General features: G+C 33.8%; 39 protein-coding genes and 4 pseudogenes. 23 read left to right on the top strand and 20 right to left on the bottom strand.

What is annotated here, in order from left to right:
* Nucleotides 1–333: 333 nt before the first annotated feature.
* Both HKP48_RS09845 and HKP48_RS09840 read right to left on the bottom strand, forming a co-directional pair.
* Nucleotides 334–1,284 (bottom strand): phosphoribosylaminoimidazolesuccinocarboxamide synthase, encoded by a 951-nt coding sequence (locus HKP48_RS09845; RefSeq protein ID WP_296345345.1) that lies wholly within the window; start codon nucleotides 1,282–1,284, stop codon nucleotides 334–336.
* A 35-nt stretch (nucleotides 1,285–1,319) separates the two neighbouring features.
* The gene (locus tag HKP48_RS09840) at nucleotides 1,320–2,273 is read right to left on the bottom strand and encodes a PhoH family protein (RefSeq protein ID WP_296345343.1); all 954 of its coding nucleotides are present in this window, start codon (nucleotides 2,271–2,273) and stop codon (nucleotides 1,320–1,322) included.
* A 110-nt stretch (nucleotides 2,274–2,383) separates the two neighbouring features.
* Here HKP48_RS09840 and HKP48_RS09835 point away from each other — a divergent pair, with 110 nt between their 5' ends.
* The 7 genes from HKP48_RS09835 (at nucleotide 2,384) to HKP48_RS09805 (ending at nucleotide 8,778) form a co-directional block, all read left to right on the top strand.
* Nucleotides 2,384–3,220: an SAM-dependent chlorinase/fluorinase gene (locus HKP48_RS09835; RefSeq protein ID WP_296345341.1), complete on the top strand. Its 837-nt coding sequence runs from the start codon at nucleotides 2,384–2,386 to the stop codon at nucleotides 3,218–3,220.
* A gap of 1 nt (nucleotide 3,221) precedes the next feature.
* On the top strand, nucleotides 3,222–3,518 hold the full coding sequence (locus HKP48_RS09830; protein ID WP_296345347.1) for an antibiotic biosynthesis monooxygenase family protein: 297 nt from the start codon (nucleotides 3,222–3,224) through the stop codon (nucleotides 3,516–3,518).
* A gap of 25 nt (nucleotides 3,519–3,543) precedes the next feature.
* On the top strand, nucleotides 3,544–4,266 hold the full coding sequence (gene gldF, locus HKP48_RS09825) for a gliding motility-associated ABC transporter permease subunit GldF (protein ID WP_296345339.1): 723 nt from the start codon (nucleotides 3,544–3,546) through the stop codon (nucleotides 4,264–4,266).
* A 1-nt stretch (nucleotide 4,267) separates the two neighbouring features.
* Complete coding sequence (locus tag HKP48_RS09820; RefSeq protein ID WP_296345338.1) at nucleotides 4,268–4,759, top strand: hypothetical protein; 492 nt, start codon at nucleotides 4,268–4,270, stop codon at nucleotides 4,757–4,759.
* Nucleotides 4,749–6,422: a gliding motility-associated ABC transporter substrate-binding protein GldG gene (gene gldG, locus HKP48_RS09815; protein ID WP_296345335.1), complete on the top strand. Its 1,674-nt coding sequence runs from the start codon at nucleotides 4,749–4,751 to the stop codon at nucleotides 6,420–6,422. The genes HKP48_RS09820 and gldG overlap by 11 nt, the downstream gene beginning before the upstream one ends.
* 130 nt (nucleotides 6,423–6,552) lie before the next feature.
* The gene (gene dnaN, locus HKP48_RS09810; RefSeq protein ID WP_296345333.1) at nucleotides 6,553–7,671 is read left to right on the top strand and encodes a DNA polymerase III subunit beta; all 1,119 of its coding nucleotides are present in this window, start codon (nucleotides 6,553–6,555) and stop codon (nucleotides 7,669–7,671) included.
* 51 nt (nucleotides 7,672–7,722) lie between these two features.
* Nucleotides 7,723–8,778, top strand: a complete 1,056-nt coding sequence (locus tag HKP48_RS09805) for a proline iminopeptidase-family hydrolase (protein WP_296345331.1) — start codon at nucleotides 7,723–7,725, stop codon at nucleotides 8,776–8,778.
* An 816-nt stretch (nucleotides 8,779–9,594) separates the two neighbouring features.
* Here the strand turns inward: HKP48_RS09805 and HKP48_RS09800 are convergent.
* From HKP48_RS09800 to mnmE, 12 genes are all read right to left on the bottom strand, one after another.
* Nucleotides 9,595–10,140 carry a hypothetical protein gene (locus tag HKP48_RS09800; RefSeq protein WP_296345329.1) on the bottom strand — a complete coding sequence of 182 codons (546 nt, stop codon included), beginning with the start codon at nucleotides 10,138–10,140 and terminating at the stop codon, nucleotides 9,595–9,597.
* Nucleotides 10,141–10,221: 81 nt separating this feature from the next.
* Entirely contained in the window at nucleotides 10,222–10,809 is a 588-nt protein-coding gene (locus HKP48_RS09795; RefSeq protein ID WP_296345327.1) for a hypothetical protein, read from the bottom strand.
* A gap of 23 nt (nucleotides 10,810–10,832) precedes the next feature.
* Nucleotides 10,833–11,192, bottom strand: coding sequence for a hypothetical protein (locus tag HKP48_RS09790; protein ID WP_296345326.1), 360 nt, complete (start codon nucleotides 11,190–11,192; stop codon nucleotides 10,833–10,835).
* A gap of 76 nt (nucleotides 11,193–11,268) precedes the next feature.
* Nucleotides 11,269–11,871, bottom strand: coding sequence for a hypothetical protein (locus HKP48_RS09785; protein ID WP_296345324.1), 603 nt, complete (start codon nucleotides 11,869–11,871; stop codon nucleotides 11,269–11,271).
* A gap of 1 nt (nucleotide 11,872) precedes the next feature.
* A complete protein-coding gene (locus tag HKP48_RS09780; RefSeq protein WP_296345322.1) occupies nucleotides 11,873–13,300 on the bottom strand; it encodes a DUF6371 domain-containing protein in 1,428 nt (475 codons plus the stop codon).
* A gap of 71 nt (nucleotides 13,301–13,371) precedes the next feature.
* Nucleotides 13,372–14,448, bottom strand: coding sequence for an AAA family ATPase (locus HKP48_RS09775; RefSeq protein ID WP_296345320.1), 1,077 nt, complete (start codon nucleotides 14,446–14,448; stop codon nucleotides 13,372–13,374).
* A 2-nt stretch (nucleotides 14,449–14,450) separates the two neighbouring features.
* The gene (locus HKP48_RS09770) at nucleotides 14,451–14,750 is read right to left on the bottom strand and encodes a hypothetical protein (RefSeq protein WP_296345318.1); all 300 of its coding nucleotides are present in this window, start codon (nucleotides 14,748–14,750) and stop codon (nucleotides 14,451–14,453) included.
* Nucleotides 14,750–15,100 carry a helix-turn-helix domain-containing protein gene (locus HKP48_RS09765; protein WP_296345315.1) on the bottom strand — a complete coding sequence of 117 codons (351 nt, stop codon included), beginning with the start codon at nucleotides 15,098–15,100 and terminating at the stop codon, nucleotides 14,750–14,752. The genes HKP48_RS09770 and HKP48_RS09765 overlap by 1 nt, the downstream gene beginning before the upstream one ends.
* Before the next feature lie 60 nt (nucleotides 15,101–15,160).
* Entirely contained in the window at nucleotides 15,161–15,994 is an 834-nt protein-coding gene (locus HKP48_RS09760; protein WP_296345313.1) for a hypothetical protein, read from the bottom strand.
* Between the two features lie 21 nt (nucleotides 15,995–16,015).
* Nucleotides 16,016–17,173: a site-specific integrase gene (locus HKP48_RS09755; protein WP_296345311.1), complete on the bottom strand. Its 1,158-nt coding sequence runs from the start codon at nucleotides 17,171–17,173 to the stop codon at nucleotides 16,016–16,018.
* 60 nt (nucleotides 17,174–17,233) lie between these two features.
* Nucleotides 17,234–17,788, bottom strand: coding sequence for a helix-turn-helix domain-containing protein (locus tag HKP48_RS09750; protein ID WP_296345309.1), 555 nt, complete (start codon nucleotides 17,786–17,788; stop codon nucleotides 17,234–17,236).
* A 235-nt stretch (nucleotides 17,789–18,023) separates the two neighbouring features.
* Complete coding sequence (mnmE, locus tag HKP48_RS09745; protein ID WP_296345307.1) at nucleotides 18,024–19,415, bottom strand: tRNA uridine-5-carboxymethylaminomethyl(34) synthesis GTPase MnmE; 1,392 nt, start codon at nucleotides 19,413–19,415, stop codon at nucleotides 18,024–18,026.
* Nucleotides 19,416–19,508: 93 nt separating this feature from the next.
* Between mnmE and HKP48_RS09740 the strand changes: the two genes are divergently transcribed.
* Nucleotides 19,509–20,684, top strand: coding sequence for a TlpA disulfide reductase family protein (locus HKP48_RS09740; protein ID WP_296345306.1), 1,176 nt, complete (start codon nucleotides 19,509–19,511; stop codon nucleotides 20,682–20,684).
* Between the two features lie 51 nt (nucleotides 20,685–20,735).
* Here HKP48_RS09740 and HKP48_RS09735 read toward each other — a convergent pair whose 3' ends face one another.
* Nucleotides 20,736–22,787: an HDIG domain-containing metalloprotein gene (locus HKP48_RS09735; RefSeq protein WP_296345305.1), complete on the bottom strand. Its 2,052-nt coding sequence runs from the start codon at nucleotides 22,785–22,787 to the stop codon at nucleotides 20,736–20,738.
* A gap of 115 nt (nucleotides 22,788–22,902) precedes the next feature.
* Here HKP48_RS09735 and HKP48_RS09730 point away from each other — a divergent pair, with 115 nt between their 5' ends.
* Nucleotides 22,903–24,081, top strand: coding sequence for an acetyl-CoA C-acyltransferase (locus HKP48_RS09730; RefSeq protein WP_296345303.1), 1,179 nt, complete (start codon nucleotides 22,903–22,905; stop codon nucleotides 24,079–24,081).
* A gap of 9 nt (nucleotides 24,082–24,090) precedes the next feature.
* Nucleotides 24,091–24,840 carry a C40 family peptidase gene (locus tag HKP48_RS09725; RefSeq protein WP_296345301.1) on the top strand — a complete coding sequence of 250 codons (750 nt, stop codon included), beginning with the start codon at nucleotides 24,091–24,093 and terminating at the stop codon, nucleotides 24,838–24,840.
* Nucleotides 24,841–25,069: 229 nt separating this feature from the next.
* On the opposite strand, the pseudogene HKP48_RS09720 reads toward HKP48_RS09725, so the two are convergent.
* Nucleotides 25,070–25,486, bottom strand: a pseudogene (locus HKP48_RS09720) (transposase).
* Nucleotides 25,487–25,576: 90 nt separating this feature from the next.
* Between HKP48_RS09720 and HKP48_RS09715 the strand changes: the two are divergent.
* The 4 genes and pseudogenes from HKP48_RS09715 to HKP48_RS09700 all read left to right on the top strand — a co-directional run bounded on the left by HKP48_RS09715 (nucleotide 25,577) and on the right by HKP48_RS09700 (nucleotide 28,897).
* Nucleotides 25,577–26,470, top strand: a complete 894-nt coding sequence (locus HKP48_RS09715; RefSeq protein WP_296345299.1) for an IS982 family transposase — start codon at nucleotides 25,577–25,579, stop codon at nucleotides 26,468–26,470.
* 97 nt (nucleotides 26,471–26,567) lie between these two features.
* Nucleotides 26,568–27,836 (top strand): amidohydrolase, encoded by a 1,269-nt coding sequence (locus HKP48_RS09710; protein ID WP_296345297.1) that lies wholly within the window; start codon nucleotides 26,568–26,570, stop codon nucleotides 27,834–27,836.
* A gap of 150 nt (nucleotides 27,837–27,986) precedes the next feature.
* Nucleotides 27,987–28,328 (top strand): annotated as a pseudogene (locus tag HKP48_RS09705) (glutamate synthase-related protein); the annotation flags it as partial.
* A gap of 47 nt (nucleotides 28,329–28,375) precedes the next feature.
* Nucleotides 28,376–28,897 (top strand): hypothetical protein, encoded by a 522-nt coding sequence (locus tag HKP48_RS09700; protein WP_296345295.1) that lies wholly within the window; start codon nucleotides 28,376–28,378, stop codon nucleotides 28,895–28,897.
* 74 nt (nucleotides 28,898–28,971) lie between these two features.
* Here HKP48_RS09700 and HKP48_RS09695 read toward each other — a convergent pair whose 3' ends face one another.
* Nucleotides 28,972–29,859 (bottom strand): patatin-like phospholipase family protein, encoded by an 888-nt coding sequence (locus tag HKP48_RS09695; RefSeq protein WP_296345293.1) that lies wholly within the window; start codon nucleotides 29,857–29,859, stop codon nucleotides 28,972–28,974.
* Nucleotides 29,859–31,838 (bottom strand): M1 family metallopeptidase, encoded by a 1,980-nt coding sequence (locus tag HKP48_RS09690; RefSeq protein WP_296345292.1) that lies wholly within the window; start codon nucleotides 31,836–31,838, stop codon nucleotides 29,859–29,861. Before HKP48_RS09690 ends, HKP48_RS09695 begins: the two co-directional genes overlap by 1 nt.
* A 78-nt stretch (nucleotides 31,839–31,916) precedes the next feature.
* Here HKP48_RS09690 and recG point away from each other — a divergent pair, with 78 nt between their 5' ends.
* The 3 genes from recG (at nucleotide 31,917) to HKP48_RS09680 (ending at nucleotide 35,013) form a co-directional block, all read left to right on the top strand.
* Entirely contained in the window at nucleotides 31,917–34,091 is a 2,175-nt protein-coding gene (recG, locus tag HKP48_RS09685) for an ATP-dependent DNA helicase RecG (RefSeq protein ID WP_296345290.1), read from the top strand.
* 3 nt (nucleotides 34,092–34,094) lie between these two features.
* Nucleotides 34,095–34,277: an FAD-dependent monooxygenase gene (locus HKP48_RS12285; RefSeq protein ID WP_363928611.1), complete on the top strand. Its 183-nt coding sequence runs from the start codon at nucleotides 34,095–34,097 to the stop codon at nucleotides 34,275–34,277.
* Between the two features lie 406 nt (nucleotides 34,278–34,683).
* Nucleotides 34,684–35,013, top strand: coding sequence for a hypothetical protein (locus HKP48_RS09680; protein WP_296345289.1), 330 nt, complete (start codon nucleotides 34,684–34,686; stop codon nucleotides 35,011–35,013).
* 32 nt (nucleotides 35,014–35,045) lie between these two features.
* On the opposite strand, the pseudogene tnpA reads toward HKP48_RS09680, so the two are convergent.
* Together tnpA and HKP48_RS09670 are read right to left on the bottom strand one after the other, a co-directional pair.
* Nucleotides 35,046–35,470 (bottom strand): annotated as a pseudogene (tnpA, locus tag HKP48_RS09675) (IS200/IS605 family transposase).
* Between the two features lie 297 nt (nucleotides 35,471–35,767).
* Complete coding sequence (locus HKP48_RS09670) at nucleotides 35,768–37,078, bottom strand: hypothetical protein (RefSeq protein ID WP_296345287.1); 1,311 nt, start codon at nucleotides 37,076–37,078, stop codon at nucleotides 35,768–35,770.
* A gap of 146 nt (nucleotides 37,079–37,224) precedes the next feature.
* On the opposite strand from HKP48_RS09670, the gene HKP48_RS09665 reads away from it, so the two are divergent.
* The 6 genes and pseudogenes from HKP48_RS09665 to HKP48_RS09640 form a co-directional block, all read left to right on the top strand.
* The gene (locus HKP48_RS09665; RefSeq protein ID WP_296345285.1) at nucleotides 37,225–39,627 is read left to right on the top strand and encodes a TonB-dependent receptor; all 2,403 of its coding nucleotides are present in this window, start codon (nucleotides 37,225–37,227) and stop codon (nucleotides 39,625–39,627) included.
* A 94-nt stretch (nucleotides 39,628–39,721) separates the two neighbouring features.
* Nucleotides 39,722–41,782, top strand: coding sequence for a hydantoinase/oxoprolinase family protein (locus HKP48_RS09660; RefSeq protein WP_296345283.1), 2,061 nt, complete (start codon nucleotides 39,722–39,724; stop codon nucleotides 41,780–41,782).
* A 2-nt stretch (nucleotides 41,783–41,784) separates the two neighbouring features.
* A complete protein-coding gene (locus HKP48_RS09655) occupies nucleotides 41,785–43,455 on the top strand; it encodes a hydantoinase B/oxoprolinase family protein (protein ID WP_296345281.1) in 1,671 nt (556 codons plus the stop codon).
* A 22-nt stretch (nucleotides 43,456–43,477) separates the two neighbouring features.
* Complete coding sequence (locus HKP48_RS09650) at nucleotides 43,478–43,786, top strand: cupin domain-containing protein (RefSeq protein ID WP_296345279.1); 309 nt, start codon at nucleotides 43,478–43,480, stop codon at nucleotides 43,784–43,786.
* 37 nt (nucleotides 43,787–43,823) lie between these two features.
* On the top strand, nucleotides 43,824–45,107 hold the full coding sequence (locus tag HKP48_RS09645) for a cytosine permease (protein ID WP_296345277.1): 1,284 nt from the start codon (nucleotides 43,824–43,826) through the stop codon (nucleotides 45,105–45,107).
* Nucleotides 45,104–45,865: pseudogene (locus HKP48_RS09640) on the top strand (proline dehydrogenase family protein); the annotation flags it as partial. The gene HKP48_RS09645 and the pseudogene HKP48_RS09640, both read left to right, overlap by 4 nt.
* Between the last annotated feature and the right edge of the window lie 135 nt (nucleotides 45,866–46,000).

Genomic DNA, 46,000 nt, shown 5'->3' with positions numbered 1-46,000 from the left:
ATGGTTATAATTTCTTGGTCAGTTAACTTTGGCTTATTATTATTACTGAATCTCTCACACTCAAATTGTAAATGTGTTTCAAATTTTTCACAGACATAATCATAAATTTTTACTAACTTGTAATCCTTGTTATTGCTATTTGTATCCAAAATAATCTTGTTGAAATCGACTATTAAGATACTGAAAATCAATAACTTAAACAATTTTAAGACGTTGTTTTTCAATGAATTAAGCTTGTTTTTTTATCTATTTACCAACCCTTGATTCGCATTAGTAATAGATTATGTATTTGTAAAAATACATAAATAAGTACATGAATTAGCCAATTATTAGCTATTGCTTAAGATATGCTAACACATTCCTTTCAATACGTTTTTGAATATCAGAAACATCTGCTTTCACAAAAGTATTGCCTGTAATGTTTTCATAAAGCTCAATATAGCGTTCGCTAACAGTTTCAATATAGTCGTCACTCATAAATGGAACGGTTTGCCCTTCCAGACCCTGAAAATTATTTGAAATTAACCATTGTCTTACAAACTCCTTTGACAGTTGCTTTTGTGCTTCACCTTTTGCTTGGCGTTCTTTATAACCATCAGCGTAGAAATAACGTGAAGAATCTGGAGTATGTATTTCGTCAATTAAAACAATTTTTCCGTCTTTGGTTTTTCCGAATTCGTACTTCGTGTCAACAAGAATTAGACCTCGCTTTGCTGCTATTTCTGTTCCTCGTTGAAACAATTTTCTCGTGTAATCTTCTAAAACTACATAATCTTCTTCGGAAACAATGCCACGCTCTAAAATATCTTCTCTCGAAATATCTTCATCATGATCTCCCATTTCGGCTTTAGTTGCTGGAGTAATTATTGGGTTAGGAAATTTATCGTTCTCTTTCATTCCTTCAGGCATAGCAACACCACAAAGTATGCGTTTACCTGCTTTATATTCTCGTGCAGCATGACCAGACATATAACCACGGATAACCATTTCTACCTTAAAAGGTTCGCATAAATGCCCAACAGCTACATTTGGGTCTGGCGTTGCTTCTAACCAATTTGGAACTAAGTCTTCAGTATCCTTCATCATTTGAGTAGCTATCTGATTTAAGATTTGTCCTTTATAGGGTATACCTTTTGGCATAACAACATCAAAGGCCGATAAACGGTCTGTAGCCACCATAACCAATTGGTCATCATTGATGTTGTAGACTTCTCTTACTTTTCCTTTATAAACGCTTTTTTGGTTTGGAAAATTAAAATTGGTATCTGTGATTGTATTACTCATTTTACTGGATGAGTTTATTATGTGTTATTAATTTATTAATCGCGGTTCTCGATTTCTTTATAAGCTGAAATCACTTTCTTCACTAGTTTATGTCGGATAACATCTTTATCATCAAGGTAAATCATTCCGATACCTTCTACATTTTTAAGTACTAAAAGTGCTTCTTTTAGACCAGAAATGGTACGCCTTGGTAAATCGACTTGCCCAGGGTCACCAGTAAGTAAAAACTTAGCATTTTTACCCATGCGGGTTAAGAACATCTTCATTTGGTTGTGCGTCGTATTCTGACCTTCATCCAATATAACAAAAGCATTGTCCAAAGTTCTACCACGCATAAAGGCTAGGGGTGCAATTTGTATTGTTCCCTTTTCAATATAACTCGCTAACTTTTCTGCAGGTATCATATCACGTAATGCATCGTACAACGGCTGCATATATGGGTCTAGTTTTTCTTTTAAATCCCCAGGTAAAAACCCAAGATTCTCACCAGCTTCAACCGCAGGACGCGTTAGTATAATTCGTTTAACTTGTTTACTCTTTAAAGCTTGAACAGCCAAAGCTACGCCGGTGTAGGTTTTTCCTGTTCCGGCTGGTCCAATAGCAAAAACCATATCATTTTTACGCATGCTTTCTACCAATTTACGTTGATTAGCTGTTTGGGCTTTTATCAACTTTCCGCCTACACCATGTACAATGACTTCGCCACTTTGTGCAGATGTATTGTAATCGTCACTCGTATGACTTGTTAGTACGCGCTCAATAACATTTTCATCGAGTTTGTTGTATTTGCCAAAATGATTCATCAGCATCGTCATACGACGGTCAAACTCATCAAGGAGTTCTTCATCACCATAGGCTTTAATACTATTGCCACGAGCAACGATTTTTAATTTTGGAAAGTACTTTTTTAATAAGGTAATATTCGCATTTTGAGCACCAAAAAATTCTTTTGGAGAAATTTCTTCAAGTTCAAGGATAAGTTCGTTCAAAAGCAACTTAGATTTAATAAATAAATATGTTCAATTTTGTTAGCTTTGTGCTGAAACAAATCTAATAATTTTATCCCTCGATTGGTTAAAAAAATATTAACAATCTACGAATGCCAATAATAACTTTAACCACTGATTTTGGAGAAAAAGACCACTTTGCTGGAGCGGTTAAAGGTGCTATTTATAGTGAGCTTTCGGATGTTAAAATCGTTGATATTTCACACTCTATTTCGCCATTTAATATCATTGAAGCGGCATACACCATACAAAATGCCTACAGTAGTTTTCCTAAAGGAACCATACATATTATAGGTATAGATTCTGAGCTTAGCCCAGAGAATAAGCATATTGCAGTGAAGTTAGACGACCATTATTTTATCTGTGCTAATAATGGTATTATGAGTATGATTTGCCAAGATATTGCACCAGAGAAGATTGTGGAGATTAATATTCACGATAAAATACAAACAAGCTTCCCTGTTTTGGATGTTTTTGTAAAAGTTGCCTGCCATATAGCACGTGGCGGAACACTAGAAGTGATTGGAAAAGTTATTAACAATATAAAACCAATTAAGTATTTAGTCCCTTTTGTTAATGACGAGAAAACACAAATTATAGGTACCGTAATTCATATAGATAATTATGGTAACGTCATAACCAATATTAAGCGTAAAGTTTTTGAGAATATACAGAAAACAAGAAATTACGAGATAGCTGCCAGAAATTATAAGTTTAAAAAAGTACATGACCGCTATAACGAAATCATTAACTACGATATACCGGAAGACAAACGTAATGATGAAGGAAAAGCTTTAGTTGTTTTTAATGCCTCCCATTATCTTGAAATCGCTGTCTACAAGAGTAATTGTAGTACTGTTGGTAGCGCATCAACACTTATGGGATTGATGGCTATGGATACAGTAACCGTAACCTTTGAAAAAGTTTAAAATGTTGGTAAGGATTGTAAAAATGAGTTTTAAACACCAAAAAGTAGATGAATTTTTATCTAATTTTGATGCAAATAAAGCAAAAATTCGTGGGTTTGAAGGTTGTGACTTTTTAGAATTGTACAGAGATCAATACAATACAAATGTGTTTTTTACGTATAGTTATTGGAATTCTGAATCGGATTTGAATAATTACAGACATTCCGATTTATTTAAAGCAATTTGGTCTAAAACGAAACCTCTGTTTAATGCAAAACCTGAAGCTTGGAGTGTAGATAAACTTGCTTCGCTAAAGTAAAAAGAAATATATTTAATACTAAGCCATGCTAGCTATATTAAAAAAAGAGATTAACATCTTCTTCGCATCGCCAATCGGCTATTTAGTTATTGCCGTGTTTTTGGTGCTCAATGGTTTGTTTTTATGGGTGTTTACTGGTGATTTTAATATACTAAATAATGGTTATGCAGATTTGTCTTCTTTCTTTTTGCTAGCACCTTGGATATTGATTTTCCTTGTTCCGGCGGTAACTATGCGAAGTTTTAGTGATGAAAAGAAACAAGGTACTTTAGAACTTTTAGTCACCAAACCCATTTCGCATTTACAAATTGTTTTAGGAAAATACTTCGGAGCATTTATACTTATAATTATTGCACTAATTCCAACATTACTTTACGTCTACACCGTACATAAATTAGGAAACCCTGAAGGTAATCTAGATATCGGAAGTACGCTTGGCTCCTACATTGGTTTGCTCTTTTTAGTGGCTTCTTACACTGCAATTGGTGTGTTTGCGTCGAGTTTAACAGATAATCAAATTGTGGCTTTTATAGTGGCGATTTTTATCTGTTTCATATTCTATTTTGGTTTTGACGGTATTACGAGTTATAATCTTTTTGGCTCTGGTTTTAATCTTGAAAATTTTGGAATGTCATCACATTATAAAAGTATCAGTCGTGGTGTTATCGATACTCGAGATTTATTATATTTTATGAGTCTTGCTGCATTTTTTATAGTATTAACTAAGTTAAATATTAAAAATAAGTAATATGATTATTACACCACTTTTGGTCATGTTTATGGTAGTCGTGTTTATTCTGCTATTTCTGTTTTTAAACACGGTTGATAAGCGCAAATGGCTGACAGTAATAATCAGTTTGGTACTAACGCCATTCGTGTATTTCTATATGGCGTATCCTTTTATAAATATTGTAAGCAATTACCACCATCAAAAATATTTTGATGCGCAAGCTTGGACAGAAAAACCTGCACTTCGCTATGAAATGATAGATTTCACAATAGAATCTGATACATTAAAAGGGAAATCTAAAATTGAAGTTGAATCTTTATTAGGTAAAGCCGAGTGGCTCACTTGGAACGATACTAAAAAAACTCACGATACTAACAAATGGAATTACGGACTTGGTATTAAACCTGGCGCTTTTACAGATGAAAAAACCAATATAGAAATTACATTTACAAATAACACATTAAACAAATTAAGAGTTTACACAGAACCTATAATTTTCGATGAAGAATAGTAAATCAAAAATAATTTATATTGTTTCGGCATTAGTAATCGTCATTATTGTCAATGTTATTGGCAATAATTTTCACAAGCGCTTCGATTTAACAAAAGATAATCGTTATACCCTTTCGGAAACTACAACAGATATAATAGACCCAGCAGATTCTCCATTAATTATAGATATTTTTTTAGAAGGTGATTTACCTTCGGAATTTAAATTACTTCAGACTGAAACCAAACAACTTATTGAAGAGTTTCAAACTATAAATCCACTAATTAAAGTCAATTATATAGACCCTTTGGCAGATGAAGCCAATAGAGATAACATTATAAAAGAATTAACCAAAACAGGTTTAGAACCTTATATCAATAGCAAAAAAGTAAGTGGTAAGGTAACGCAAGAATTATTATTTCCTTGGGGTTTTGCAAGCTATAAAGGTAAAACTGTAAAAATTCCACTTTTCAAAAAAAGTATTACTGAAGATTTACAAACTCAAGTCTCTAATTCCGTACAGCAATTGGAATATAATTTTGCAGATGCGTTTGAGCAATTGACCAAAGAAAAGTCTAAGACGGTTGCTGTTTTAAAAGGTAACGGACAACTATCAGATATTTATATTGCGGATTTTCTCCAAACTATAAAACCATACTATAATCTCGCCCAATTTACTTTAGATTCGGTTGCTACGAATCCAATTTCAACTTTAAAGAAGCTAAAGAATTATGATTTAATTATTTCAGCAAAGCCTAATGAAGCCTTTACCGAGAATGAAAAATTAGTGCTCGACCAATACACAATGTCTGGTGGAAAAAGCCTTTGGTTAACCGAAGCTATTTCTATGGATAAAGACAGTTTGTATAACGAAGCAGGAACATCTGTTAGCATTGGTAAAGAACTAAATCTTACAGATTTCTTTTTTCAATATGGTGTACGTATCAATCAAAACTTGGTTAAAGACTTATACTCTGCACCTATTCCATTAGCCATAGGCGAAGGCAACAACAGGCAGTTTCAGCCTGTACAATGGCAATATTCGCCTTTAGCAAAAGCATCAGAAAAAAACCCGATTAGTGATAATATTGATTTGGTAAAGTTCGATTTTGCAAGCCAGATAGATACTTTAAAGAATTCAATTAAAAAGACCCTATTATTACAATCATCAGAGCGAACGAAACTTGAAAGCCCTTTACAGAACATCTCTTTAGCATCTGTAACTAAAGCTCCAGATGAAGAAAACTACAATCAAGGTAAGCAGAATTTAGCGGTGTTGTTAGAAGGCGAATTTAATTCTGTTTATAAAAACCGTATTCTTCCATTTGAAATTGACAATTTTATTGAAACTAGTAAACCAACAAAAATGGTTGTGATTTCGGATGGAGAAGTCATTAAAAACGAAGTCTGGCGAAACCGGCCCGTGCAACTAGGTTTTGAGCGTATCACAGGAAGAACCTTCGGTAATAAGGAGTTTTTACTAAATACGGTAAACTATCTATTGGACGATACGGGACTTATAAACATTAGAGCCAAATCAGTTGAGATTGCCTTTTTAGATTCTGAAAAAATTGAAGAACAAAAAGGGACATGGCAATTTATTAATTTGGCCTTACCATTGTTACTCTTAGCTATTTTTGGTATAGCTTTCAACTTTATTAGAAAACGTAAATACGCTAAATAATAATTCAATTTACAACTAAAAAGTCACTGTTTTCAATCTAATTTTTGTTAATAAGTTTGTTTCTTTAAAACAAGTGATTACGATATATTTGTAAGTAATATAGAAAGTCAAAAATTCGGAATAATATCCTATGAAATTTATAGTATCAAGTACCTATTTATTAAAGCAACTTCAGGTTTTAGGAGGTGTAATTAACAGTAGCAACACATTACCTATCTTAGATAATTTCTTGTTTGAATTAAATCAGTCGAGCCTAACCGTTTCGGCAAGTGATTTGGAAACAACCATGTCATCCAGAGTTGAAGTCGAAAGTGATTCTGAAGGTAGCATTGCATTACCTGCACGTTTACTTTTAGAGACTTTAAAAACATTTCCTGAGCAACCATTAACCTTTGTTGTTGAAGAAAACAATACGGTTGAAATTAGCTCCAACCATGGAAAGTATGCCTTAGCTTATGCTGATGGTGCAGAATTCCCTAAAGCAGTTGCTTTGGACAATCCAAGCACAACTAAGATTGAAAGTGATATTCTAGCCACTGCAATTAGCAAAACTATTTTTGCTGCTGGTAACGATGATTTACGTCCAGTAATGAGTGGTGTTTTCTTTCAGTTTTCACAGGATAATTTAACTTTTGTTGCTACTGATGCACATAAACTAGTAAAATATACCCGTGAAGATGTATCGGCAGACACTGTTGCAGAATTCATAATGCCTAAAAAACCTTTAAATCTTTTAAAAGGAATTTTAGCTGGAAGTGAAGAAGCACTTACAATCGAATATAATGATTCTAATGCTAAATTTACTTTTAATAATACAGAATTAGTTTGTCGCCTAATCGATGGAAAATATCCTAATTACGAAGCGGTAATTCCGAAAGAGAATCCTAATAAACTAGTTATTGACCGTACACAATTTTTAAATTCTGTACGTCGTGTTAGCATTTTCTCTAACAAAACAACACACCAAATTAGACTTAAAATTGCTGGAGCAGAATTAAATATTTCTGCCGAAGATATTGATTACAGCAACAAAGCTGAAGAACGTTTAAGCTGTGATTACCAAGGTGACGATATGCAAATTGGTTTTAACTCACGTTTCTTAACCGAAATGATTAATAATCTCAATGCAGATAACGTTCAATTAGAAATGAGCTTACCAAATCGCGCTGGTATTTTAACACCAACAGATGGATTAGACGATGGTGAGCATGTGACGATGCTGGTGATGCCAGTTATGCTTAATAGCTAAGAAATTAAAAGGCTCACAGATTGTGAGCCTTTTAATATAAATACCATGACCATGAATACAAAAAACTATTTCTATGTATTAGTCTTGCTCTTATCGTTTTCATGTAAAACTGAAGTTAAAGAAACGGAATGCAATGAATTAACTGTCAAAGAATATCATAACCCTGAACCTCACGGAGACCAGTTTACTGGTGGTATAAAAATGATTCCTATAACGACACCGAAAGGAGAGTTTAAAGTTTGGACTAAACGTATTGGGAGCAATCCTAAAATGAAAGTGCTTTTACTACATGGAGGACCGGGAATGACACACGAGATATACGAGAGCTTTTCAGGGTATTTTCCACAAGAAGGTATTGAATTCTATTATTATGACCAACTTGGATCGTATTACAGCGATCAACCTAAAGATTTATCTTTATGGGAATTAGATAGATTTGTTGAAGAAGTAGAGCAGGTAAGACAGGCTCTAGGATTAAATAAAAATAACTTTTACCTATTTGGCCAGTCTTGGGGTGGCATTCTTGGTTTGGAATATGCTTTAAAATACCAAGAGCACCTTAAAGGTTTAATTATATCAAATATGGTTTCCTCTATTCCAGAATATCAAAAATATTCTGATGAAGTTTTAGCTCCTCAATTACCAAAGGATGTATTAAATGAGATTATGAGTTATGAAAATAATGAAGACTATACTAATCAGCGTTATTTAGATTTAATTGTTGAGCACTACTACACAGCCCATGTCATTAGAATGCCTGTGTCAAAATGGCCAAATTCTATCAACAGAGGTTTTAATCATCTTAATCCTGATGTATATGTTACAATGCAAGGTCCAAGTGAATTTGGAATAAAAGGAGATGCTAGATTAAAAAAATGGGATGTTAGAGATAGACTAAAAGAAATAGAAGTTCCTACACTAACTATTGGAGCTCAATTCGATACTATGGATCCAAAACATATGGAATGGATGTCTCAAGAAGTGCAGAATGGTACTTATCTTCATTGTCCAAACGGCAGTCACTTGTCACAATATGATGATCAAAAAGTGTTTTTTAAAGGATTAATAGACTTTATAAAGCGCGTAGACTCTGAAGACATTAATTAAATTAGCTGAGTTCTAAAATAAATATGTGTTATCTTAGTATAAATATTTAGAATTATGATTCCATCGGATTTCAGAGATTATTTTTGTTAATAGTCCTTTAAGTATTTAGCAAAAGATAGTGTTTCTTCTTGCAAGTTATAATATTCTCTTTTAATCATGCGTTGAATAGTCTAACGGCTTGTACCTAAAAATGTGGCAGCTTCTTTAACGCATAAAATTCTCTATCTCTTAGATTGATAATATTGCTTGTTTAAATTGACAAGCTTTGCAGACTTTTCAGGTTTTCGGAATTTGCAGAAGTTGCATTCTTGATTTGTTCTTTTAGAGTAGCTTGTAATTTTTTTCTCGCTTAATTTGTTTGTAGTTTTCTGAATTACAAGTTTTTAGCAATACCTTGTAGTGGTGGTTCTGGCAACAAATGCCTGACCACAATATTGGCAGAATTTCGGAATTTTAATATTACTACTCATTTGGTGCTTATTAGTGCCTGATGTTGCTCGGTGGTGCTGATTGGTGCATCATTTCACCAGCACCTTTCAATTTGTGCCTTTGGGCAACAAATTTGTTGTTTGAGCAACAACTAGGCAACAAATATACTCAAATAAGAGCAGTTTGGCAACAAACAAGAGAAGAAACTAAGTGTGTAAACTCAACAATAATAGGCAGTTAACAAATAAGGGAAAGATAACTACTTTCCGATACAAAAAGTAATTCATATTGAATATCAACAATTTAAGTTTTTAGGGTACAAATAAGGTACATTAACGCATTAAAAAAGCCCCTTAAAGGGCTTTTCATTGATGTTATTTACAGATACTAATTCTTACCTCGTATAATCGGTTCTAATTCCTTTTTTAATTTATCATACTCTTCTTGCGTCATCATTTCCAAGTCTAACAAATCCTTAGCCTCTTTAAGTTTGGTTATAGCTTCTGCCCTACTTAATTGTGATGTTATTATTTCACCATTTTTTATAGCACTTTCGATATTAATCCAATAACGAAAAACTCCTCCTTTTGTTTTGCAAACGGCCATTACCTCATAACCTGCTCTTTTTGTTCCTGTAATTTTAAATTTTATAATTTCAGCATTATAGTCCCTTGCTCCTAAACCTGCTCTTTGTGAAGATGTCCATCCATCAGTTTCAATGATGAATTGATAATTTTCTGAATTAGATGACGGTGAACCAATCGTAATGGATTCGCCCACCTTAAAAACCTCTCCATTTTCTGCTTTATACTCAGAAAACTTCGATTTTATTTCTTTCTTTTTTTCTGCTTTTGAGACTTCATCAAATGTCAAAGTTTGTGAGTAAATAAATGTACAAGAAAAAAGAAATAGGGTTAAAAGTGAGTTTTTCATAATGTTTTTTTTAATGAGAAAATTAAGAGCTAAAAATAACCAATATTTAAGAAATTAAAGAAAATCATTACACAAAATACTTCAACTTAACATTTCACGTTCAATTTCTTGGTATGGTATGCTTTCAGCTTTATGTATCTGCTCCATTATTCGCAAATACTTTTTGGTGGGCTTTCCTGCATAGGTCTTTTTAAAGTGCTTTTGGTATAATTGGCTGTAAAGGTCATCTGTTTTGAAGTACGCCCCTAATGTTTTATCCAGTTGCCTGTACTTCTTACTTTGGGTTTGTGTTTCGTACATGCAACCGTTGAATGCTTCACGGTGTAAAAAGTAACCGCCTATTGAATACAGTTTACGACAACGCTTTTTTGTTTGAGGACAAAGGAAATACCAAATAAGCCCCTTACCTAAATTGGACGGCATAGAAACCAAACTTACTTTATAGTTTCGGAGTTCATCTCTGTATTTGTAATCCAGTTCAATGTAAGGTTGTTCGCTGTGGGTGTTTACCTTTATTGAAATACTGCCTGTTTCGTTTCCGTTCCTGCTCCAAGTTAATGTACCGCTTTTAATTTGCTCAGGGCTAAGGTAATCCCATTCTTTTAGCTTTGTAATACTTATTTGTAACGCTTCATTGTATAGGGTTGGGAATGTATGGGGCTTTGGCAAAGCATTCTATTTTCAATTAAAAGTTATTCTTCTCTAAAAAGATAGTAAACTGTTTTATAACTCTTTTCAGTAAATTTATCTATTCCCTGTTTTATTAAATGAAATTCTCCTTTTTTTTCATTAACTGTTTTCAAAGTCCATTTTATTTTCCAATCATCATTTTCTGAAATACCTAAAATATTTGTTTCGAATAGTTTAGTTCTTTTTTTGTTTAAATATTGTTTAATTGTATCATTTTTAATTGTCCAGTACGTCCTATTAACATCTTCTACAATGTTGCCGTTAACAGCATTTATTAATGCACCTTTGCCTTTATAATTAAAATTTTGGCTCAATAGTATTGCAGGAAATAAAAAAATGAGAAGAATAATTAAATTTTTCATTATTTAAAAATAGTTTAGTTTTTACAAATTTACTTATTTTCCTTAAAATGAAACCTAAATAATTAAAGAACATTACTTACCATTGATAACCTGAAAACGTGGTTTTGTTTACTGTTTCGGGTTCGCCCTTTTCTGAATGTACCGCTTCAACCTTTGGTAAAACATAGGGTATTAACTTACATAGGACGTTTAAACGCTGTACTGGTTCAAGGTCTTTGAGTGTTTCGGGTAACTGTTCAAGTTCTTTTTGCATTAAATCTTTTAGCGTATCTCGAATACTGCCAACCAACGGTTTATTGTATTCAGGCTGTTTGTTTACCTCAACTTTAAGCCGTTCTGTTTGGCTTTTCAAAAGGTCTTTTATTTCGTCTGTATCTGCCTTTTCAAATTCTGAATACTTTACATACTTCAAAACCCATTCAAATACAAATAGCTTTTGGATGGTGTCAATTTTCTGTTTGTCCGTTTCAGCCTCAAATAACTGTACCGCTTTTAGGGGTGTTTCAAAGTGTTCTGTAAAAATGTCAATAGACTGGCTGAATAGCTTTAAGGGTGTTTCAGGGTTTTCAAAATTTCCCTTTTGTAATACTTCACAAATCATTTCAAAGGCGTAACCGTTCCAATGTTCGTTTTCTGTTTTAAAGTAGCTTTCAAGTGCCTGTACTTGTTTTGTATTCATATTAATTAAATTTTGTTGTTAATACTTGTTTGAGTTCCTGCAATCTGTTCAGGTACGGTAAAAAGGTTCTGTTCCCGTTGTTTCCTTTCACGGTCGCAAAGTGGCTTTCAATGAATAGGGAACAATCCGTTATTGTGCTGCATTTGTTCAGCTTTACGGGTTGGGTTGGTAGTTTAATACCTGAAAAGTAGGTTTCAAGTTCTGCAATATCATTGCCCCAGTTTTCGGGCTGCTCCTTTATAATTGGTTCAGGTTGGAATACCTCAACTTTGGGTAAGGGTTTAGGTTCAGGCTGCGAAAAAAAAGTTTTTTTTAGGGCTTCACTTTTTTCACGGGTTGAGGTTTCAACTGGTTCAGGTTCGGGCTGTGGTGCTTCTTTTATGTCCTGCTTTCTGAATAGTCGCCAATCCTGTTTTATTAGATAGTCTGCAATGTCTTTGCCTTGTTCTTTGTCCTGTTGTGGGGCTAACTGTTCCAGTAAGTCCGAAACGTGAAAGTATGTACCCTGTAAACGTTTTTGTATTTCGGTGGCTTTGCTGCTCCATAACTCAAAGGCTTTGCCGTCTTTTGATAAGTCGGGAAACAAATAAACGTTTCTGCTTTTTAACGCTTTGCATTTGTTGAGGTTTAAGCTGCTTAAATTGTAAACTGCCAACCAAAGTAAGTTTGTAGGCTGTTCAGGGAAACCAAAATACAACGTGCCGTAAATAGCCGTTTTAGGGGCTTCAACCAACGCAATGGGGTTGTATGGATATTTACTTAAAAGGTGTTCGCCAAACAAACAGGAAACCTTTGTTTCGTTCTTATTATAGGCTTCCAACCATTCAGGCAACGGCTTGTTGTTTCGGGTATGGTGCTTTTCAATTATTGAGTGTAAAAAGTCCGTGCCTGTGGTGTGGTTCTGTTCGTCAAACTGCTTTACCTGAACGGCTCTAACATTACACTGAACATCAATAAAAGGAAATGTATTTGCCCCTGCTCTGTAACCGTTTTGTACTGTTCCCAAATGATATAATGAAATAACCTTTTCAATGTCCTGCACTTCAAAAGGAAATGCAACCCGTGTAAGTAGGTTTTGAATAAATGTATTCTGCTCATATTCTGTACGGGTACGGTTGAATACCTCAACGGGAATAAATACCCTTTTGGGCTTGTTTACGGGCTTCTTTATTCTTTTTGGGTGCTGTGGCTTCCAGTCTGTTTTATTGCCTTGTTCCTGCTCCCAAATAGCTTTTGCGTAACCGTCTAAATAAGGGTTGTTATATTCCTGCTGTGGGCAATTTATTTCACGGTCGCAACGTCCGTAATGTTCGGGTAAGTGTTCGCCTGTTTCCGTATCAATGTACCTTACAAAGCGTTTTTTATCACAATTCGGGCAACGGTGCTTTTTACTTCCTTTTTCAAATATGTATCTGTGTTTTGTATTCATTCTTTTACTGTTTTAGTGTTCACGGTGTTCATAGTGTTCAGGTGTGAACATCGTGAACGGTGTGAACGCTTTTACATTTTTAGGTATTTATTTACTGCTCCAAGCGAAATACTTAATTCCTTTGAAATACTCCTTTGCGAATGTCCTTTTTCGCTTAATTCCTTAGCTTGTTCAATTAGGCTTTCACGGTCTTTTTCTGTTATATTTTTTAAGTGTTCCCGTTCTGCTCCAAAGTCTAAAAATTCAAATGCAAGGAAATTGTACGGCTTATCAAGCTGGCATACAATCACGTTTTCAGTATCGTAAATCATTGCTGTATTACGTGCTTTTATCTGCTTTATGTATCGTATGCTTTTATCCGTATTACTTTGCCCAATAGCAAAACAACTGTCTATAAAATTGTAAAGCATCTTACTGCCTCCTAAATCATTTTGGGTAATTGGTCGGCTCAAATCTCGTTTTGGTGTGTGTGCAAGTGCTAATATTGAAAGCCCGTATTTGCTTTTTAACGCCTTTAAATATTTCATTAAGGGTAAAGCATCTTTTGAACGTTCTGTTTCGTTTTTGAGGTATGTAATATTGTCAATGATTAAGATTTTAGTCCCTGTTTCGGTTATGCTTTGCTCTAATGATTGATTAAGATAATTTTCAAAAGTTGTTTCCGTTGGAATTTCTGCTTCGGGGTTTATTTCTATTCGTTTAAAATTATCATCAAAGGAATAATGATTTTCAAATACTTTTTCGGTTTCACTTTTTACAGAATATCTTACTTCAAATTGTTTGGCTGAAAGCTCAAAATCAAAGTATAAAATTGGTTGTTTCTTTGCTTCGAGTTTAAACCCTCTTATTGGTTCGCTTTTGCTTATGCTATCGGCTATTTGCACGGCTAAAATTGACTTTCCTAAATTACTATCTGCAAACAGAATACATATTTCATTTTCGTGCCAAAATTCGCCAAATAACATTTCGGGTATTGGGGTTGTTTTGGCTTGTTCCAACCATTCGTTGGCTGTCTTTACTTTAAAAAGCCCTTTATCCTGCTTCTTATTTTCCAGTTCTTTTTTAATGTCCTGAACATGGTCGTTTATTTCCTTTGCCGTTATGGGCTGCAAGTCCTCAAACTGTGGGTTTATCTTTATTGCTTTCATATTCAGAAAAGGTTTAATTGGTTGTTAAATGGGGCTTGTTCGGGGTTGGTGGTTAAGTACCACACTTTGAAGCCTGTTTGTTTACATAGCCTCTTTTCAATTTCCCAAAGTCGCCCTGCCTTTTCTAAATCACGTTTGTACCTGCAAATATTCTTTTGAGGTATTCCAGTTGCAGCCGAAACCATTGAAGCTGTGGCAATGTGTTCCTGTAAATACTGAAATATGGTTTTCAGTTGGCTTTTAAAGTCCGTATCTTTACCCTGTCTTTTATGTAAAGGGTTGTTGTTATTGGTGCTTTCCATTACTTCAACCCTTTTCTATTGTTAGACAAATAGGCGTTTGCTTCCTGCTCAATTTCAGCGTTTGACTTTTTACGCCCCTCTTTGAGGTACTCCATAAGTTCGACGCTGGAAAAGTACAGTCGTTTGCTTCTTTTCATAACGGGTAATTCGCCTTTACTTACCTTGCTGTAAATGGTAGGTACTGTAAGGTTTAGAAATTGTGCAGCTTCCTGAATAGTTAATAGTTGTTCAGGCTGTTCGGTGGGTGTTTTGCTTTCCTGTGTATTGTTTTTTAAACAGGAATTAACGCAATCAATAATTACCGTTTGTAAGTCCTCAATCGGCAACGAAATAAATACTGTTTTGTCCATATCAAATAAATTTTGATACAAACAAACCGCTATTTATAGGTTCAATTTTCCCTGCTTTCCTTAGTGGGAATTTTGGGAAAGTTTTATTTTAGAAACTTTTGTTTTAATATCTGTTCTGTAATTGTTTTCGGCTTTACTTTGGTATTTACCAAACATACTTTCATCAATAGAAAACCGCTTTATTTTTTGTGGTATCAATGAAGCAAATATTTTTCTGTCTGAATAATGTTTTACAATACCCTGCCTTTGTAGTTCATCAATCCATACGCAAATAATACCTTTCAACTTCCCTATGTAATTGTAATCGGTATCAATTAAAGGCGGTTCAATTTCCTTTAAAATATCAATAGACGGTTGCACCAACTCAATATTGTAAAAGAGTTCGTCAAATGTTTGTGGGGCTTCCTGTTCAGACTTTGGCTTTTCGGTTTGTTGAGGTGGTAAGGTTTCATTTTCTGAAATAAACACTTCAATAATATTCAATAAATCGATAAAATATATCTCTAAATCTGTAATGTCTTTTTTAGATAGCAGTAATGTGTAGCTTTTAATATCTAACTTCAATTTGAACCAATGAAAATATGTTTCGTCAATTTTGTCGTATACTTTAGTTTTACCTTTATTTATATTGTCTAAATAATTATTTAATTCGTAAATCAAATAATCCAAATAATCTCTTTTAAATATTTTAAAAACAAATTTTTTTCTTTTAGAAATAAATGCTTTTTTTTCTTTCAATAGTAAATTTTGAAATTCATTTGTTGAAATATCCGTCAAAACTATTATTGGCCAAAAGTTTCGATATAAATAATCCGTATCAAAATCATTCAGGTTAAATTTTTTTTGTAGGTCAAATGCATTTTCTTTATTTACAGTAAATAGATAATCTCTCATTGTCTTTTATGCTTAAAGTGGTTACATATCTAGTTTAATTTTATTGGCTGCTGTTCGTTTGGCTTCGTCAACTATTTTGGCGTAAACCTGCGTTGTTTTCAGGTCTTTATGTCCTAACATTTTGGAAACAGTGTAAATGTCCGTGCCATTAAACAGTTGCAAGGTGGCAAACGTATGTCTGAAACAATGAAAGGTAATATCCTTAGTTATTCCTGCTGCTCCAATCCATTGAAATAGGTGTTTGTTATGATAGGCTGAATATTTAAGCCCATCAAAAACGGGTTTATCCTGTGGCATATCCTTTGGGTTTTCTGAACCCTCTGTAAAGCTGTATGCTTGTTCTGAAATATCATAGTATTCAACCCCTTTTGTTTTCTTTTGGTCAAAATTTATTCTATACCCTTGCCCGCTTATGTATTCCAGTTCGCCCCAAGTCATTTTTTTAATGTCTGAAAACCTCAACCCTGTAAGTGCTGAAAAGAGGGCTGCACGTTTCAACAGAACATTATTACAAGAAGTTTTAACAAGTTTATTGAGTTCTTCAAGGGTTAAGTATTGACGCCTTGTTTCGGCTGCTTTTATGGGCTTTACTTTGGCGTTTAGGTCATATTGCAAAATACCGTCTGTGTAGGCTTGTTTTAATGCAGCTTTAACCTTATTGAAATACGAAACGGCTGAATTTTGTGAAAGGGTTGTTTTGTTACTCCTTTTGCTTTTGGTTGTAAGTAGGTGTTCTTTAAAGTCCTCTAAAAACTTTTGGTTGAGGTCGGCAAACTTTAAACTGCCATTTGTAAAGGTATCAAGGTATTTGAGTGCTGAAACCCAACTTAAACGGTTACTGCCTTTACGTTTGTTGGCTAACTTAGTGAAGTATTCAATAAAACATTGTTCGCCTAATTCCTTTAACCTTAATTGTTCCTTTTCATACTGGCTGTAAATTTCAGGCTTGTTTAAAAAGTTTTCACGCTTTTGGCGTATGCTTTCGCCTATTTTCAAGGTTTCAGTATTGTGCTGTTTATCAATAGGTATTTTAGTTTTCTCATAAATATAAAGCCCTAAAAACTCCCTGCGTGTGGGTTCGCCTGTTTCGGGGTGTGGTATGGGTGGGTAAAAGTCAAGGTACAGGCTTTTACGCCCCTTGCTTATTTTCTTTTGTCTTAAACTTACTTTTGTTGCCATTGTCTTTTATGCTATTTGTGAAAACCGTGAAAAATGTGAACGGCTGAAAAAAACTTTTTTTTACGTCAATAATTCATCAATAATCTGTTTGGGTACATAAGCGTACCAACCTTTTTTTATTTTGGGTATGTTGTTTCTTTTGATTAACTGCTGTACGGCACTTTCAGAAACCTTGTATTTGTCCTGCACCTCTGTTAAGGTGTAACAGTCTTTAATATCGTATTGTATGGGTTCAACTTCTTTTGTTTGGGGTTGGCTATTGCTTTGAAACAGTTTATCAATTTCAGAACGCTTTACCCTTGTCATTCTTTGCCCCAAGTTCACGGCTGAAATAGTACCGCTTTCAATGTAATAGTATGCTGAACGTACTGAACAGTTTAATAATTGGGCTACTTCACGAACAGTTAAAAACTCTTTTGCTTTCAGTTGCTCAATAGGTTGGTTTTTTATTTGTGTGGTTTCTGTATTTGACTGCTTAACCTTTTCGGCTCGTTTACGGGCTTTGTATGCTCTTTGGCTGCACTTATGGGAACAGTATTTAGTTACCGTTGTACGGGCTGTAAATTCCTGTTCACAATACTGGCAAATACGTTGTACCTCAATTTTACTGCTCATTTGATAGCTTTAAATGTCATTAAGTATATTTAAGTGCAATTAAGTGCAAAATAAAAAGGGTTAAACCCGTTTTTTGTACCTCAACTGCATAAAGGTACAACAAAGGTACAAATTTGCACCGAATAAACGCATAACATTACATAGTAAATAGTATCTTTACTGCAAACAAAAAGCGCTAATAAAAGGGCTTAGTAGTAGTTTTTAGTATGTTTTCTGAATGTTTGTTTTGTGGTGGTTACTTTCCGATACAGAAATTAGCAAAAATATTTCCTAGTAAATCATCCGTAGTAATTTCGCCAGTAATCTCTCCAAAATGATATAATGTATCACGAATATCAATAGCCATTAAATCTCCTGAAAGACCAGAATCTAAAGCGTAATTCACTTTTTGTATGGCTTCTTGAGCCTTAAGTAGAGCATCATAATGTCTTGTATTGGTCACGATAGTTTCATTATTTCTTAGCGCTCCTGTATTTACTAAATTTAGAAGCGACCTATTAAGCTGTTCAACTCCAAATCCTGTTTTTGCCGAAAGTAATTTTACATCAGGAATTATGGAATAAATTTTGGCTAAATCATCATCAGATAATGTATCTATTTTATTAGCTATAACTAATAAAGGTTTCTGTGGATATTTATTTCGAATTTTTGCAATCTCAATTGTTACATTTTCTACGTTATTTATTGAGAGTTGGGAATCAAATAGATAAATGACTACTTGGGCTTGTTCAATTTTTTCAAATGTCTTTTTAATACCTATACTTTCTACAATGTCTTTAGTGTCTCGTATTCCGGCAGTATCAATAAACCTAAAACCAATACCTCCAATGGAAATTTCGTCTTCAATTGTATCTCTTGTCGTGCCGGCAATATCACTCACAATAGCACGTTCTTCATTAAGTAAGGCATTTAATAAGGTCGATTTACCGACGTTGGGTTCTCCAACTATTGCTACAGGAATTCCGTTTTTAATAACGTTTCCAACAGCAAAGGAATCTATGAGGCGTTTTAAAACAAAATTAATACGCGCTATCAATTGCTTAAACTGGTGTCTATCTGCAAATTCAACATCCTCTTCAGCAAAATCTAATTCCAGTTCAATTAAGGAAGCAAAATTCATCAACTCTTCTCGTAAATTTGCAATTTCTGAAGAGAAACCACCTCGCATTTGCTGCATTGCTATTTGATGAGACGCTTCATTATCACTAGCAATTAAATCTGCTACTGCTTCAGCTTGACTTAAATCTAATTTCCCATTTAAAAAAGCACGCATAGTAAACTCACCCGCATCAGCCATGCGACAACCACTTCTTAAAAAAAGCTGAATAATCTCTTGTTGAATATATACAGAACCATGACAAGAAATTTCCACGACGTTTTCGCCGGTATAAGAGTTTGGGTTTTTAAAAATTGAAACCAATACTTCATCTAAGGTTCTCTCTCCATCAATAATATGACCTAAATGAATAGTGTGTGTCTTTTGCTTGGATAGTGACTTACTAGATTTAATTGACTTAAAGTGACTGTTAACTAAGGTAATAGCATCTTCACCAGAAAGTCTAATTATAGCAATAGCACCATTACCAGAAGCTGTTGCTAAAGCAACTATAGTGTCTGTATTAATCATAATCTCATCTTTATTACAAAAGTAATGCTTTTACATTTTTAAGATATAATTTACACTTTGTAATTAGTCGCTTCAGCCTAACTTTATATATTTGTGGAAGAACAACAAAAAAAAATGATGAAGAAGTTTATTTATCTTGCTTTTATAGGTTTAAGCATCTTAGGTTGTAAAAACGAGCAAAGAGCTGACTATGTTATTAACGGCACTGCAAAGGGTGTATTTAATGGTATTAGGGTTTATCTAAATGAAACTAATGAAAGAGGTATGCCCGTCCCTATTGATACAGCTTTAGTGATGAACGAGTCTTTTACATTTAAAGGCAAAGTAGATTACCCAAAATTACATTATGTAAGTGTTAATGGTATTTCTGGTAGATTACCATTAGTTATTGAGAATTCTGAAATACAATTAACAATTGATAATGGTAATTTAATTAAATCAGAGATATTTGGTTCAAAATCCAATCAACTTTTAAAAGACTTTGAAGCCTCTATGGGAGTCATGAAAGAGGAAGCAAAGAAACTATCAATAGAGTACAGAAAAGCACAACTTGATAAAGACAATAAGAATATTTTAAAGTATGACAAAGCGATAAAAGAAAACGCCATTAAGACAGCTAATATGGGGTTAGATTTTATCAAAAATCACAAAGATGATTACATTTCTCTTGAAATTTTCAAACTTGAATTGCGAAGAAATAGTTTAGACTTAAATACAGTTTCGGAACTTTATGATTCTTTAAATGCTAAACTTAAGCTTACTCCTGAAGCTAAACTTATAAAAAATAGAATTGACGCTTTAAAAAAACGTGAAGAAGCAGAAAAAACAACAGCAATAGGAGCAATTGCTCCAGAGTTTTCAGCACCAAACCCTTATGGTAAGACCCTAGCACTAAGTGATGTAGTTTCAAAAGGCAAAATAACTATGATAGATTTTTGGGCAGCTTGGTGTGGACCTTGTCGAAGAGAAAATCCTAATATTGTTAAAGTCTATGAAAAATATCACGACAAAGGATTGGAAATTATTGGTGTTGGTTTAGATGGTCGTCGAGGCCAACAAAACGCTAAGGAAACTTGGACAAGAGCTATACAGAGCGATAGTCTAACATGGTATCAAGTTTCTAACTTAAGGTATTTTGATGAAATCGCTAAGCTATATAATGTAAGATCTATTCCTTCTATGTTTTTATTAGACGATAAAGGAAAAATTATTGCTAAAGATTTAAGAGGTCCTGCTTTAGAAAAAAAGATTTCGGAATTACTAGATTAGATTCTGAATCTTAAAAGTTATTTGAGCCAGTGATGTTTTCACTGGCTTTTTTTATTCTGGATACTCAATCCTGAGATGGTAAATATTAGCCAGTTTCAATTTTAAAACACGTTTGATTGCCTCAATATCTTTAAATGTAATATCTGCGTTCAGAAACTGTCCCATTTCAACTTGTTTATTGATTATGTTTTCTACAAACGCATTAATCTTAGTTGTTGTCGGAGACTTCAAGCTTTTTGAAGCTGCCTCAACGCTATCGCACATCATTAATATAGCTGTTTCTTTACTGAATGGTTTTGGACCTTGATACGAAAAATCATCTTCATTTGTATCTTCATTATTAGCCTTTTCTTTCATGTAAAAATAATAGACAGTACTTGTTCCATGGTGTGTCCTAATGAAATCTATAACGCGATCAGGAAGATTATTTTTTTTAGCAATTTCGATTCCATCTAAAACATGATTAACTATAATATCTGCACTTTCTTTTGCAGACAACTCGTCATGAGGATTAATTCCTGTAGATTGATTTTCAGTAAAAAAAGTAGGATTCTTCATCTTCCCAATATCATGATACAAAGCACCTACTCTAACTAACATAGAGTTAGCTCCTATTTCGTTTGCTGAAGCCTCTGCTAGGTTTGCAACATTTAAAGAGTGATGAAATGTACCAGGCGCTTTATTTGATAGTTCTTTGAGGAGCTTAGCGTTTGTATCTGAAAGTTCTAATAATGATACATCAGATACTAGTCCAAATAATTTTTCGTAGATATATATCAATGGCTGTACAAATAAGGTTGCTAAACCTCCAAGAATAAAAAGTCCAAAGGTTTCCCATTTAATAGTTGAAATCTGACCCTCATGAATTACAAAAAATGCGAAATATGCAATTATATATATAAGTGTGATTTGCCCAACAGAAATAAATAGATTAGCACGTTTATAAAGTTCGGAAATAGTTAGTATAGTAACGATACCAGCTATTATCTGTAAAAACATATACTCATAACTATTGGGGACTATAAAGCCTAAAAGCAGAACTGTTAATACATGAGTAAATAGACCTAAACGGGCATCGAAAAAAGCTTTTAATACTAATGGCAAAATACACAAAGGGACTACATAAAGATACTCCGAATTGTAATTGATGATGATAGTTGTTAGAACAACCATCACAACAATATTGAAGAAAATAAACGTCACCTTAGTGTTGTTCAAAAACACATCATTTCTATATTTCCTTAAAAATAGTAACAGCATCAATAACGCTAAAGCTACTAATAGCGTGTAAGCTACGATGACCCAATTATAACTGTTAGAACTCCAAACCTGAGACTCGTATTCAGATTTTAAAGAATTAAGAATATTATAGTGCTCATCTTCGATAACCTGTCCTTTTGAAATTATTAAGGTGCCTTCGGAAACAATTCCTCTAGTCTTTGAAATATTAGATAGTTTTTCTTCTAAAACTTTTTCTGTCAATGAATTATTAAAACTAACATTGGGCTGAATTAAATTGAAAAATAACGATATAAAGTCTTCTCTGTAGGTTTCAAGCCTGTTTTTACTCAATAAATTCTCTAAATAAGGTCTAATTTCACTTTGCTGAGTTAAGTCTTTAAACTGAACTTTATTAATTTGAGCATTATCTTCAACCAAAGTTAGCAGTCTACTATCTTCATAATTATAAATAGAGTTAAGTACACCATACTTGTACAATTCTGACAAAGCTACTTTTCCTCTAGAATACAATACATTTTTATCCTCAAAACCAATTACCGAATCTTTAAATACACTATTAAAACGTTCGAGGTAATTGTCAATTGCTGCACGTTTTACTGCAGAATCCACTTCAAAATATACTTCACTCCTTGAGGTAACATCTTCAATTTCAGATTTAATTTGTGCGTCTGATTTTTTTATTGCAAAATCGAATGGTGAATATAGATTTTCAGACTGCCATGGTTTTCCCTTTTCAAAAGAATATCTGAATTTGCCTGTTTTTGGGAACAAATACACTATAAAAAAAGTAGTTCCTAATAAGAGTAGAAGTTTATAGATTAACGCATGATTGCGATACCATTTATTTACAAGTTCATTCATATACAATCAAATGTAATAAATATATGTATTTTGAAGTCTCTTTAAGAAACATTTCATAATCAAATCCCTCAAAAATCATTAAATTCGCATTAGCAAAAAAGAAAACAGAAGTATTATGAGTAAAGAGGTTGTAATTGTATCAGCTGTAAGAACACCTATTGGTAGTTTCATGGGTGCTTTATCAACTGTTAGTGCACCAAAATTAGGAGCAACAGCAATAAAAACTGCGTTAGAAAAAATAAATTTGAAACCAGAATTGGTTGAAGAAGTATTGATGGGTAATGTAGTGCAGGCTGGAACTGGGCAAGCTCCAGCAAGACAAGCAGCTATTTATGCAGGCATACCAGATACAGTACCCTGTACAACTGTGAATAAAGTTTGTGCTTCTGGAATGAAAGCCATAATGCAAGCAGCTCAAGCAATTCAGCTTGGGGATGCTAATATTGTTGTTGCAGGTGGTATGGAAAATATGAGTTTAATTCCACATTATTACCATGCAAGAACAGCAACTAAATTTGGTCCAGTCACTTTTGAAGATGGAATGCAAAAAGATGGTCTTGTAGATGCTTATGATAAAAATGCTATGGGTGTTTGTGCAGACGCTTGTGCAGAAGAATACAGTTTTTCTAGAGAAGACCAAGATGCTTTTGCAATTCAGTCTTATGAACGTTCAAAAAATGCTTGGGATAATGGTAAATTTGATGCAGAAGTTGTACCCGTAGAAGTTCCTCAACGTCGAGGCGATGCTATTGTAGTTAATAAAGACCAAGAATATACAAACGTGAAGTTGGAAAAAATTCCTGCTTTACGGCCAGCTTTTACAAAAGAAGGTACAGTAACTGCTGCTAATGCATCTACAATTAACGATGGTGCAGCAGCTATGGTTTTGATGTCTAAAGAGAGAGCCAAGGAATTAGGATTAAAACCTCTAGCTACAATAAAAAGTTACGCTGACGCAGCACAAGAGCCAAAATGGTTTACAACAGCTCCTGCGAAGGCATTACCAAAAGCCTTAGCAAAAGCTAACATCTCAATAGACGATGTAGATTATTTTGAATTTAATGAAGCTTTTTCTGTAGTAGGATTAGCAAATATGAAAATTTTAGGTCTCAACGACAGTAATGTAAACATTAATGGTGGTGCAGTATCCTTAGGGCATCCTTTAGGATGTTCTGGAGCAAGAATATTAGTAACTTTAGTTCATATCTTAGAACTAAATGATGCAAAATATGGGGCTGCAGCTATTTGTAATGGTGGTGGTGGTGCATCTGCTTTAGTCTTAGAGCGTTATTAGGATAATTATATGCAATACGGTATTTGTAACCTTGGTATTGTGCCCATTCGGTCTGAACCGTGTGACAAGTCAGAACTTGTTTCTCAGGTACTTTATGGTGAATTTTTTAAAGTTTTAGAAAAGCGTAAAAAGTGGAGTCGTATCCGAATTGCATATGATAAATATGAAGGTTGGATAGATAATAAGCAATACTTAAATATTACAGATACTCAATATAAAACCTTGAATGAATCTAAACCTATTCTATCCATTGATTTATTAGAATATGTATCTGACGAAAACAACAATCTCTTTACAATACCGCTTGGTGCCTCACTTAATGGCCTTGATTTATTACATCATAAATTTGATGGTAATAAGGAAAGTGAAAAACAAAAGAAATCTAATCTTTTAAAAACTGCATTTGTTTATCTTAACGCACCTTATCTTTGGGGCGGGAAAACACCTTTTGGTATCGATTGCTCTGGTTTTACCCAAATGGTTTACAAACTTAACGGTCACAAATTAAAGCGAGATGCATCTCAACAAGCCTCGCAAGGTGAAGCTTTAAGTTTTATTGAAGAAAGTGAGCCTGGTGATTTAGCCTTTTTTGATAATGCGGAAGGCGATATTATACATGTAGGTATTATCATGGAAGATAATTACATTATTCATGCCCATGGAAAAGTCAGGATTGATAGATTAGACCATAGTGGTATTTACAATGTTGAGACCAATACACATACACATAAGCTTCGTGTCATAAAGAAAATTATATAATAAAAGTGACGAATTTGGCAGCCATGGTCGGAAGATTTTTTCTTCCGGTTTTTTTGTTTTACAAAACATTTCCTGTAATGACTTAACCTATTGATTATTAATTATTTGTCTTGTTTTTCTTATTTGATTTTTGTATCTTATTATCTGATAATCAATTTATTATTCAGTATTTAAAGATCATAAAATTACAGTAAGTCAATTATTATGAGTCACATTAATTTTCTGGGGATTAGGCAAAAAGTTTATGTAATCTAAAGAGGAAAAAAGAGGTGTCTGTAACCCCTCTTAGATTTGCTCTAAAGAGTTTAATTTTAGCATTAAAAGATTCTGCATTAGCATTCGTATTTCTGTTATTAAAAAAGTTGAGGATATTACTAAAGTTAGCTTTTAGAGTATTTGCTGATCTATAAAATGTTTTGAGTTCTTTTGTGAAAGTGTCTTCTATCCATGTATCAAAGCGTTCTTTAGCCATTATTTTATCTTTTAATTCTTAGATGTTTCTAAATTCTATAGTATGGTTATAGGCAATTTCAAGTTCTGGATATTTTTTGAACAATAGCCTAGCTCTCTGTTTTTGATTATCTGTCCATTGGTGTGGTTTTTTAGCAATAATGTAGCGACTTCTAGCTAATAACCTGAGTTCGATTAATATTTAAGTAGATTTTGTTAGTATAAAAGATAGATTTTTAGTATATTAAGGTTCTGAAAATCAATTTATTAATCTAAAAATCTATCTATGGTAATCTACTCTAAAATTACAGAAATTTATTGTGTTGTTGATGAATTTTGCAAAGAATATAATCAAACAGTTGATAAACACCTTTTAGGAAATCGTTCAAAACGCCCATCAATTATGTCAAAAAGTGAGATAATTACAATTACTGTTTTATTCCAATTAAGTGGTTTTAGAACCTTTAAACATTTCTATATTTTTTATGTCCAAAAACATATGAAAGATGATTTTCCTGCAACAGTTTCATATAATAGATTTACAGAATTGATGAGTCAAAATTTAATGCCAATGACCTTGTTTTTAAAGACTTGTTGTTTGGGAGAATGTACAGGTATTTCTTTTATAGACTCAACCCCTGTTAGAGTTTGTAAACCAAAACGAATTAAGAACAACAAAGTCTTTAAGGGTGTTGCTACCACTGGAAAGTCTACTATGGGATGGTTTCATGGATTCAAACTTCACATCATAATAAATGACAAAGGAGAAATCTTAAATTTTACCATAACACAAGCAAATGTAGATGATAGAACCCCCTTAAAAAAGAAATCTTTTTTAGATAAAATCTACGGAAAATTATATGCAGATAAAGGATATATTGGTAAAGATCTAATGCAACTTCTTTTTATTGATGGATTGCATTTAATTACACATATTAAAAATAATATGAAGAATTCTTTAATGACAATGAGTGATGAAATTTTACTCAGAAAACTTTCAATTATAGAAACTATAAATGATGAACTTAAAAATATTTGTCAAATTGAACATTCTAGACATAGAAGCTTTACTAACTTCTTGTCGAATATAGTCGCAGGGCTTATAGCCTATAGCTTTTTACCTAAAAAACCTGCTATTAAATATCAAACTATTAAATCTAATCAACTTGCTTTTTATTAATCGAACTCAGGTTATAATGGTTTTCGTTTTTTTAAATATCTTAGTAGCCCATATCTGGCATTTAGAGATATAATGTCCAATAAACCTCAATAACACTATGAAAAAATTCCTAGCTTTACTACTACTTGCTTCTTTAAGCATAACCGCACAAAACGCCATTGAACAAGACATTATTGACATCGAAGACAAACTCATTGAGTGGCGTCGCGATTTTCATCAAAGCCCTGAACTCTCTAACCGTGAGTTTAAAACAGCAGATAAGATTGCTAAGCATTTAAAGTCGCTAGGATTAGAAGTAGAAACAAATATCGCTAAAACAGGTGTTGTTGGTATTTTAAAAGGAAATAACTCAGGAAAAGTAGTCGCTATTAGAGCAGATATTGATGCTTTACCCGTAACTGAGCGCAACGATTTACCCTTTAAATCTGATGTAAAAACCACATTCCTAAATACCGAAACTGGTGTGATGCACGCCTGTGGTCACGATACACACATTGCTATTCTAATGGCAACTGCAGAAGTATTTGCTAAACATAAGGATAAAATTAATGGTACTATTAAATTCATCTTTCAACCTGCCGAAGAAGGTCCACCACCAGGTGAAGAAGGTGGTGCTAAACTGATGATTAAAGAAGGTGTTCTCAATAACCCTAAAGTCGATGCTATTTTTGGTTTACATATTAACTCTCAAACTCCAGTTGGTGTGATTAAATATAAAACTGGTGGTATTATGGCTTCTGTAGAGCGTTTTGTGGTTAATGTAAAAGGAAAACAAACACATGGTTCGCAACCTTGGTCTGGTGTTGACCCTATTTTAATTTCGGCAAAAATTATAGATGGATTTCAAACCATCATAAGTCGTGAAGCTAGACTTACAGACGAAGCTGCTGTAATTACAGTAGGAAAAATTACAGCAGGTACACGTTTCAATATCATTCCAGAATCTGCTGAAATGATTGGAACTGTCCGAACTTTGGATTCGAACATGCGATTACAAATCATGAAACGCATGAATGAAATGGCGGCAGATATTGCAAAAGCATACGGCGGTTCTGCAACTATAGAATGGCAAAACAATACCGTTGTTACTAATAATGACCCAGAATTGACCATGCAAATTTTACCATCTATTCAAAAAGTAGCTGGTGAAGAAAACGTACAACTTATGAAAGCCACAACTGGTGGTGAAGATTTCTCTTACTTTCAAGAAAAAGTGCCTGGCGTATATTTCTTTTTAGGTGGAATGACTCCAGGAAATACAGAATCTTTTCCGCATCATACACCTGATTTTAAAATTGATGAAAGTGGCTTACTACTTGGCGTTAAAGCTTTTACTCAGATTACGTTAGACTATTTGAACAACTAATTTATGGATAGCATTATTCAATTCTTAGGGCAAATCTCGTGGTGGGCATGAATTTTTATTGGGTTAGTTATTGTTGCCATCAGGGATATATATTTTTCCAAAGTAAACACACCATTAGCCACAACTTCCCTGTTGTTGGGCATTTGCGTTATTGGCTATATACAAGCTCAAGTTTGCCATATAAACCGTTGCCCAGCAGGTATTGCTACACAAAATAAGTGGTTACAAAAAGGAATTAATATTCCATTAAAATATGAGCGTTTGGCACAATACTTTAAAACCTTTAAAAAGGAATTAATTGAGATTACACATGCTGCTGGCTATGAACATCCATGTCAGTTTAAAATGACTGACGTGGAAATGAATGTCGATGACCACAACCTGTCTAAAGAATTTAATACTACGTTTGGCTACAATAAAACTTCTGTCGATTACACTAACATGCAAGATTTAAAAAACTGTATATATCTCGGTGGAAAAGCCAAAGCTTAATTGCAAAAACAAAATAATCATTCTATGTTTGTTTAAAACCTAAATATATGACCTCAGATAACATTTTACAATTATTTATTACTCTATTACCTACGCTAATTGTAGCTGCCATAGCCTACTATTTTTTTAAAGGATTTACTGATAACCTAAGCCTACAACGACGATTTTCGTTAAAACAAGACCTACAAAAAGAGGCGCTTCCATTACGCTTACAAGCCTATGAACGTATGGCGTTATTTTTAGAACGAATTTCGCCAAACAAATTAGTAGTTAGATTAAATCCAAATTCATCAAATAAAGAAAGTTACGAATCTTTACTTATAGCAAATATTGAACAAGAATTTCAGCACAATCTTGCTCAGCAAATCTATATATCTGACGAATGCTGGAATGTTATAAACGCTTCAAAAAACGCCACAATTCAATTGATACGGAAATCAAGTTTAAGCGATAAAATTGATTCAGCAGATAAACTTCGTGAAGTAATTTTAACCAATCTGATGGATAAGCCAGCTCCAAGTAGTGCTGGACTTTCTTTTATAAGAAAAGAAGTTAGTGAATTATGGTAATAGCTTAAGCGATTATTAAAAACACATATCTTTTTTAACTTTCAACCTTGTTTGCAAAAGATAATTACTGATCATTACACAACAGAATGCTTTCTTTCTCCGTAATCATAACCTTGTTGCCACCATTTCTCCATTAGCCGTTTACTAAAAATAAGAGAGTTTTCGGTTAATGTTGTTGGCGTGTAATAAATATTAAGTTTCACACCTCTATTTTTGGCCGCAAGTTTACCAATGAGAATATCATTTCGTTCGTTTTGGTCTAGTAAGTGGCCAAACAGATTAAGCATTAAAGAAAAAGGGTTTTTACCTAACACTTTTTGCCTATCCATATTTTCAGCCTCTAAAACTACTGCATCAACTTCAGTTGCACCACGTAAAATAGCTTCTCTTATAGGAATAACACTACCCAAACCACCATCAGCGTATTCGTGACCATTACGCTCTGCCAAAGACATAAACGGAATGTAATTACAAGAAATCCATATCCAATCGCAAAACTCCTCATACGAACAGTCATTAATAGACTTATACTCTACTCGGTTCATAGATAAATTAGCAACCGTAATAACAACATCATGCTTGGTTTCTTTAATTTTGTTGAATTCGCTTTGAGTAAAATTTTTCTTAATATTTTTCTTAAGCGTTTTACTCTCGCCAAACGTTCGTTTGCGACGAATAAACTGCCATAAAGAATTAATAAAATCTATAGAAACATATTCTCTATCTCCTTTTTTGCGCTGGACAAACGGACTTACACTAAAGATATCATGTTGTTGTACATTGGTAAAAATATCATAAAGCTTACCTATTTTGTTGACAGCCAAATGCGGAACGAGTAAACTACCTGTGGAAGTTCCTAAAAACATATCATACTCTCGCTTCTCTTGTTCCATGAGATATTGTGCCACGCCACCAGCAAAGGCACCTTTACTTCCACCTCCAGAAATGACCAGTGCACGCATTATTTATCTTGTTTTTTAAGCATATCTTTTGCAAACTTAACCATTCGCCAATTATGATGTGTTTTTGCTTGCTCTAAATTGGCTCTACAATTTGCATCACAAGCACCAATTAAATCTAAGAAATTGAACGCATTAATACGTAATTGAAAATTGTTATCAGGATTAGTATAGCTTTTTAATTCATTAAGAATTTCTTCTTTTTTATCGGATTGGTATTCTGGCGTATTCAAATTAAGAACCAACCATAACAATCTCACATTTTTTTCTAAAAACCCATAAACAGATTTTGTTTTGGCCAAGTAACGGGCTCTAGCCGTCGGAAAATTAATCCATAAATTATACAAGGCCGATTCAATAGTTAGATAAGATGCATCATCAAGTAGTGTTTCGTAATTTCCTTTTAATTCTTTAGGAATTGTAGTTACATATTGCGAAATCGCTTGACGCACTTTTTTACTTTCCTTAAAGGTTTTGTTAGATACTAAATCAGGACGCTGGGAAATGACTTTTATTTTAGCTTCATCTGATAGATAATAAGTTAAGTAATCTTCACATTTTGAAGAGTTTGCTTCACAATCCACCATAATATATTCTTGTATGAAATTGGATTGTGATTTGAGCAATGCTATAGCATTGTTAAACGGAAAATCTTTAACAACTATCCAATTATCAACAAATTTAGAAAGCGATTGACCGTAAATTGCTTCAACTTCAGAGATAAAATCTGATGTTTCGACATTAGCAAACTGATGTTTTTCTAAATAATTCTTTACAGCACTTTTAAATACTTTATCACCAACTTTATGGCGTAAAGCATATAAAACCCATGCGCCACGTTGATAAAATGTTAAGCTACTAGATTTAGGGTTAAGTAGTGATGTTCCACTTCCTGAAACATCTTGACGACCTAAATCTTTTGCAGAATTATAGAGTTTAAAATCAAAATAATCTTGACCAAAAATCTCTTTTTCCGCTAATAACGCATAATAAGTTGCAAAACCTTCTTGCAACCAATGATGCACACCAGAAGTTACAGTAACCAAATCGCCAAACCATTGATGTGCTAATTCGTGTGCGTTAACATTGACATAATTTCTATCGTTAAAACCTATAGAATCTACCACAAAAGTATCTGAAAAAATCGTGAGTGTCGTATTCTCCATACCAGAATACAAAAAATCGTGCACTGGTACTTGTTTGTAATTTTGCCAAGGGTAGTTAAATTCAATCTCATCTTCTAAAAAATCGAATATCTGTTTGGTGTAACGATATGTTGGCTCGACTTTTAGAGAATCTTCAGGATAGTAATAATACTCTAAAGGAATACCACTTTTTGAAGTTTCAGTTTTCTTATCGTATTTACCAATAGCTAAAGCTACGAGGTAGCTAGACATGGGCTTCTTCATATTATAGTGCCAATTTTTAAAATCTCCGGAACCTGAAATACTATCTAATTTTCCATTGGCTAAAACTGTGTAATCTTCATTAAATATAATAGATAAATCAAACTCCACCTTTTCATTCATATCATCAAAGCTAGGCAACCAGTGGCTTGTGTACTTGCCTTGACCTTGGGTCCAAATATTTAAATAATCATTTCTTTTGAGAAGATACAATGCTTTTCGAGGGTTTGCCAGGTAATTTAACCTTAATTCATAACTACTATCAGCCTTGAAATTATTGTAAACTACCAATTTTGATTTATTTTTCTTGTATTTGACACTAACAAACTCTACATCAGTATACGCCATTAATTCTGTTAACTTAATATCAGAAAACAAAATAGACTGAGCATCAATAAATACAGAATCAATATCCTTTAAAATTTCAAATTGATAAATTAACTTACCTTTTACTTTAGAAGAATCAACCAAAAACTCTATGTTAGCTTCAATCTTCTTAAAATCCACATATTCATTTTGTTGCGCTTTCAAAAACACAGCAATTGATAGGCAAAAACCAAAAATCCATTTCTTCATACGGTAAAACTACACAAGGAATAGACCAAAATGAAATTTTAGCTTATGAGTTTTAGAGAAATGAATTAAATTCGCTTTATGAGTGTAAATCTTCAGACTCCCATCGATTATCTTAAAGGTGTTGGACCAAATCGTGCAGATTTGTTACGCTCAGAGCTAGGGATAAAAACCTATCAAGATTTACTCAACTTATTTCCAAATCGCTACATTGATCGTACACGCTATTATAAAATCAACGAACTACATCGTAATAATGCCGAAGTACAAGTTATTGGTACTATCATAGGTTTTAGAGAGGTCGCTCAAAAACGTGGCAAAAGACTGGTAGCTGATTTTAAAGACAATACCGGAATGATGGAACTTGTATGGTTTAGAGGACAAAAGTGGATACGCGAAAGCCTTAAGATTGGTAAGCCTTACGTCATTTTTGGGCGTACTAATTGGTTTAACGGAAGATACAGTATGCCGCACCCAGAAATTGAATTACAATCGGAACAGGACAGCAATCTACGTTCAGCCATGCAGGCTATTTATCCCTCGACAGAAAAACTATCCAACAAAGGCATTACCAATAAAGTGGTTTCTAAAATAATGCAACAACTCTTTTTAGAAACCAAAGGAGCCTTCTTTGAAACGCTACCTAAAGAGACTATAAACGACCTCAAATTGCTCTCAAAATCTGAAGCACTTTTAAACGTTCATTTCCCAAAATCTCCAGAGCTACTAGCACGCGCACAATTCCGATTAAAGTATGAAGAATTGTTCTATATACAGTTGCAATTAATTCTCAAAAACCTTATCCATAAATCAAAAATTAAAGGATTAAAATTTAATAAAGTCGGAACGTATTTTAACACCTTTTTTAAAGACCATTTACCCTTTGAATTAACCAACGCACAGAAACGTGTACTAAAAGAAATCAGGGCTGATTTGGGTAGCAATGCACAAATGAGTCGACTTCTTCAAGGCGATGTAGGTTCTGGAAAAACCATTGTTGCATTTATGTCAATGCTCATGGGGCTTGACAACGATTTTCAATGCTGCTTAATGGCGCCAACTGAAATTTTGTCAGTCCAACACTATAATGGATTATTAGAATTATGCAAACCACTGAATATCAAAATTTCACTATTAACAGGCTCAACTAAAACTTCAAAAAGAAAAAAAATCCATGAAAATCTCGAAAATGGCAATTTACAGATACTTGTAGGCACTCATGCGCTCCTTGAAGATAAGGTTAAATTTCAGAATTTAGGCTTGGCTATTATAGATGAACAACATCGATTTGGAGTTGCACAACGAAAAAAATTATGGGATAAAACTTCTGTGCAAATTTTAAAAAATGATGATGAGAATTCGAGTTCAAATTCAGCTTCATACGCAAGTTCTAAAAAGATAGTTCCTCCACATATTTTAGTGATGACTGCTACCCCTATTCCACGAACTTTAGCCATGTCTGTTTATGGAGATTTGGACATCTCAGTTATTGACGAATTACCTGCTGGTCGTAAAGCGATAAAAACGGTACATCGATATGATAGTAATCGCCTGAAAGTCTTTAAGTTTATGAAGGATGAAATCGCTAAAGGCAGACAAATTTATGTTGTGTATCCATTGATTCAAGAAAGCGAGCACATGGATTACAAGGATTTAATGGATGGTTATGAGAGTATTGTTAGAGAGTTTCCGCAGCCTAACTATCAAATCTCTATAGTTCATGGCAAAATGAAACCCGCTGATAAAGAGTTTGAGATGCAACGCTTTGTAAAAGGTGAAACTCAAATTATGGTTGCCACTACGGTTATTGAGGTTGGAGTTAACGTGCCTAACGCCTCTGTAATGGTTATTGAAAGTGCAGAGCGCTTTGGCCTGTCTCAGTTACATCAGCTAAGAGGTCGTGTTGGCCGTGGTGCCGAACAGAGCTACTGCATTTTAATGACTAGCCATAAATTGGGAGAAAATAGTAAAACACGCTTAGAAACTATGGTGAGATCTTCTGATGGTTTTGAAATTGCCGAGGTAGACTTAAAACTTCGTGGTCCTGGAGATATTATGGGAACGCAACAAAGCGGCGTATTAAATTTAAGAATTGCAGATGTGGTAAAAGACAAGGACATTCTGCAAGAAGCACGTTACCAAGCAAAAAAAATATTAGGAACTGACCCCGCACTTAGTTTACCCCAGCATCAAGCTATTTTAAACACCTATCGTGAGATGAGTAAGTATAAGAATATTTGGAATTATATTTCGTAACCTATAAATAAGCTAAAAACGGATGTTCTTATTTTTGGCGGTGGATTAACAGGCTTATCGCTCGCCTATTTTCTTCAAAAAGCGAATATTAATTTTATAGTTGTCGAAGCTATAGAACGTTTAGAGGTAAGAATATTAACCAAATCCAATACAAATCAAGCTCCTATAGAATTAGGTGCAACCTAGCTTATTGACCAACAAACTTCAGCTTTAGAACTATTGAAGGAACTTAATATTTCTGTGTTTGAGCAACACTAAGGTAACACTGTAATTTATCATCCCAATGGTTAAAATCAGCAAAATTGGTACAATTGCCCAAAAACGACACTAAAACTATCTGATTTCTAGCGGTACTTCTGCTGTAATTGAAGCACTATTAGAGCGAATAGATGGAAATTTTATTAAAACAAATCAAATTATCAGTAAAATTCTACTCAATGATAATGACATTATTACTAAATCCAACGATTTTAGCTATAACTCAAAATACGTAGTTTCAACATTACCATCACTTTTACTTTCTAACACTATCAAAATTTAGCCGGATTTACCTGAGGATATTTCTGCATTGGTATTAAATACGCATACATGGATGCATGATTCTCTTAGAATTGGGTTGACCTACAAAGCACCTTTTTGGAAAAAACATAGAACCTCAGGAATAATTTATAGTGGCTCAGGACCAATTCAAGAATTTTACGACCATTCAAATACTAATGTAGATCGATTTGCTTTAAGTGTTTTTTTGAATTCGAACTTTTACGATAAATCTAATGAAGATAGGAAAGCAGAAGTTTTACAACAGTTGGTATTTTATTACGGAGAAATTGCTCTTGATTATACCAATTACGAAGAATGTGTATGGAAGAATGAAACATTTACAACGACTGAAAATAAACCACTATGGACTAAAGTACCATAGGTTTGTTACTGACTAAAGTCAGCAGTACGTGATTACTCAAGTATGAAATTTTCACTATCATTTTCAGATTTCCTGTGATGTTCTAAATACTCATTAACCATTTGATCAGTAATGTTTCCTGTACTCCAAAAGCCAAAACCTATTGCCCAAAAATGCATACCCAATAACGTTTATACAACACTGGAAATTCCTGCTGTAAACGTCGTGAAGTTCTACCTTTAAATTTTTTTACCAATGTACTTATATCTTGTGAAGGGAGATATTCTATATGAATATGATCTTTACTAACAACACCCTTTAGAATATTTACTCCTTCTGCATCACAGATTTGGATTAATAATTCACGACACTTTTTTTGGACATCTCCTTTGAGAACAGAATACCTGTACTTTGTACTCCAAACTATATGAACAGTTAATCTAGAAACTGCATGACCATTTACCCTTTGATGTGACATAAAAACAAAGGTAGGTATTTTTAGAAGCTAAAGCGGATGCACTAAAGTGCATAGTTTTAACTATTTTTGGGACCAATAAAAGGCAATGAATTAAAGTTTTATAAGATCGGTTTAACGTCTAACTTATATTGAACATTTTGATATTGATTGGGTTCTTAATATCCGTCATTATTTTAGATAAATATGTATGATCTAATAGTTTTTTATCTATTTACATTTTTGTAATATTTAGGCTATCAATGCTTTAATTATTCCAATGGGTATTAGCCATTGTTTGCCAAATGCCCATTATGGGTTTCATATTTTATTTTCTAAATATTCGGTGATTTTTACATTTATATCCGCCTCTAAATCAGTTTTATTTAGATAAAACTCTTTATTGGTATCTATAAATGCTTTTAGATTTTTGTTCTGTTTCCAAAGTAGTACTTTTCCATTGAGCACGTTTGCCCCTGTATAAACAAGCATTTGCCCCAAAAACAAATCACGTTCTAAAGGCTGTACTTGCAATGAAAACTGAGAATAGGAAGGTGTTTTTTCGCTGAACTCTGATATAAGGTAATTTTCGGTTCTGCTAATTCTCCCAATCCCCTTAAAATTTATATTGTTTACTTTAAATTTTATTTCGCCAAGGTTATTTATAACACCAAAAGAGATAGGGATTAAATAGTTGTTTCGGTCTAAATAAAAACCAAGATAATCTCCAATTAAAAAATTAATAATCTCTAGCCTGTTTAGAGATACGGTAAGATCTGAATCTTTTCGAGGCAGAATATTATCGATCTCCATACGTTGGGAATACAAATAATGATGAAATATAGGGTTAATGTTCCTAGACTTTACTTTTAAATCCTGGTCTTCCTTGTCTTGCGCCTGCTCAAAAACTAATTTGCCTATGACCGGACTATTGCTTCGGTTAAAACCACAATAAGCGCCTAATAACACAGGTTTTGACTGCATATTATTACCGTAAAACAAATTGACAAAACATTCTTTATTTAAACTCGAATTTTCTTTACTAAAATAAAAGGAGAGTGCGCTTTCTCCTGTGGGCACACATTTTCCAAAATAAGTGTAATAGGTAGGCGTGGTATTATTCTCCCAATATAAAATTTCCCAAGATGCCGTTTTCATTTTGTTAATGGTAAGCTTAGACTTTATATAATACTGTCTGTCCTCTACATAATACCCTACATAGTACAACGCATCAATGTTATTAGAGGTTTCATCAAAATTACTCCCTTCTTCTTCTCTAATTTGAGAACTTATATAAGGCGATTTGTTTATATATTGTGTATAATTTTCATAACCAGCAGATAAAATTAAAAGGGATAAATAATCTCTTCGTAATCTTACATATTTGCTATTACCTTTATCAACTTCCCTGATTTTATTATAAATATATTTACCATTGATAAGCTGATGCGTGATTTCCATGATGTAGTTTTTTAAACTTGGACGAAGCTCATCATAATCCCCAAAACCGTATAATTGGAATACGGTTAAGGTTTTTATTTTTAAACCATAATGTTTAGAAAAAACACTTAAAAGCTCTTTATGTAGTGCTAAAATAAGACCATTTGATACTTTAATTCCTCTAGTGTTCATTATTTAATAAGTTGTTATATTTTTTAAAATTACTCTAATTCCATTTAAATTCCTATAATTAATTAATAATATTAAATAAACAGGAATTATGGAATTAATATAATTTAGTTTGTAAAATTGTCTATCTAATGAAAAATTAATTCAAAATGAAAAAGCTACTCTTAAGCATTTTATGTCTCACAACATTCTTCTTATCGGCACAAACAACTAAGGATATTGGAGGCACTGTCTATGATGACACAGGCAATCCCTTACCTGGTGCAACTATCGTTGAAAAAGGGAATTCTACCAATGGGGTAACTTCAGATTTTAACGGTGAGTTTATTATCACTGTTAACGAAGATGTTAAAGAATTGGAAATCTCTTATTTGGGGTTCGAGACTCAGACTGTCCAAATAACGAACGACAATCTTAGCGTCAGTCTAAAAGCGGAAGCCAGCCAGTTAGACGCCGTATCCATAGAGGGTTTTGCCTCTGTAGCAAGTAAGGCCAGGAATAGAACACAAGCCATACAGACACTACCCGAAACAACAGTGGCCGTAAATGCAGCTACAATTGAGGCTAGTGGCATTGATAATATACAGTCTTTTACAGCTCAAATATCTAACGTAACCTTTACAGAAGCACAACAACCAGGAGTTAATTTTTTAACCGTACGTGGAATTTCTCAAATTAGAAATGCAGAATCTCCAGTTGCAGTTGTTATTGATGGTATGACTTTACCAGATGCTAGTGCCATGAATATGTCTTTATATGATATTGAATTATTAGAATTTGTTAAAGGTCCACAAGGTACGTTGTATGGTAAAAATGCAATCGCTGGCGCCGTAAATATCATAACAAAAGACCCTACCAATAAAAATAAAACCAAAGTAATGCTTAATGCAGGTAATGGCGGTTTATTCGGAGCGGGCATCTCTTCTTCTGGTGCTTTTGTTAAGAATAAATTCTACTATAGTATAAATGGTAGATACAGCACTTTTGATGGTTTAATTAACAACACCTTTTTAGGTCAGACCGTAGATTTTTCGGATGAAGTTAATATTCGAGCCAAATTAAAATACAGATTTAATCCAAGATGGTCTGCAACCTTTGTACAAGATAACTTTAAAATTGATGCTGGTGGAAACTATTATGTGACGAAAACAGATATTTTTAACCCAAGTATTCCTGTTCTTGCTGATGATGATTACTCTAGTGAGCCTTTTGGAGATATTTTAGGAGATTCAGAATTATCTAACTCTTTAAGTAGTCTTAAAATCGAAGGGTCGCTTAAGAGAGCAAAATTTCAGTCTGTGACCTCTTTTAATGCAACAAGACGCTATTATATTGGTGAAAATGATTATTCGCAGTATGCCTTTAGTAAGGTTTCTCAACAATCAGATTCTGATACCTTTAGCCAGGAATTTAGGGTAACTTCAAATTCATCCGAAGACACAAAACTTAACTATACCTTTGGTACATTATTTCAAAATAGCAAACGCTATTTAAATACATCAACATTTTTAAATAACACCTATTACCAAGGAGGGTTTACAGATGCATCTGCAGAAAATGCAGACTATAGCACGGATCCGTTGGTAGGTAATGACGATGATAATACCATACAAACTTTAGCTGGTTTTGGTTTTGTAGACTATAAGGTTACAGATAAGTTTACCATTTCGGCAGGTGTGCGTGTTGATTATGATAAACTCACTAATGATTCTAGAATCTCAGACAACAGTATTGAAAACGACATTACGGTATGGCAGCCTAAGTTTTCATTAGCGTATCAATTTACGGATAATGTGCTAGCTTATGCTAACTATGGTCGCGGCTATAGAAGTGGCGGATTTAATTCGGATGAAACCGTAAAATTCGGTAGAACTTATGAACCAGAATTTACAAATAACTACGAAATTGGTTTAAAGACAAGTTTCTTAAACAATAGAATAATATTTAACAATGCTTTTTACCGTATTGATTTTGAAAACCAACAGCAATACACCTTTATTCCGGTAACGCCTGCAGTATTGGGTATTTATAATTTTGAGGAATCTGAAATTGTTGGGTTCGAATCTGAAATAAAATTTAAAGCAACTAATAACCTAGATTTCTTTGCCAGCATTGGTTTTAATGATGGAGAAATTAAAAAAGGAACATACAACAGATTGACCAATGCGGCTGCCTTTGATTATGAAACCAATGAAGAAGTTGATGTTAGTGGTAACACCTCTCCTTTTACCATAGAAAGTACATTTCAGATTGGTGCCAATGCCAATTTTGAATTAGCAGAGCGTTCTACCATAGGATTTAATGTCAATGTAGATAGTAGAGGTACACAATATTGGGATCCATTAGAGGAATACAAACAAGACCCTTATACTTTAGTAAATGCAAGAGTTAACCTAAAGCTGAATAAATTTGGGGTTACCGTTTGGGCAAACAATATCTTTGACACCCAATTCAATACAGAGTTTTTCCCAACAGCAGAGTTTGGCTTTAATAACTTAAGATTCCCGAACACGCCAACTACAGTAGGTATCGACTTATCGTATAACTTCTAAATACATTTTAAGCAGTCTTCTAATTTGTTCTTTTCTTACCAAATAGTAAGTTAGGGAGGCTGCTTGTATAATCAATTTAAATAAAAAAAATACTATGAGAGTCGCAACAGATATTGGAGGAACCTTTACAGACCTTGTCTTCTTTGATTACGATAAAAAAACTAAGGAAGTAAAAAAGGTAGAGGTTTCTAAGTCTAGTACAACGCCAGGTGAATTTGAAAAAGGTATTCTAAACACGATAGAAAAAATTGGCTTAGATCTAAATACCATAGATTTTTTCGCTCATGGCACAACTGTGGTCATTAATGCTATAACAGAACGTAAAGGTTCTAAAACTGCGTTAATTACAACCGAAGGATTTAGAGATGTATTAGAAATTGCAAGAGGCACGCGTCCTGACCTGTATAACTTCAACTTCAAAAAAGAAGAACCCTTTGTAGAACGCTATTTACGACAAGAAGTAAAAGAACGTATTAATTATTTGGGTGAAGTTATTATACCATTAGATGAAACTTCGGTTGACAAACACATTACTACCTTTATAAAAGAAGGTGTAGAAGCTATTGCTATTTGTTTTTTACACGGTTATAAAAATCCAGTTCACGAGAAACAATTAGCCTCTTATATTCGTAAAAACCATCCTCAATTTGAAATCATAACCTCACATGAGGTTACACGAGAATGGCGAGAATATGAGCGCACAAGCTCCACGGTTTTATCGGCATATGTCAAACCTATCGCAACAAAATATTTAAACAATCTCACCCACCATTTGCAAAAATTAGGTTATAAAAATAACTTATACATTATGCAATCTAATGGCGGTATTACCACAGTAGAAGATGTAAAAGCCAACCCAATTACCTTAATAGAATCAGGACCAGCAAGTGGTATGTTAGGAGCCGTTGTTTTGGGTAGAACTATTGGTAAAGAAAACTTATTGGTACTCGATATCGGTGGGACGACTGCAAAATGTTCACTCATTGAAAACGGTATTCCAAAAATAGTAACCACATATAACATTGAAAAAACAAAAACTCAAGCGGGGTTTCCAATTCTCACTCCTGTCATTGATATTGTAGAAATTGGTAATGGTGGCGGAAGTATTGCTTGGCTGGATGATGGAGGAAAAATGCGTGTAGGTCCTAAAAGTGCTGCTGCAAATCCAGGTCCATCCTCTTATGGTAAAGGAGGTATTAATTTTACGACGACCGATGCCAATGTGGTATGCAATCGTATTCATAAAGATTATTTTTTAGGAGGCGAATTAAAACCAGATTTTGATAGTTTAAAAAATGCCGCTCAACCTCTCTGTGAAGAATTAGACATGACGATGGAGGAAGTTGCACGAGGTGTGATTAGGGTTGCAAATTCTAATATGATCAACGCTTTAAAAAGTGTATCCGTAAACAAAGGTTATGACCCAAGAGATTTCTCTTTAGTGGTCATTGGTGGTGGTGGACCAATGCATGGCGCCTATTTAGGCGAAGAATTGCAAATGCCAGAAATCATAATACCATTAAATGCAGGTGTGTTTTCTGCTTTTGGAATGCTGATGTCTGATTTACGAAGAGACTACATCCGCACCGATGTCATGGACTTAAACGAAGATAAGTTTGCAGACTTAAAAATCGTGTTTCAGGACATGAAAAATGAAGCTATAATGGCTTACGAACGCGACGCCTACCAAAAAGAAGATATAGAATTTGAATACTATTTAGACCTGCGTTATAATGGGCAAGAGCATTCGGTTAAATTAAAATTATCTGATCTAGATGATCTGAAAATGGATGAAATAGAACTCGATTTTCATCAACTTCATAAAAAACGATATGCCTTTAGCCTTGTAGATACAAAAATTGAAATTGTAAACTATCACCTTGTAGCAGAAGTGATCGTGAACAAGCCCGTAATTGGGAAAGTTGAAGCAAAAGGCTATACCGTTGATGACGCTTTAATTACTACTGAAAATGTAGATTTTGATGTATCTGGTATATATCAAAGTCGTTTTTTCGATAGAGATAAATTAGACCCAGGTATGAACATCGCAGGACCAGCAATTATAGTCGAACAATCTACATCAACCGTTGTACCGCCAAACCATCAATTTAGAATTGACGACTACGCAAATATCATCATTAGTAAAATAAATTAAATATGAGCTTAGATAAATTTACATCAGATATTATTCAGGATTCATTAATTTCTATTGGTGAAGCCATGTTCGAAACCATCCAGCGCACCAGCATGAGCCCAATTATCTATGAAGCATTAGATTATGCAGTTGGCATTACTGACGGTAGAGGACAATTACTCGCACAAGGCAATGGCGTTATTACCTTTTTGGCAGCTATGAGTCTTGTTGTTGAAGAAACTTTAGAAAAATTTAACGAAAATAACCCTTTAAAGGAGGGAGACGTAATCATCGCAAATACACCCTATGTTGGTGGTGGCACACATTTATCTGACATTGCCATTATTACGCCAGTGTTTTATAACGGAGAACGTGTCGCTTTTACAGTAAATAAATCACACTGGACAGATATAGGTGGTACAAATCCAGGGTCTGTATCTACAATTTCTACTGAAATATTTCAGGAAGGACTGCATTTTCCTTTTATTAAAATAAAAGAAAATGGTAGTCTAAATAAAGCGGTTATCAAAATGATAGAAGCTAATGTAAGACTACCTAAAAGTACTTTAGGAGATTTATATTCGGGTATTGCTGCCAATGATGTTGGTGCAGAACGCATTTTAAAACTTATTGAAAAATATGGCTTAGATGCTTACAAACAAGCTGCTATAGAATTTATGGATTATGGCGAACGCATTAGCTTAAAAGAACTTCAGAAAATTCCAAACGGAACCTATGAAAATACTGGTTGGATTGAAAACGACGGTTTTGGTAATGGACCATTTCCGTTGAAATTAAAAATTACTATTTCAAACGAAAATATGGTCTGTGATTTCACAGGCTCACACGAACAATTAAAAGGGCCTTTAAATCTGTCTAGAACAGGATTAGAAACCGCAGTAAGAGCAGCCTTTAAATCCATTACAACTCCTACTCTACCTGCAAATAATGGTTCTTTTAAACATGTAAAATTAATTTGTCCAGAAAAGACAGTCGTAAGCGCGCAATCCCCAGCACCTATATCTGTGTATTATGAAGTGTTTTTAGCAGCGATAGATTTACTACTAAAAACATTAGGCCCAATTGTGCCAGATAAATTACCAGCTGGTCATTTTAGATCGGTGTGTGTTACGTATATTTCGGGTATTCATCCTGTGACCAACGAATTCTATGTGCAAGCTGAGCCACTTTCTGGTGGTTGGGGAGCCTGTGCCTTTCATGACGGAAATCGAGGACAATTCTCATATGCACATGGAGAATCCTACAACATTCCTGCGGAAACCAGAGAACGAAAATATGGCGTTATCGTAGAAGAATATGCTTTTCATAATGAAGGTGGTGGTTATGGTGAGTTTCAAGGTGGTAATGGACAATATCTTACGTTCAAAATACTATCTGAAGAAGCTTTTTTAACAGGTGCATTCTTAGGCTATTCCATCCCAACTTGGGGTCTTAAAGAAGGAAAAGAAGGGAGCTATAATTATTTTACCGTTATACGAACAGACGGTACCGAAGAAAATTATAATGTGGTAACCAATGTAAAGGTACATAAAGGCGATCGTGTAAAGTTGGTCACCGCTACAGGTGGTGGATATGGAAACCCTAAAAATAGGCCTTTATTAAAAATTCAAAAGGATATAAAAAATGGTTATATCACAAAGCAACAAGCCTTAGAAAATTATCCCACCTACTAAAGACTAATTACATAGAAATCATATGGAAGTTACACCCTTAACCTATCCCGAAAAAGAGTATCTAAAATATATCATTCAAAAACAAGAAGATGGTGTTGTGATAGATTGCGGTTCAGTGGTATTAAAAAAAGGTCATGTACTTCCATTTAAAGCACTATATGCGCATGAAATAAGCTATTTAGTTTCTGGCAAACTAAAGGTATATACAAAAGATGGAAATGAAAAAATAATGAACCAAGGCGATTTAATTTATTTGAATAAAGACGAAATCCGAAAAACCGAAACTTTGAAGGATAGCAAAATATTATTTTTTCTATTCAAAGAAATATAAAACAGTAACTAACATCTAGATACTACATTTTAAAATCATGGAAAATACATCAAAAAATTCCAAAGAAACTAAAAATTCTGCTTCAGAATCTATTCCTTTAAACGAAAGACAACCTTGGTATGTGCCAGCCTTTATTTTTGGTGGATTAGAATTTTGCATCCCAGTATTATTAATCGGCGGTATTTTGATAGGCAATTTTAGCTTACTAGAAATCATTGGAGTTTTAGTGATTGCGTTGGTGTTTTTTCAGTGGATTGGAAATGCCATCCAAGGCTATATTGGTGCAAAAACTAGCCTAACATCATCCGCTTTAGCGGCTTTAAGTTTTGGAAAAGAACAGTCACGAATTATTGTAGGTATTGTAATTTTAGCTTTAACACTAGGATGGTGGGCGATACAAACATCTGTGGCTACAGACGCCTTTAGTGCTTTGGTTGGCATTAATAAAGTTGACAATTTTTTTCTTTATGTATTGAGTACCGCTGGTATTGGTATTCTTTTTGCAATTCCTTCCATATTAGGCTATGCCTCTATTAAATGGGTAGATTATGTGGCTATTCCTGCAGGATTACTGCTCGTAACAGTTGCGCTCTACTTATCCATAAATAACATGGGTTGGGAAAAAATTAGTGCTTGGAATCCTGAAGGTTCTATGTCTTTTATAGAAGCCATTAATTTAGTGATTAGTATTAATGTTGCGCAATGGTTAATTGCACCAGATTATACAAGATTTGCAAAGCCAACATGGAGAGATAATATATTAATTCCATTAGGAATTATTATCGTAGGCTTTCCGCTGTTTATAGTTGGTGGAATTATGTCTATTGGAACCGGTAATTCAGACATTGTACAAGTAATGCAAGAATTAGGTTTTCCTGCTTGGGGCTTTGTTGTCCTTTGGGTAGCGACTTGGACCAGTCAACTCGTTAGTAATTACACAGGTGGTTTGGTGTTGTGTAACATGTTTAGTCTACATGATAACAAAAACCGAAAAATAATGACACTCGTCTTTGCTATTGTTGGTATCATTTTGGCTTTGCTAGGCATTATGGATCAATTCGTAAACTTTTTATATTCCATTGCATTAATAGTTCCAGTTATAGCTGGAGTCATCATGGCACATTACTTTTTTGTCGATAAAAATGAAGTTACTACCATTAAATCATGGAATTGGTTAGCAACCATAAGTATTGCCGTAGGACTTTTAGTGGGATATATTACACAATACCTGTTCCCAATGGGTTTTCCTGCGGTACAATCTTTAATTGTTTCAGGTGCTTTATATACTTTTCTAAGCCGAATAAAAAAACAAAGTAAGTGAAAAAATTATTTGATAATACAGAAGTGGCGTTGGCTCTGAAATCAGATTTGGAACTTATCAGAGCATTAGTTTTGTTCAAAATGATACGTAAAGCATCATTAGTAAAAATTGGAGCAGTAGCAACTAATTTTGCCTTAAAAATTAAATTGCCTGTTGAAAAATTAATTCGCGCTACCGTTTTTGATCATTTTTGTGGAGGCATAAATGAAAATGATTGTCAAGAAGTTGTCGAAAAAATGTATACTAAAAATGTGTATACGGTTTTAGACTATTCAGTGGAAGGTAAACAAGAAGAGCAACAGTTTGATAATACACTTCAGAGAATATTAAAAATTTTAGAGTTTGCTAAAACAGATAAAGCTATTCCTTTTGTGGTCTTTAAACCCACAGGTTTTGGACGATTTAAAATTTATCAAAAACTTACAGAAGGCACACCTTTAAGTGCCGCCGAAAAGGTTGAATGGAAAGCTATAAAAACGCGATTTGATATAGTTTGCAAAACAGCATACACATATAATATTCCCGTGTTGATTGACGCAGAAGAAAGTTGGATGCAAGATACGGCAGATAGTCTTATTGAAGAAATGATGGAAAAATATAACACAGAAGACGTTATCATTTTTAACACACTACAAGCGTATCGCTGGGATAGATTAACCTATTTAAAGGGATTACATCAAAGAGCTAAGACCAAAAATTATAAAATAGGTATAAAACTCGTGAGAGGTGCCTACATGGAAAAAGAACGAGGTCGCGCTCTAAAAAACAAGGCTATATTCTAATATATGACTGAATTAGTACTTGTTCTCCATAATTCCCAAGCGGATTGCCCTGTAATGGCATATAATGCAAACTCCTTTAGGCGTTGATTATTATTCTTAATCCGCTCAAGT

Origin of the sequence: Winogradskyella sp. (assembly GCF_013042245.1) — a bacterium.
Classification (GTDB): Bacteria; Bacteroidota; Bacteroidia; order Flavobacteriales; family Flavobacteriaceae; genus Winogradskyella.
Note: the sequence above shows the minus strand (reverse complement) of the source record. Positions and strands in the feature narration are given on the sequence as shown.

What these genes read in the sequence shown, in the direction of transcription:
- HKP48_RS09845 (WP_296345345.1), bottom strand. Translation starts at nt 1,284, where the DNA reads ATGAGTAATACAATCACAGATACCAATTTTAATTTTCCAAACCAAAAA.
- HKP48_RS09835 (WP_296345341.1), top strand. Translation starts at nt 2,384, where the DNA reads ATGCCAATAATAACTTTAACCACTGATTTTGGAGAAAAAGACCACTTT.
- HKP48_RS09830 (WP_296345347.1), top strand. Translation starts at nt 3,222, where the DNA reads ATGTTGGTAAGGATTGTAAAAATGAGTTTTAAACACCAAAAAGTAGAT.
- gldF (WP_296345339.1), top strand. Translation starts at nt 3,544, where the DNA reads ATGCTAGCTATATTAAAAAAAGAGATTAACATCTTCTTCGCATCGCCA.
- HKP48_RS09820 (WP_296345338.1), top strand. Translation starts at nt 4,268, where the DNA reads ATGATTATTACACCACTTTTGGTCATGTTTATGGTAGTCGTGTTTATT.
- gldG (WP_296345335.1), top strand. Translation starts at nt 4,749, where the DNA reads ATGAAGAATAGTAAATCAAAAATAATTTATATTGTTTCGGCATTAGTA.
- dnaN (WP_296345333.1), top strand. Translation starts at nt 6,553, where the DNA reads ATGAAATTTATAGTATCAAGTACCTATTTATTAAAGCAACTTCAGGTT.
- HKP48_RS09805 (WP_296345331.1), top strand. Translation starts at nt 7,723, where the DNA reads ATGAATACAAAAAACTATTTCTATGTATTAGTCTTGCTCTTATCGTTT.
- HKP48_RS09800 (WP_296345329.1), bottom strand. Translation starts at nt 10,140, where the DNA reads ATGAAAAACTCACTTTTAACCCTATTTCTTTTTTCTTGTACATTTATT.
- HKP48_RS09790 (WP_296345326.1), bottom strand. Translation starts at nt 11,192, where the DNA reads ATGAAAAATTTAATTATTCTTCTCATTTTTTTATTTCCTGCAATACTA.
- HKP48_RS09785 (WP_296345324.1), bottom strand. Translation starts at nt 11,871, where the DNA reads ATGAATACAAAACAAGTACAGGCACTTGAAAGCTACTTTAAAACAGAA.
- HKP48_RS09780 (WP_296345322.1), bottom strand. Translation starts at nt 13,300, where the DNA reads ATGAATACAAAACACAGATACATATTTGAAAAAGGAAGTAAAAAGCAC.
- HKP48_RS09775 (WP_296345320.1), bottom strand. Translation starts at nt 14,448, where the DNA reads ATGAAAGCAATAAAGATAAACCCACAGTTTGAGGACTTGCAGCCCATA.
- HKP48_RS09770 (WP_296345318.1), bottom strand. Translation starts at nt 14,750, where the DNA reads ATGGAAAGCACCAATAACAACAACCCTTTACATAAAAGACAGGGTAAA.
- HKP48_RS09765 (WP_296345315.1), bottom strand. Translation starts at nt 15,100, where the DNA reads ATGGACAAAACAGTATTTATTTCGTTGCCGATTGAGGACTTACAAACG.
- HKP48_RS09760 (WP_296345313.1), bottom strand. Translation starts at nt 15,994, where the DNA reads ATGAGAGATTATCTATTTACTGTAAATAAAGAAAATGCATTTGACCTA.
- HKP48_RS09755 (WP_296345311.1), bottom strand. Translation starts at nt 17,173, where the DNA reads ATGGCAACAAAAGTAAGTTTAAGACAAAAGAAAATAAGCAAGGGGCGT.
- HKP48_RS09750 (WP_296345309.1), bottom strand. Translation starts at nt 17,788, where the DNA reads ATGAGCAGTAAAATTGAGGTACAACGTATTTGCCAGTATTGTGAACAG.
- mnmE (WP_296345307.1), bottom strand. Translation starts at nt 19,415, where the DNA reads ATGATTAATACAGACACTATAGTTGCTTTAGCAACAGCTTCTGGTAAT.
- HKP48_RS09735 (WP_296345305.1), bottom strand. Translation starts at nt 22,787, where the DNA reads ATGAATGAACTTGTAAATAAATGGTATCGCAATCATGCGTTAATCTAT.
- HKP48_RS09730 (WP_296345303.1), top strand. Translation starts at nt 22,903, where the DNA reads ATGAGTAAAGAGGTTGTAATTGTATCAGCTGTAAGAACACCTATTGGT.
- HKP48_RS09725 (WP_296345301.1), top strand. Translation starts at nt 24,091, where the DNA reads ATGCAATACGGTATTTGTAACCTTGGTATTGTGCCCATTCGGTCTGAA.
- HKP48_RS09715 (WP_296345299.1), top strand. Translation starts at nt 25,577, where the DNA reads ATGGTAATCTACTCTAAAATTACAGAAATTTATTGTGTTGTTGATGAA.
- HKP48_RS09710 (WP_296345297.1), top strand. Translation starts at nt 26,568, where the DNA reads ATGAAAAAATTCCTAGCTTTACTACTACTTGCTTCTTTAAGCATAACC.
- HKP48_RS09700 (WP_296345295.1), top strand. Translation starts at nt 28,376, where the DNA reads ATGACCTCAGATAACATTTTACAATTATTTATTACTCTATTACCTACG.
- HKP48_RS09695 (WP_296345293.1), bottom strand. Translation starts at nt 29,859, where the DNA reads ATGCGTGCACTGGTCATTTCTGGAGGTGGAAGTAAAGGTGCCTTTGCT.
- HKP48_RS09690 (WP_296345292.1), bottom strand. Translation starts at nt 31,838, where the DNA reads ATGAAGAAATGGATTTTTGGTTTTTGCCTATCAATTGCTGTGTTTTTG.
- recG (WP_296345290.1), top strand. Translation starts at nt 31,917, where the DNA reads ATGAGTGTAAATCTTCAGACTCCCATCGATTATCTTAAAGGTGTTGGA.
- HKP48_RS09680 (WP_296345289.1), top strand. Translation starts at nt 34,684, where the DNA reads ATGCATGATTCTCTTAGAATTGGGTTGACCTACAAAGCACCTTTTTGG.
- HKP48_RS09670 (WP_296345287.1), bottom strand. Translation starts at nt 37,078, where the DNA reads ATGAACACTAGAGGAATTAAAGTATCAAATGGTCTTATTTTAGCACTA.
- HKP48_RS09665 (WP_296345285.1), top strand. Translation starts at nt 37,225, where the DNA reads ATGAAAAAGCTACTCTTAAGCATTTTATGTCTCACAACATTCTTCTTA.
- HKP48_RS09660 (WP_296345283.1), top strand. Translation starts at nt 39,722, where the DNA reads ATGAGAGTCGCAACAGATATTGGAGGAACCTTTACAGACCTTGTCTTC.
- HKP48_RS09655 (WP_296345281.1), top strand. Translation starts at nt 41,785, where the DNA reads ATGAGCTTAGATAAATTTACATCAGATATTATTCAGGATTCATTAATT.
- HKP48_RS09650 (WP_296345279.1), top strand. Translation starts at nt 43,478, where the DNA reads ATGGAAGTTACACCCTTAACCTATCCCGAAAAAGAGTATCTAAAATAT.
- HKP48_RS09645 (WP_296345277.1), top strand. Translation starts at nt 43,824, where the DNA reads ATGGAAAATACATCAAAAAATTCCAAAGAAACTAAAAATTCTGCTTCA.